Source organism: Streptomyces sp. NPDC087263, from assembly GCF_044744645.1.
In the GTDB taxonomy this organism is placed as follows: domain Bacteria; phylum Actinomycetota; class Actinomycetes; order Streptomycetales; family Streptomycetaceae; genus Streptomyces.
On sequence record NZ_JBIUYT010000004.1, the window covers coordinates 742766 to 799656 of the forward strand.

Genomic DNA, 56891 nt, shown 5'->3' on the forward strand with positions numbered 1-56891 from the left:
CGTCGTGCCGTCCGTCGCCGAGATCCGTGAGAAGTTCCAGCAACGTCGTGCCAAGGGGGCCTCCCGCCTGGACCTTGCCCTGCGCAAGCTGCTCGGTCTGGATGCCAAACTGAGGCAGTACAGGGATGGCGAGCGGTTCGTGCGGTCCGTCGTCGAGGAGGTCGGCATGGACGGGTTCAACCGTGTGTGGACTTCCCCGAACACCCTCCCGACCAAGGCGGAGATCGCCAAACCGGCGGACTGGGTCGCGCGGGTGCATCGCAAGGCGGAGTCGTGAACCCTACGTGGGGGTCGTGAAGCGAATCCGGCCGACGGCAGGCAAACGCCCCTCCAATCACCCGTCCGAGGGACCGTGGGGCACGGGTAGGCGTGCAATGCTCGGGGAACGGCCCAGTTCTGTCACCATCTACACACTCTGAGTGACCGGCACCGGGTCCACCACCCCCCGAAAACTTCATGAAGGGAACCGGACATGGGTCCCCATCCTGCGGTCGCGGCGATACGCCTGGCGGTTCGCCGCGTACTCCACGACATCCTCACCGAGCACACGCCCGCCCCCGACACCAGGCGCACGCCCGCCTCCGAGGCCGCGCGCCCCTCCGCCGCCGAGCGCGTACCCGCTCCGGGTACCAGGCGCTCGCCCGCACCCGACATCCCGCCGGCACCCCCGCACCAGCCGACACCGCTGGTGCTCGTCGCGTGCTCCGGCGGCGCCGACTCGATGGCGCTCGCCTCCGCCCTCGCCTTCGAAGCCCCCAAACTCGGCATCCGCGCCGGCGGCATCACCGTCGACCACGGTCTGCAACCCGGCTCCGACCTGCGCGCCGACGAGGTCGTCCTGCGCCTCACCGAGCTGGGACTGAACCCGGCCGAGTCCATCGCCGTCACCGTCGGCCGCGAAGGCGGGCCCGAGGCCGCCGCCCGCGACGCCCGGTACTCCGCCCTGGACGCCGCTGCCGAACGCCACGGCGCCACCGCGATCCTGCTCGGCCACACCCGTGACGACCAGGCCGAAACCGTCCTGCTCGGCCTCGCCCGCGGCTCCGGCATCCGCTCCCTGTCCGGAATGGCCGCTGTTTCCGGAGGTCCGGGGGCCGCCCGCCGTTACCGGCGCCCGTTCCTGTTCCTGGACCGGCAGACCGCCCGCAAGGCCTGCATGGTCCAGTCGCTGCCCGTCTGGGACGACCCGCACAACGCCGACCCGGCCTACACCCGCTCCCGGCTGCGCCACGAGGGCCTGCCCGCCCTGGAGAAGGCGCTCGGCAAGGGAGTCGTCGAGGCGCTCGCCCGTACCGCCCAGCTCTCCCGCGACGACGCCGACGCCCTCGACGCCTGGGCCAGCCAGGCAGAGGCCTCCGTACGGGACGCAGCGGGCCTCCTGGAGTGCGCCAAGCTCTACGCCCTGCCGCCCGCCGTACGCCGCCGCATCCTGCGCCGTGCCGCCATCGAGGCGGGCGCCCCGGCCGGTTCACTGTTCGCCCGGCACATCGAGGAAGTCGACCGGCTGATCACCGGCTGGCGCGGCCAGGGAGCCATCAATCTCCCGGGCAAGGTCGTCGCCCAGCGCCAGGGTGGCAGACTGGTGATTCGGCAAGGCTGAATCCGGACCCTCCACCGGGACCGCCCACGCGGTTCCCGGGGGCCCTCTCACGCGGGTCGCGAGCGGTTCGAGCGGCCGCCGAAAAGGTTCGGACGGACGACCGAAAGTGATGCGGGTGGACGCGAAAGACATGGGCACCGACCTCAAGTCGGTGCTCATCACCAAGGAAGAGATCGACGCCAAGCTGGTTGAGCTGGCCGCGAAGATCGACGCGGAGTACGCGGGCAAGGACCTGCTGATCGTCGGTGTCCTGAAGGGCGCCGTGATGGTCATGGCGGACCTGGCGCGTGCGCTGTCCACCCCCGTCACCATGGACTGGATGGCGGTGTCCTCGTACGGCGCGGGCACCCAGTCCTCCGGCGTGGTGCGGATCCTCAAGGACCTCGACACCGACATCAAGGGCAAGCACGTCCTCATCGTCGAGGACATCATCGACTCCGGGCTGACCCTGTCCTGGCTGATCTCCAACCTCGGCTCCCGCGAGCCCGCCTCGCTCAAGGTGTGCACCCTGCTGCGCAAGCCGGACGCGGCCAAGGTCGCCATCGACGTGGAGTGGGTCGGCTTCGACATCCCGAACGAGTTCGTCATCGGCTACGGCCTCGACTACGCGGAGAAGTACCGCAACATCCCGTTCGTCGGTACGCTCGCGCCTCACGTGTACGGCGGCTAGCACAGCCGTGTAAGACAATCGGGAACCCCAGCGGGGTTCGCGCCGTTGGAGCATGCGTGGACGGGATTGCCAGCAGTCCCCTGCGGCTTCGGGTGACAATGCTGGGGTACCGTCCGAAGAACAGTCTTTAAAAGTCTTTATCAATCTCACTATGGCAGGAGGGACGGGGCGTCACCGCTCCGTATGGATGGACGTGAAGCGATACTTCCGTGGGCCGGTCATGTGGATCGTGCTGGCCGTCCTTGCCGTGGTCGTGTTGATGCAGGTCGTCGGCTCGTCCGGCGGCTACAAGACAGTGGACACCGGCCAGGTCGTCCAGGCGATCAATGACAACAAGGTCGAGTCGGCCAAGATCACCACCGGCGACGAGCAGATCATCAAGGTCTCTCTCAAGGATGGCGAGAAGGTCGACGGCAGCTCCAAGATCCAGGCGAGCTACATCGGCAACCAGGGCGTGACCCTGGCCGACACACTCCAGAACAAGTACCAGAGCAAGCAGATCCCGGACGGCTACACCGTGGCGCCGTCCAAGCAGAACCCCTTCCTGGGCATCCTGCTCTCGCTGCTGCCCTTCGTCCTCATCGTGGTCGTCTTCCTGTTCCTGATGAACCAGATGCAGGGCGGCGGCTCCCGGGTCATGAACTTCGGGAAGTCCAAGGCGAAGCTCATCACCAAGGACACCCCGAAGACGACGTTCGCCGATGTGGCGGGCTCGGACGAGGCGGTCGAGGAGCTCCACGAGATCAAGGAGTTCCTCCAGGAACCGGCGAAGTTCCAGGCCGTCGGGGCGAAGATCCCCAAGGGTGTGCTCCTCTACGGGCCTCCTGGAACCGGTAAGACGCTGCTCGCACGCGCTGTCGCGGGCGAGGCCGGCGTCCCCTTCTACTCGATCTCGGGTTCCGACTTCGTCGAGATGTTCGTCGGTGTCGGTGCCTCCCGAGTCCGAGACCTGTTCGAGCAGGCCAAGGCGAACGCTCCGGCGATCGTCTTCGTCGACGAGATCGACGCGGTCGGCCGTCATCGCGGCGCCGGCCTCGGCGGCGGTCACGACGAGCGCGAGCAGACGCTCAACCAGCTGCTCGTCGAGATGGACGGCTTCGACGTGAAGGGCGGCGTCATCCTGATCGCCGCCACGAACCGGCCCGACATCCTCGACCCGGCCCTCCTGCGCCCCGGCCGCTTCGACCGCCAGATCGCGGTCGACCGCCCGGACATGCAGGGCCGTCTGGAGATCCTCAAGGTTCACCAGAAGGGCAAGCCGGTCGCCCCCGGCGTCGACCTCAGTGCGGTCGCCCGGCGTACACCGGGCTTCACCGGCGCGGACCTGTCGAACGTGCTAAACGAAGCTGCGCTGCTCACCGCGCGCAACAACGGGAAGCTGATCGACAACGACATGCTGGACGAGGCGATCGACCGTGTGGTCGCGGGCCCGCAGAAGCGGACCCGGATCATGTCGGACAAGGAGAAGAAGATCACCGCGTACCACGAGGGCGGCCACGCCCTGGTCGCGGCGGCGTCTCCGAACTCCGACCCGGTCCACAAGATCACGATCCTGTCGCGTGGCCGTGCCCTCGGCTACACGATGGTCCTGCCGGACGAGGACAGGTACTCCACGACCCGCAACGAAATGCTCGACCAGCTGGCATACATGCTGGGCGGGCGCGCGGCCGAGGAGCTCGTCTTCCACGACCCGACCACGGGCGCTGCGAACGACATCGAGAAGGCCACGGCCACGGCCCGCGCGATGGTCACGCAGTACGGCATGACCGAGCGTCTTGGCGCGATCAAGTTCGGCGGCGACAACACCGAGCCCTTCCTGGGCCGGGAGATGTCGCACCCGCGTGACTACTCGGAAGAGGTCGCCGCGCTCGTCGACGAAGAGGTCAAGAAGCTCATCGAGAACGCGCACAACGAGGCCTGGGAAATCCTGGTCGAGAACCGCGACGTCCTCGACGCGCTGGTGCTCCAGCTGCTGGAGAAGGAGACGCTGAGCAAGGAGCAGATCGCCGAGGTCTTCACTCCGCTCGTGAAGCGCCCGGCCCGCCCCGCGTGGACCGGCTCCTCCCGGCGTACTCCGTCCACCCGCCCGCCGGTGCTCTCCCCCAAGGAGCTGTCACTGACGAACGGGTCGAACGGCGCGACGCCCGCCATCGCCAAGGCGACCGAGTCCGTCCCGGTGACGGAAGCAGTCCCGGAGGAGCGTCCCGAGAGCTGACGTCCACGGCTCCCGGTAGCCCCACCAGGCCCGGAATGAATGCCGCACCCCCCAGGTTCTAGCCTGGGGGGTGCGGCACTTTGGTGTGCCCGTACGGTGAACGCGTCGACCCGCGCGCGAGAGGCACAGGAACGAGGACCCACATGACCGACCCCGTGACGCTGGACGGCGAGGGCGCGATCGGCGAGTTCGACGAGAAGCGAGCCGAGAACGCCATACGAGAGCTCCTCATCGCGGTCGGCGAGGACCCTGACCGCGAGGGCCTGCGGGAGACCCCGGGGCGGGTGGCACGGGCGTACCGGGAGATATTCGCGGGCCTGTGGCAGGAGCCGGAGGACGTCCTGACGACGACGTTCGACCTGGGGCACGACGAGATGGTCCTGGTGAAGGACATCGAGGTGTTCAGCACATGTGAACACCACCTGGTCCCCTTCCGGGGTGTTGCGCACGTCGGCTACATTCCGGCCACCAGCGGCAAGATCACGGGGCTGTCCAAGCTGGCGCGGCTGGTGGACGTCTACGCCCGGCGGCCGCAGGTGCAGGAGCGGCTGACGACGCAGATCGCCGAGTCCCTGATGGAGATCCTGGAACCGCGCGGCGTGATCGTGGTCGTCGAGTGCGAGCACATGTGCATGTCGATGCGCGGCATCCGCAAGCCCGGCGCGAAGACGATCACGTCGGCGGTGCGGGGGCAGCTGCGGGATGCAGCTACGCGCAATGAGGCGATGAGCCTCATCATGGCGCGCTAGGTCCTGTCGTCAGCCGGGTGCGTTGCCCGCGGGTGCGCCGCCTGCCGGTGTTTCGCCTGCGGGTTCGTCGTGGCCTGGTCGCGCAGTTCCTCGCGCCCCTACGGGCGCCGGCTCGGGTCACATCGCCGGAGCCGTGCCGCCGTTCTCGTCGTCGTCCTCCGGGAGTTTGCAGACGCGCTCGAGGAAGAAGGCGGCCGCTATGACGCCGATGCCGGCGAGGACCGAGAAGCCGGCGTAGATGGCCTGGTCGCGGCGGGCGGGGATGTCCAGGGATTCGAGCAGGAACACGCCCGTGCCGCCGTACATGCCGGCGACCAGGGCGGCGACCAGGGCGCTGGCCTGGCCGAAGACGACGGCGCGGGCCGCCATCAGGGGGTCGACTCCCTTGGCGCCGGGGCGCCGCTCGCGCTGGGCCTTGAGGCGGCCGCGCAGCGAGAGCGCCGTGGCCAGCAGGACGACCGCGATCAGGGCCAGGACGATGGGGGCGGCCAGCGGGACCGAGGGGAGCGTGCCCACCGAGTTCCACAGGCGGGCACCTGCCCAGGACAGGGCTCCGGCGATGACGAACACCGCGGCCAGCGTCCTGATGCGCAGCTCTTTCACTCAGTTCCCCTCGCGATGACATGTCCCGGTTGCCGCAGGTGTCGGCCGGGGGCCGGGGGTCGTCCCCCGGGAGGACGCAGCCACTGTGCCCCTTCGGTCAACCGCCTGATGGTCGTCCTGACCTTAACGACTACTCGGGCAACTGGAGTTCCAGATCCGCGCGGGGCGCGACTCCGTCCCGGGTGACCGTCGCGAGGAGCTGGGCCACCGGGCCCCGGCCGGGGAGCTGTGCCTCGGGTTCCACGTCGTGCCAGGGGGCGAGGACGAAGGCCCGCTCGTGGGCGCGCGGGTGAGGGAGGGTCAGGACCGGGTCGTCGGAGACCACATCGGCGTACGCCACGATGTCCACGTCGATGGTGCGGGGGCCCCAGTGGTCCGCGCGCACCCGGTGGAAGGCCTCCTCGACCGCGTGGGCCCGCTCCAGGAGGGACGAGGGCGGCAGGGTCGTCCGGAGGACCACCACCGCGTTGAAGTACGTCGGCTGGCTGTCCGGGGCGACGCCCCAGGGCTCGGTCTCATAGACGGGGGAGACCGCTTTGACGCGGACGCCGGGGGTGTCCTCCAGGGCGTCGATGGCGCCCTGGAGGGTCTCCAGACGGTTGCCCAGGTTCGAACCGAGGGAGATCACCGCTCGCCTCGGGTTCTGCAGGGTCGTGTCGGCGGCGTCCACCTGCTGCGTCACGGAGGCGGGCACCGGCTGTACGGTCGGGTCGCTCTGACCCTCGGTGAAGAAGGCGGTCATACTCGGCTCCGGATGATGGTGACGGTCACGTCGTCGAAGGGCACCGTGATCGGCGCGTCCGGTTTGTGGACGCAGACCTCGACCTCCTGGACCGCGTCGTGCTTCAGGCACGTCTGGGCGATGCGCTCGGCCAGCGTCTCGATGAGATCGACGGGCTCGCCCGCGACGACGGCCACGACCTCCTCCGCCACGACGCCGTAGTGCACGGTCTTCGCCAGATCGTCGTCGGCCGCGGCCGCTCGGGTGTCCAGGCCCAGCGTCAGGTCCACGATGAAGGTCTGGCCCTCTTCCCGCTCCCTGGCGAAGACGCCATGGTGCCCACGGGCCTTGAGGCCGCGCAGCGCGACACGATCCACGCGAATCACTCCTGCAATCGTCGGTAGGGGCAGATATGTACCGAGTGCGGTCGGTACACCGGCCTCAAACGAATCTACCTGCGGACACTGACAGTCCTCGTCCGTGGGGCCGCCCGCCCGGTCGGCGGTCACGAGGCTTCATCGGGTGTTTCCCTTGGGGAACACGGCGGCTCACGGGTTGATAGCCGCCCCTACCCAGGGGTACGTGATTCCAACCACGCCTTGGTGCTCGCGGACCGCCTACCCACTCGACCGGACGGCTCACCCACTCGACCGGGTGTCCTCGCCTCAGCCGGGAGTGTCCTCGTCCTCCTCCTCGCTCGACTCGGCGAGGACGGGGGAGGCGTGGTGCGACCAGAGCTTCCAGCCGTAGGCCGTGCGGCGGAACACGTTCGTGGCGACCACCAGCTGGCCGACGAGCGGGCCGAGCTCGTCGCTGTCGTCGGGGGCGGGGCCGCCGCTGAGGATGTTCTCGGTGCAGGTGACCAGCGCCGTGTCGCCGACGACGGAGACGTGCACGTCGGTGAGGAAGAACTGGATGTACTCGGTGTTCGCCATGATCAGCGCGTACGAGCGCAGCACCTCGCCGCGGCCGTTGAGGACGGGCCAGCCGGGGTGGACGCAGGAGACTCCCGGGCCTCCCTCGTCCTCGGGGCCGCCCTCGACGATCTCGTCGGCCGTGTCCAGCGGGGCCAGCCAGAGAGAGGACAGCTCTTCGAAGTCGCCCCGCTCCAGGGCCTCGTAGAAGGCGGTGTTGGCGAGTTCGACCTGCTCGACGTCGGTGCGGGGGGCGCTCACCGGGCTCCTTCTACGGCCCTCGCGACGCGTACGGCGTCGGCCGTGGCGCGGACCTCGTGGACACGGACGGCCCACGCGCCCTGGTAGGCGGCGAGGGCGGAGACGGCGGCGGTGGCGGCGTCGCGTTCGCGCGCGGGCGGCGGGGCGCCTTCCGGGCCCGCCAGTACGCGGCCCAGGAACCGCTTGCGGGACGCGGCGACCAGCAAGGGGTGGCCGAGTTCGCCCAGGCGGTCGAGGTGGGCCAGGAGCAGCAGGTCGTGCTCGGAGTCCTTGGAGAAGCCGAGGCCCGGGTCGACGACGATCCTGTCGGGGGCGATGCCGCCGGCCAGCACGGCCTCCACGCGTGCGTGCAGCTCGTCGACGACTTCGGTGACGACGTCCTCGTACACCCCCTTCACGTTTCCGCCGTCCAGGAAACCGCGCCAGTGCATGACCACGAAGGGGGCGCCCGCCGCCGCGACGACCGGGATCATCGCGGGGTCGGCGAGGCCGCCGCTGACGTCGTTGACGAGGACGGCGCCCGCGGTGAGCGACTGCTCGGCGACGCTGGCGCGCATGGTGTCCACGGAGACGGTGACGCCCTCGGAGGCGAGTTCCCTGACGACGGGGATGACCCGCTTGAGCTCTTCGGCCTCGTCGACGCGGGTGGCGCCGGGGCGGGTGGACTCGCCGCCGACGTCCACGAGGTCGGCGCCCTCGGTGACCAGGCCGAGGCCGTGTTTGACGGCGGCCGTCGTGTCGAACCAGCGGCCCCCGTCGGAGAAGGAATCGGGAGTCACGTTCACGACTCCCATGACCGCGCAGCGGTCCCACGTCGGCAGTCCCGCGACTTGGCCGCGCCCGCGCTCAATGCTCATACGTCCAGCCTAGGCCTCTGGCAGGGGGCGGTTTCGCCCCTGTGGACAAGGGCTGCTTCCCGTCGGCGGGTGCGGGTCGCCGCGGGCAGGGGTCTTTTGGCCGCTTCGCGGCCTGTCTCTCACCCGCCCGCCCGGGTCATGGGGCCGCCGGGTCTACGCCGCCCGGACCCGCTCGGCCGCCGCGTGCGCGCAGGGACGCGCGGCCGCCCTCCGGCGGCGCAGCAGGCGTGGCAGGGCGAGGCTGACGAAGCCCTCCGCCTGTAGGGCGGCGAGGCCGATGCGGGGGAGGTCGCGGGAGGAGCCGTAGACGACGAAGCGGGGCTCCCAGCGTGGGCGGAACTTGGCGTTGAACTTGTACAGGGACTCGATCTGGAACCAGCGGGAGAGGAAGACCAACAGGCTCCGCCAGACGCGCAGCACGGGGCCCGCGCCGATCTTCTCGCCGCGCGCGAGAGCTGAGCGGAACATCGCGAAGTTCAGCGAGACCCGCTTGATTCCGAGGCCGGGGGCGGCCTGGAGCGCGGCCACGATGAGGAGTTCGTTCATGCCGGGGTCGGCGGAGCGGTCGCGGCGCATGAGGTCCAGTGACACGCCGTCGGTGCCCCACGGGACGAAGTGGAGGACGGCCTTCAGGTCGCCGTACGGGCCAAGGGCGCCGTACGTCCCATGGTGGGCGTACGCGCCAGGATCGGCGTACGAGCCGGGCTCCGCGCCGGTATCCGGCTCGTCGGGCCGGTCGGTCTTGTGGGCGGTGGCGATCAGGCAGTCCCCGTCGGCCGGGTCGCCGACGCGGCCCAGTGCCATGGAGAAGCCGCGTTCGGTGTCCGTGCCGCGCCAGTCCTCCGCGGCGCGCCGAATCCGCTCCAGTTCACCGTCGCTCAGGTCGCGGACGCGCCGTACCCGGGTCTCGTAGCCGGCTCTCTCGATGCGTTTCACCATCTGGCGCACGTTCCGCATCGCGCGCCCGGCCAGGGAGAAATCCGCGACATCCACCACCGCCTCGTCTCCCAGTTCGAGGGCGTCGAGACCCGTCTCGCGGGTCCACACCTCGCCGCCGGTCTCGGAGCAGCCCATGACGGCGGGCGTCCAGGAGTGCGCCTTGGCCTCGTCCATGAACCGCTCGATGGCGCCGGGCCAGGCCTCCACGTCGCCGACCGGGTCGCCGCTCGCCAGCATCACTCCCGACACGACGCGGTACGTCACCGCCGCTTTGCCGCTCGGCGAGAAGACGACCGCCTTGTCGCGGCGGAGCGCGAAGTGGCCGAGCGAGTCGCGGCCGCCGTGCTTCTCCAGGAGGGCGCGCAGGCGCGTCTCGTCGTCCTGGGTGAGGCGGGCGGCCGGGTGTTCGGGGCGCAAGGCGAGGTAGATCGTGGTGATCGCGGTCAGCAGGCCCAGCGCGCCGAGGGAGACGGCGACCGTCCAGGAGGTGGGGCCCGTGTAGTCGAGGGGTCCTTGGAAGCCGAACAGGCCGTACAGCACGTGGGTGATGCGGTCGGCCAGGCTCGGGTCGCCGATCATCCGGTTCGCGTGGACGCTGACGATGACCAGTCCGAGCAGCAGCGAACCGGCGCCCATGAGAACGAAGTTGGCGAGCGCGCGCCAGCGGCTGCGCGGATCCGGCAGGGCGGCGAACTCGTCACGGTGGCGCAGCAGTGGCGCGAGCAGGGCCAGCGAGATGGCGACGCCGATGAGCGAGTGCCGGTACGCGAACTGCGCGACCGCGCCTGCCGGGAGCAGGATGACGGCGGCCCGCCAGGCTCGGCGCTTGCGGCGGCGCAGTCCGTGGGCGAGCAGCAGCAGGAGTACGCCGGTGCTGAGCGACAGCGCGGCGGCGAACGGCCCGAGCGCACCCGGCAGTACCTCGGCGGCGCTGTGCATACGGCTGTTCCTGAAGCGCGGGAAGACCCCGGCGGCGATGTCCAGGAGCCCCACGACCGTGCAGGCCCTGGCGATCAGGGCAGGCACCGCGTCGGGACGCGGACCCCGGACCAGCGAGTCACGGACCATGCGCCGCGCGTGCTCCGTTCGGCCCGGAACCTCGACCGACATTTCACGCTCTACCCTGACAGACATCGCACCCTGTGGTTCTGCGAGAGACCTTGGCTTCCGGGGCCATTCCGGCATCCGGCGACATTACGCCCTCTAGGACGGTGTCTTGGGGGTGCAGGTTCACTCCTTACAGGAAAGCTGGGTCAAAGGTCGGGGAAAGTGCCGGGCAAGTGCTCGCGAAGGTGCGGGGGCGGGCCCGGGACGGAAAGTGCGGGCAGAACAGCTCATGGGTCTCACGAGTAACAACGTGCTGGTGTCGGCGGTCGTACTCGCCGTGCTGCTGTTCGTCGGCACGGTGTGGCTGTGGCCGCGGCTGGCGCGGCCCAACTGGCGGGCCGTCAGCGGCCGGATCGGCCTGTTGCTGACCACCCAGGTGGTGGTCTTCGCCTCGGTCGGCCTCGGCGCGAACCAGGCGTTCGGCTTCTACGCCGGCTGAGCCGACCTCTTCGGCGGGGAGAACGGCGAGGGTGTGGTCGTCGACCACGACGGCGCGGGCGGCGGTCCCCTCCAGGTGGTCGACACCCAGGAGGTGAACGTGGCGGGCGGTTCCCGGCCACCGGTCGGCGGCCAGATCCAGAAGATCGACATTGTGGGCCGTACGACACACATCGCCACTCCGGCGTACGTCTATCTGCCCCCGGAGTACTTCCAGTCGCGGTATCGCACCCGCACCTTCCCGGCCGCCGCGGTCCTCACCGGATACCCGGGCACCGCCGAGGCGCTCATCAAGGCTCTGCATTACCCGCGGACGGCCCATGAGTTGGCCAGGGACGGCGCAATGCAGCCGATGATCCTTGTCATGCTGCGGCCGACCGTCGCGCCCCCGCGCGATACCGAGTGCGTGGACATCCCGGGTGGCCCGCAGACCGAGTCGTTCTTCGCCAGGGATCTCCCCGACGCCGTATCGGCCCACTACAGGGTGGGTGAAAAACCGGGCGGCTGGGGTGTCATCGGCGACTCCACGGGCGGCTATTGCGCGCTGAAACTCGCCATCCACCACCCCGAGGTGTACGCGGCGGGGCGGGCCTGTCGGCGTACTACAAGGCGCCCGTCGACGCCACGACGGGCGACCTCTTCCACGGGAACGAGGAGCTGCGGAACAGCGCCGACCTGCGGTGGTGCCTGTTGCACAGGCCCGCGCCCGACACCTCACTGCTCGTCACCAGCAGCAAGGTGGGCGAGGTCGACCACCAGGACACGCTGGAGTTCATCGAGCTGGTGAAGTCGAAGCGGCCCACCCGGATCTCGTCGATCATCCTCGACAGCGGCGGTCACAACTTCAACACCTGGCGGCGGGAAATCCCGGGGACGCTGGAGTGGATGAGCGGGCGGCTGAGCGACCGCTGAGCCACCGGCCGTTCAAATCGATCTCCGGGCGAATGCGCGGCGAGGTTCACGGATAGGGCAGCCGCCTTCGGGGGATACGGCGCCTTCGGGATGTGCCCCCTTTGGGGATACACGGTGACGTTCACGGAATTTCACATCGTGGAGAAAACCGTGGAGAAATGGGGCGAAGGGCTTGATCAAGTAAGGGGGCACGTGTCCACAGGGGCCGCGGAGTCGCGTGAAGGCTACGAGCTGGTTGTGTTTTTACCGGGCGGGGCACCAAGATTCGCCTACTCGCGGTAAGTTTCTGGCCATGCCACGTGGACGTCACCGTCATTCCCCGCCTCTGCACAGGCTGCTGCCCCCGTCGGCGATCGCGGCCGTCTCGCTCGTCTGCGCCGTGGGGCCCTGGCTGTTCACGGAGGCGATGGTGCTCCGCGGGCTGGCCGGGGGTGCCGCGCTGACGGCGGTCCTCGGTGCGGTCGTCATGCGCCGCTGGGACTGGTCCGCGGGCAAACAGGTCGCTGACCTCGAGCGCGCGCGAGTGAGCGACGAGTGGCGTTTCGAGGAGCGCGTCGCCGAACTGGAGACGGACCTCGACGAGTCGCGCGAGCTGCGCGTCAAGCTGGAGCACAAACTGCGTGCGAAGCGGACCGAGTTGGCGGGCCTGCGCAACGAACACGCGGCGCTGCTCAGGCGGTACGCCACGGCGGAGACGGAGCGGGCCACCGCCCTGGAAGGGCGCCGACTGCTCGAGATAGAGACGATAGAGACGCCGGATCCGGAGCAGGATCCCGCGCTGACGGCTTCAGAGGAGCCGGCGGACTCCAAGACGGCTGAGGGGACCGAGGCGACAGAGACGGCTGAGGCGACCGAAGCGACCGAGACGCTTGAGGCTTCCGACGCGGCTGAGGGTTCTGAGGCGGTTTCCGCCGGGCCGGACGCCGACGGGGCCGACGGGGACTTCGGGGCAGTTGACGCCGGCGAGGCAGCCGAGGGCCAGGGAGTCGAGGCTCAGGGCGAGGCCGATGCGCCGAAGTCCCCCGAGGTCTTCTCCCCGAGCGGCTCGTCGCTCTTCCTACGGGCCAACGCGGCGCTGAACCGGATCGCGAACGGCGAGACGGAGACGGCCCCGGACGCGGCCCTCGAGACGACCCCGGAGACGGACTCCGAGACGGACCCGGCGACGGAGAACGCCCCGGATCCGGACGGATCGGCGCCGAGCGAGTCGGCGCACGAGGGTTCGACGGAGGCGGAGCCGGAGACCGGGGCCGGGGCCGAGGCCGGCGCGGACACCGTGGCGAGTGCGTCGGAAGGCGCCGCCGCCGCGGGGGAGGGTGAGGCGGCGGGAAAGCCCGAGGCGGTCGGCGGACATGAGCCCGCGGCCGCCGAGGCAAAGCCCGCCCCGGCATCGCCCGCGCAAGAGGCCCCTTCCTCCGCGTCGCCCCAGAGCACGGACCCCGCGGACCACACGCACCCGTCCACACGCCCGGACCGGCCGACGCCGCCGGAGCGCCCGACGCCCCAGAGGCCGGTGAAGCCCATCAAGCCGGTGCGGCCCGCTCCGTCCGCCGGGCACTTCACCGTGCCGACCGCGGTGGCCGTCGCACCGGCCGCGCCCGTACGGCGTCCGTCCGTCGAGGGCGGCTTCGACTTCTTCGGTACGCAGCAGGAGTCCTCCCCGGAGACCGTGCAGACCGTGCAGAACGAGGACCTCGCGGACGTGGTCGGCGAGGAGGCGCTCGCCCTGCACAAGGCGGAGGCCGAGGCCGGCTTCAAGCCTGCGGACGAGGAGTCCCGTGGCGTCGGCCAGGTCATCGACCTGACCGTCCATGACGAGACCGAGCGGATCGACATGGGCGAGCTGCGGAGCGCGGTTTCCTGACACGGCGGTCGTCCTACGACGTGAGGGTGGGCGGTGGCACACAGCCACCGCCCACCCTCACGTCGTAGGACCACTCACGCCATCCACCGGTCCGGCCGGGCCTCCCGCCGCCCCGTGCGGGACCGGTCGGCCTGGGACTGGAGCAGCTCCGCCGCCTCGGAGGCGTCCCGCAGCCGCGCCGTCACCGTCTTGTTGGCCCCCGTGTCCACATGGACGTCGGCAAGCCCCTTGAAGCGGGCCCAGGGCCCCTGCTCCAGCCGTACGCTCTGGACCTTCGCGTGCGGCACGAGCGCGACGCTGCGGCGCAGCAGGCCGTGGCGGGCCACGAAGACCGTGTCGGTGACCGCGAGTCCGTACCCCCGCCACCAGAACGGCACGCACCATCCGGCCCGGCGCGGCGGCCGTGACAGGGTCGGCACGGTCACTCCCGGCAGCACCCGCGCGATCATCGCCTCGGCGACCTCGCGCGGAGCGACCGGCACGAGTACCGAGTTCGAGGACCCGGCCACGTTCAGCTCCACCCGCACCCAGTCGCGCCGCCGCCACAGCAGTGGTTCGACGATCTGTACGGTCTGCACGCGCCCCGGTGGCACCGTCTCGTGTGTACGGTCCAGGAGCCCGTGGTCGATCCGCAGCCCGTCCGGCGATTCGCCCACCGTCCAGTCGTACTCGCTGACGAACCGCCCCAGGCTGCTCGCGCCCGCCGCGCCGAGCAGGGGCAGCGCGGTCGCGAGGACCGTCCACACGCTGTGGGTGGCCAGCCAGAGCAGCGACGGTACGACGAGCGCGGCGGCCAGCGTTCCCCAGGTGGCGCCGGTGAGCAGCAGGGAGACGGCGAGCTTGCCCGCCGGTACGTGCAGCAGTTGTCGTACGGGCGCCTCGCCGACCTCGTGCGCGGTCTCGGGGGCGAAACCGGCCGCGCGGGCGAGCAGTTCGGCGCGCAGGGTGCGGGCCTCCTCCTCGCCGAGATAGGCCAGTTCGTCCTTCTTGTCCGTCCCGATGACGTCGAGTTTGAGCTTGGTGACGCCCGCGACGCGCGCCAGCAGCGGCTGGGTGACGTCGACGGCCTGGAGCCGGTCGAGCCGGATGTGCGCGGTGCGCCGGAACAACAGGCCGGTACGGATGCGCAGTTCGGTGTCGGTCACCGCGAAGTGCGTGAACCACCAGGTCAGAAAGCCGTAGAGGGTGCCGCCCAGGACGGCCGCGGCGAACCCGAGGAGGAGCGTGGTGGTGGCGAGTTTGGTGAGCTGCTCCTGTGCCTGGTTGGGGTCGTGCACGGCCCATCCGGCGACGACCGCGATCGGCGCCCACGCGCGTCGCAGGGGCGTCACGGGGTGCAGGCGCCGCTCGGTGAGCGGGTTCCCGTCCTCTATGCCCTTGTCGGCGTCCAGAGACACCGTGGGCGGCGTCGTCACAGCCCTGCCGATCGGGCTTCGCCCAGCTCGGTGAGCCGGTCGCGCAGCCGCTCGGCCTCGGCCGGGTCGAGGCCGGGGATGCGGGCGTCGGTCGCCGCGGCCGCCGTGTGCAGCTGCACGCTCGCGAGCCCGAAGTGCCGCTCGACGGGCCCGGAGGTCACCTCGACCAACTGCATCCGTCCGTACGGCACCACGGTCTCCTCGCGCCACAGCACACCCTTGCTGATCAGCAGGTCGTCCACGCGCTCGGCGTACCGCCAGGACTGCCAGTTGCGCCCCAGCATCCGCCAGCCCCACGCCAGCAGGGCCAGTGGCAGCAGGGCGAAGGCGGCCCAGGGTGGCCCGGCGAACAGCCAGAACAGCAGGCCCACCGCGATGGTCAGCAGCCCCAGCCACACCACCATCAGCAGGCGCCGCATCCGCAGCAGCCCGCGTGGCAGCCCGGTCCAGACCGGTTCGGTCGCCGTGTTTCCGGTGGTGTCCATGCTCCCCGTCTCCATATGGCAAGCGTACGTACGAGACACTGTGCCCATGACTCCCACGACGGAGACCATGGTCGGCATCGGCGGCGCCGCGGAGAGCACCGACATGGTGCTCAACATCGGGCCCCAGCACCCGTCCACGCACGGTGTACTGCGGTTGAAACTCGTCCTTGACGGCGAGCGGATCCGGCGCGCGGAGCCGGTCATCGGCTATATGCACCGCGGCGCCGAGAAGCTCTTCGAGGCGCGCGACTACCGCCAGATCATCATGCTCGCCAACCGCCACGACTGGCTGTCCGCCTTCGCCAACGAACTGGGCGTCGTCCTCGCCGTCGAGCGGATGCTCGGCATGGAGGTCCCCCAGCGCGCGGTCTGGACGCGCACCCTGCTCGCGGAACTGAACCGTGTCCTGAACCATCTGATGTTCCTGGGTTCGTACCCCCTGGAGCTGGGCGGAATCACGCCGATCTTCTACGCCTTCACGGAGCGCGAGGAGCTCCAGCACGTCATGGAGGAGGTCTCCGGCGGCCGCATGCACTACATGTTCAACCGGGTCGGCGGCCTCAAGGAGGACCTTCCGGCCGGATGGACCACCCGCGCGCGTGCCTCTGTCGCGTCCCTGCGCTCCCGTATGGACCGGTTCGACGACCTGGTGCTCGGCAACGAGATCTTCAGGGGGCGTACGCGGGGCGTGGGGGCGCTCACGCCGGAGGCCGTGCACGCGTACGGCGTGAGCGGGCCGATCGCGCGCGCCTCCGGAGTCGACTTCGACCTCCGCCGGGACGAGCCGTATCTCGCGTACGGGGAACTCCAGGACACCCTGAAGGTGGTCACGCGCCAGGAGGGCGACTGTCTGGCCCGCTTCGAGTGCCTCCTGGAGCAGACCCACAACGCGCTCGACCTCGCGGACGCCTGCCTCGACCGGCTCGCCGACCTTCCGCCCGGCCCGATCAACCAGCGGCTGCCCAAGGTCCTGAAGGCGCCCGAGGGCCACACGTACGCGTGGACCGAGAACCCCCTCGGCATCAACGGCTACTACCTGGTGAGCAAGGGCGAGAAGACCCCGTACCGGCTGAAGCTGCGCTCGGCCTCGTTCAACAACATCCAGGCGCTCACCGAACTGCTGCCGGGCACCCTGGTCTCGGACATGGTGGCGATCCTGGGGTCACTGTTCTTCGTGGTCGGGGACATCGACAAGTAGGCCGTCGCCGGGCGGGTCGCCGACAAGTGGGCCGTCGCCGGGCGGGTCGCCGACAAGTAGGCCATCACCGGGCCGGTTTGGAATTCCCACCGGCTGGAGCAGCCAGCCGAAGTCACCCAGGCCGCCGGGCGCGGTCAGTTCGGCCGCCTCGCCGGCGTTCGCGAGGGCGCGTACGTACGCGACGGGGTCCGTGGACGCGAGGGCGAGCGCTGGGCGTGCGCCGCTCACGCCCAGCGCGCGCAGCGCGTCCCGCTGGGTCATCACGCGCCCCCCGGGCAGCGCGCACGCGTCGAGCGCCACGTGTGCGGTGATGTCGCACGAGCCGTCCGGGACAGGCACCGTCTCCCGCCCCTCCCGGAAGCCCGTGAGGGTCCCGAACGGCGGCCGCGCGCCGAGCGTGTGCGCGTAGTCGACGGCCACGGCGAGACCGCGTCCGAGGGAGGCGACGGCGGAGGCCCAGGCGACATCCCTGGGGAGCCCGATTTCGGCGCGGGCTTCTTCGACGCGGGCTCCTTCGGAGGGCAGCGGCCACCACTTCCGCAGCCATTCCGCTTCCGCCCCTGCGACCGGATCCGCGAGGCGTTCGGTCCCGTCCCGGCGTACGAGAACCACGCGCGCCACGCCCTGCGAGTCCACCTCGGCGACCTCCACGGGCACGTTGTCCAGCCACTCGTTGGCGAACAGCAGTCCGGTGACGCCCTTCGGGGGCTCGGCGAGCCACTCGATCCGGTGATCAAGACCGGCGGGGCGGTCGGCGCGTTCGACGGCGTACCCGCGCGCGCGGGAGGCCACTTCGGCGGGGAGCGCGGCGAGGACGGCGGTCACGAGCTCGCCGCGGCCCGCCGCCATGTCGACGAAGGCGAGCGAGGAGGGGCGGTCCAGCACCTCGTCGACCTGGCAGAGCAGCCGGGCTACGGCCCCCGCGAAGAGCGGGGAGGCGTGCACCGAGGTGCGGAAGTGGCCGGCCGGCCCCTCGGGCCTGCGGTAGAAGCCGCGGGGCCCGTACAGCGCCTCCTCCGTCGCCTCGCGCCAACCCCGGAACCCGTCCGTTTCCTCACGTCTCACGGAGTCAGGCTAAGCGCCGGGGACCCCCGGGCCTCCACCTTGGGGAGTACGCCCGGCGGTTGCGGATCGATCCTCCGGTTGACCCCTGCACACTGCACGCTTCCCTACTCTGGGTTACGTGCAGCGCCTCTATGACTTTCTCCGCAGGCACCCGACGTGGGTCGACAGCTTCTGGGCCGTCGTCCTGCTCGGGATCACCGGCGTGAATCTCAGCAGCGTCGCGGGGGTGCGGGAGAACCACCACGGCTCGCCCGAGGTGGCCCTCCCGATCGCCGTCGTCCTGTGCCTGACCGTCGCGCTGCGCCGCCGGATGCCCGAGAAGATGCTGCTCCTGGTCGCCGCGATGGGCGTCGTACAGCTGGCCGCCGACGTCGAGGTGATGGCGGCCGACTTCGCGATGCTGGTGACCATCTACACCGTCGCCGCGGACGGCGCCCGCTGGGCCTCCCGCTTCGCGCTGACCGGCGGTCTGGCCGCGGGAACCATCTCGCAGATCCGCTGGCCCCAGTCGGACACGAGCGCGCTGGGCATCGTCCTGATAGCCGTCTTCCAGACGGTGCCCTTCGCACTCGCCTGGGTGCTCGGCGACTCCATCCGCACCCGCCGCGCCTACCTCGCCCAGCTGGAGGAGCGCGCCGCCCGCCTGGAGAAGGAGCGCGAGGCCCAGTCCAAGGTCGCGGTGGCCGCCGAGCGCGCCCGGATCGCCCGCGAACTGCACGACGTCGTCGCGCACAACGTCTCGGTGATGGTGGTCCAGGCCGACGGCGCCGCGTACGTCATGGACACCGCCCCGGACCAGGCCAGGAAGGCCCTGGAGACCATCTCGGGAACCGGCCGCCAGGCCCTCGCCGAGATGCGCCGCCTGCTCGGCGTACTGCGCACCGGCGAGCACCAGGAAACCGGCGAGTACGTGCCACAGCCCGACGTCGAGCAGCTCGACGACCTCATCGCGCAGTGCCGTACCTCCGGCCTCCCCGTCGACTTCAAGGTCGAGGGCACCCCGCGCCCCCTCCCCAGCGGCGTCGAACTCACGGCGTACCGCATCGTCCAGGAGGCGCTCACCAACACGCGCAAGCACGGCGGCCCGAACACGGGCGCCAGCGTGCGCCTGGTCTACTTCGACGACGGCCTCGGACTGCTCGTCGAGGACGACGGCAAGGGCGCACCCCACGAGCTGTACGAGGAGGGGGGCGCCGACGGCCAGGGACACGGCCTGATCGGTATGCGGGAGCGCGTCGGTATGGTCGGCGGCACCCTGGACGCGGGACCGCGTCCAGGCGGCGGCTTCCGCATCAGCGCCCTGCTGCCGCTGAAGCCCGCGAACTGACACCTGTGGCCGCCGCCTCAGCGACCCCTTTTGAAGCTAGACCCTGATTTTTGACTTTGACGGAAACGGAAGAGGCCCCCCGATGACGATCCGCGTGATGCTCGTCGACGACCAGGTGCTGCTGCGCACCGGGTTCCGGATGGTGCTTGACGCCCAGCCGGACATGGAGGTCGTGGCCGAGGCGGGCGACGGCGTCGAGGCCCTTCAGGTGCTGCGCGCTACCGAGGTCGACGTGGTGCTGATGGACGTACGCATGCCGAAGCTGGACGGCGTCGAGGCGACCCGCCGCATCTGCTCGGACCCCAATCCGCCGAAGGTGCTGATCCTCACCACCTTCGACCTCGACGAGTACGCCTTCTCGGGGCTGAAGGCCGGCGCCTCCGGCTTCATGCTCAAGGACGTGCCGCCCGGCGAACTCCTCACCGCCATCCGCTCGGTGCACAGCGGCGACGCCGTGGTCGCGCCCTCCACCACCCGGCGCCTGCTCGACCGGTTCGCGCCGCTGCTGCCGCACGCCGGCAAGGAGCCCCAGCACAAGGAGCTGGAGCGGCTCACCGGCCGCGAGCGCGAGGTCATGATCCTGGTTGCGCAGGGTCTGTCGAACGGGGAGATCGCGGCGCACCTCGTGCTCTCCGAGGCGACCGTGAAGACGCACGTGGGGCGCATCCTGACGAAGCTGGGGCTGCGCGACCGGGTGCAGGTGGTCGTCCTCGCGTACGAGACGGGGCTGGTGCGGGCGGGTGGGCAGGGCTGACGGTGTGGACGCCGGGGGGCGTGACCGGCGCGTGACCGGCGCCCACTAGGGTCTGCGCATGCTCCTGTGGATCAACGGCCCCTTCGGGGGCGGCAAGTCACAGACCGCACATGAGATCCAGCGACGGCTGCCGGGCAGCGTCGTCTGCGACCCGGAACACGCCGGGTTCGGTCTGCGCCGCATGCTGCCGCCGGAACTGCGCGGCAACTTCCAGGATTTCACCTCCTGGCGGCAGGGCGTGGTCGAGGTGCTCGACCTCGCCCTCAGCAAGCACGACGGCGTGGTCATCGCCCCCATGACGGTCACGAATCCCCGCTACTTCGAGGAGACCGTCGGGCGGCTGCGCGAACGGGACCACGACGTACGCCACTTCACGCTTCTCGCCGAACGCGAGACCGTACTGAAGCGGCTGCGCGAACGCGGCCTCGGTCACCTCCTCCAGTACGTCGCCGGCAAGGACGCCCCGCTGCGCCGCGAGAGTTGGGCCGTGGGACAGCTCGACCACTGTCTGGAGCGGCTGCGCGAGCCGGAGTTCGCGGAGCACCTGTGGACCGATCACACGACGGTCGCCAGGACGGCGGACCGGATCGCGGTGCTGGCGGGTCTGACGCTGACGCCGAACAAGGACGGCGTGCTGCGGGGGCGGCTGCGGCGGGCGTGGACGAGCGCGCGGCACATCCGGTTCGACTGAGCCGCGGTGGCTGGGGGGTGCGTTGGTTCCCCCCCCAGGGCGTGGGGAACTCCGCGAGCAGCCACGACGAACCGGTAGACGACGCCCCTGAATTCCAGCGGAGCGCTCAGCGCAGAATCCCCTCCAGGAAGTCGCTCCCCAGCCGGGCCACGACGGTGACATCCAGCTGATGCAGCACATACCGCCCCCGGCGCCGGGTGGTGATCAGGCCCGCCTTCTTGAGCACGCTCAGGTGCCGGGATATCTCGGGGGCGCTCATCCCGTGGACCTGCGCCAGCTCGCCCGTGGTGTACGCGCTGCGGGCCAGGTGGCGGCAGATCCGCATCCGGACCGGGTGGGACAGCGCGGTCATCCGCAGGGTCAGCTGCTCGACCGAGGGCGGGGCGGCGAGCTCGGGAGAGCTGATCGGGTAGTGCAGCACCGGCTGCCATCCGTATCGGTGCAGCACCATGAGATGCGGCCAGCCGAGACTGGTGGGCACGAGCAGGAGGCCGCCCTCCGCGGTGACCGTGCGGCCCTCGGCCAGCTTGTCGACGGTGATCCGCTCGGCCGCCTCGTCCAGAGCCGTCGCGGGGGACACCGAGGCCAGTGCCTCGCCCAGGCCCTTGTGCCGCAGCAACTCCGTCTTGTGCCGGGCGTCCGCCGCGAGCTGGTGGCGCAGACGGGACCAGTCCGCGGCGAAGAAGGCCTCGTCGCAGTCCTCCAGGAACCGCCTCAGCCAGGCCCGGACGCTCGGCGGATCGTCCAGCAGCCGGTTGGTGAACCGCGCCTGCTGCGGCCCGCGCGAGGCGGCCAGCTCCACCACGCGGCGGCGCACCTCCGGGTCGCAGAGCGCGGCGGGTCCGCGCGAGTCGTACGCCGGCACGCAGGTGAACTCCAGGGCCGCGTCCACGAACTGCTCGTCCGTCAGCTTGTCCAGCAGATCCAGGTCCTCGGCGAGCGTCGCGCCCGGCAGCGTGGTGCCGCCCGGAATCCCGGCGGCGGGCAGGAACAGGTCCGAGAACGTCGTCCGCCACAGGAAGTCCGCCTCGCACATCCGGTCCGCGAGATCGGGCTCCAGCCGTGCGCTCACCCCCGTCGCCCAGCCCTGCAGCCCGGGGTGGTGCCCCGGCTCGGACAGGGCGTGCAGCGCCATACCGAGCTCGGCCAGCGGCGAGGGCACGACGGCGATGTCCTCCCGCCGCAGCCCGGTGATGTCGATGCGCACGCTCATGACCTCATGGTGCACCCCGCCACTGACAACGCCGCCGTCGATTGACCGCAGCCGTCAATCGAGGCGACGTACGGCCTGAGCAGGCGCAGGCTGGGAGCACCGGGGCACACCGCGGGGCCCACGGATCCCCTTCCCCGTCCCGAGAGGCGATCCGCCATGAGCATCACCCAGCAGTACCTCCTCGACACCTACCGGGCCCGGCAGCACGGCGAGCCCGCCCCTCCGGCACCCGGCAGCCACGACTGGCAGGCCGTCCGCGAGCTGCGCGACCACCGGCGGTTCCGCGCGGTCCTGGCGGGCCGCCCGGCCCATGGGCGGATACGGGAAGCCCTGCGCCGGGGGCTGACCGCCCGTCGGTGACCTGCGGTCAGCGGGGCAGCCGCTCCACGAAGTCGCGTACGGCCGCCTTGACGTCCTGCGCCGTCCACTCAAGGCCCGGCGCCGTCACCGTGACCTCGGTGTACGCCAGTCCCGGACCGCCCGGCGCCCAACCCTGCGCGAAGAGACCGGTCTTCGTCTCCTCGGTCTGCCGCAGCCCCGCATCGCCGAGGACGTCGGGCTCGTACGGCAGCCATACCTGGAACTGGTGGGTGTGCGGTTCCTCGGGGTGGACGCGCACCCAGGGGACACCGGCCTCCGTGAACCCCTCGCGCAGGGCGGCGGCGATCACGCGCGCGTGGGCCACGTATTCCGGCAGTCGGGGCAACTCCCGATCCAGACCGATGAGCGCCGCCAGGACGGTCGGGAACTGCTGGAGGATCATGCCGCCGTACCGGTGCCGCCAGGTCTTCGCCTCGTCGATGAGCGTCTTCGGGCCCGCGATCGCCGCCCCGCCGAGCCCGTCGAGTGACTTGTAGAACGACACGTAGACGCTGTCCGCGAGGCCCGCGATCTCGTCCAGAGGACGGCCGAAGTGGGTGGTGCACTCCCACAGCCGGGCACCGTCGAAGTGCACCACCGCGTCACGTTCCCGTGCGGCCTCGACGGTCTCGGAAAGCTCCTCCCAGGACGGCAGCACGAAACCGGCCTCCCTGAGCGGCAGTTCGAGCAACAGCGCCCCGAAGGGCTCCGCGAAATTCTGTATCTCCTCGGCGGTCGGCAGCCGGGGCGCGTACGTCACATGCACCGGACGCAGGCCGCTGACCTGGCTGAACGCATGCCGCTCATGCATCTGCGGGTGGCTCAGCTCATGCAGCGCGACGGTCGGGTTCCCGGTGCGGCCCGCCCAGCAGCGCAGGGCGATCTGCTGGGCCATGGTGCCGGTGGGGAAGAAGGCGGCGGCCTCCTTGCCGAGCAGGCCCGCGACCCGCTCCTCCAGGGTCTCCACCAGCCGGTCGCCGTACATGTCGACCGGCTGGTCGAGGTCGTACACGCCCTCGGCCCCCTCGTTCAGCCACGCCAGCCGGTCGCGGACCGTGCTCTGGTAGCCGGGGCGCCACAGCACCCGCCGGGCGGCCCGCCAGGCGGCGACACGGCGCTCCCGCTTCTGCTCGTCCGTCCCGTCCGTCCCGTCCGTCCCGTCCGTCCCGTCCGTCCCGTCCGTCCCGTCCAAGGGTGGGTCCACCGGTTCTGCCGCTGTATCACTCGCCGTATCGCTCATCCCCGGATGATGCCGCGCACGAGGCCGCTGCGGCACCTCGATTTCCGTACCCCCGCGACCTGCGGAAAACCCACAGCCTGTGGACAACGAAAACGCCCCTCGAACCAATCGCGTTAACATGACGAGAAATCGTCCGGTACATCGTCCGGTACCCCGAGCGGACTGGAACGGGAAGGCCGTCGTCGAGTGAGCACATTCCAACAGCCAGATCCCAGGGACCGCCCCGCGCGGCTCACCGTCGGCGTCGTCGGTGCCGGCCGGGTGGGCCCCACCCTGGCCGCCGCCCTCCAACTCGCCGGGCACCGCCCGGTGGCCGTCTCCGGAGTCTCCGACGCCTCCGTACGGCGGGCCGCGCAACTGCTGCCCGACGTGCCGCTGGTGACCCCGGCGCAGGTCATGGCGCGGGCGGATCTGGTGCTGCTGACCGTCCCCGACGACGCCCTGCCGGGGCTGGTGGAAGGGCTTGCGGATACCGGCGCCGTGCGGCCGGGGCAGCTGCTCGTGCACACCTCGGGGCGGTACGGCGCGCGCGTGCTCGACCCGGCGCTCAGGGCGGGCGCGCTGCCGCTCGCCCTGCACCCGGCGATGACGTTCACCGGCAGCCCGGTGGACGTACAGCGGCTCGTCGGATGCTCCTTCGGGGTCACCGCGCCCCAGGAGCTGCGGCTGGCCGCCGAGGCCCTGGTGATCGAGATGGGCGGCGAGCCCGAGTGGATCGCCGAGGAGAGCCGGCCGCTCTACCACGCGGCCCTCGCACTCGGCGCCAACCACCTGGTGACCCTGGTCGCCGAGTCCATGGAACTGTTGCGCGCCGCGGGTGTGGAAGCCCCCGACCGGATGCTGGGCCCGCTCCTCGGGGCCGCCCTGGACAACGCGCTCCGGTCGGGCGACGCGGCCCTCACCGGCCCCGTCGCGCGCGGCGACGCGGGCACGGTCGCCGCGCACGTCGCGGAGCTGCGCAAGCACGCCCCGGGGACCGTCCCGGGCTATCTGGCGATGGCCCGCGCAACCGCCGACCGTGCGCTCGCCCACGGGCTGCTCAAGCCGGAACTCGCCGAGGACCTGCTGGGGGTACTCGCCAACGGCGCGTCCCTGCCGGACGACGGGAGCGACCGATGACCACCGCCGCCCTCCTGCGCCACGACGGGAGTTCCGCATGACTACCGTCCTCCTGCGCCACGACAGGAGCTCCCGATGACCACCGCCCTCCTGCGCACCGCCGACGAGCTGCACGCGCGCGTGCGCGGCGGTCGCCGAGCCGTCGTCATGACCATGGGAGCCCTGCACGAGGGCCACGCCACACTGATCCGCACCGCTCGTGAGATCGCCGGTGACGGGGGTGAAGTGGTCGTCACGGTCTTCGTTAACCCTCTTCAGTTCGGCAAGGGCGAGGACCTCGACCGCTACCCGCGCACCCTCGACGCCGACCTCAAGATCGCCGAAGAGGCGGGCGCGGATGCCGTGTTCGCCCCCTCGGTGGACGAGGTCTACCCGGGCGGCGAGCCCCAGGTCCGCGTCAGCGCGGGCGCGATGGGCGAGCTCCTCGAAGGAGCCACCCGCCCCGGGCACTTCGACGGCGTACTCACCGTCGTCGCCAAGCTGCTGCACCTCACCCGGCCCGACGTGGCCCTCTTCGGGCAGAAGGACGCCCAGCAACTGGCCATGATCCGGCGCATGGTGCGCGACCTGAACTTCGGCGTGGAGATCGTCGGCGTACCCACCGTGCGCGAGGAGGACGGGCTCGCCCTCTCCAGCCGCAACCGCTATCTGTCCCCCCAGGAGCGGCGCACCGCGCTCGCCCTCTCGGGGGCCCTGTTCGCCGGCCGCGACCGGCACGCCGCGCAGGAGGCCCTGCGCGCGCGTGCCCGTGAAGTGCCCGCCACGCGCGCGCGTGCCGAGGCCCTCAGCGCGATCGGCGAGTCCCGCGCGGCGGCCGACGCGCACGCCGTCGCGAAGGCGGTCCCCGGTGTTCCCTCCGGTGTCCGCGTGGCGGCCCGCCTGGTCCTCGACGAGGCGGCACGTATGCAGCCGCCCCTGGTCCTGGACTACCTGGCCCTGGTCGACCCGGCCGACTTCACCGAGATCGACGAGGACTTCACCGGCGAGGCGGTCCTCGCCGTCGCCGCCCGGGTCGGCACGACCCGCCTGATCGACAACATCCCCCTCACCTTCGGAGCCGCTTCGTGACCGGCAAAGGCACAGGTACGGGTACCGGTAAGAGCACTGGTACCGGCATACGACTGCACGCGCCCGCCCCCGGCTGGGCCCTCACCGCCGACGTCGTGGTCGTCGGCTCCGGCGTCGCGGGCCTCACCACCGCCCTCCGCTGCGAGGCCGCGGGCCTGCGGACCGTCGTCGTCACCAAGGCCCGCCTGGACGACGGCTCCACGCGCTGGGCGCAGGGCGGCATCGCCGCGGCCCTCGGCGAGGGCGACACCCCCCAGCAGCACCTCGACGACACCCTGGTGGCAGGCGCGGGCCTGTGCGACGAGGAGTCCGTACGCATCCTCGTCACCGAAGGCCCCGACGCCGTACGCCGCCTCATCGAGACCGGCGCCCACTTCGACGAGTCCGCCGAGGGCGCCCTTGAACTGGCCCGCGAGGGCGGCCACCACCGCCGCCGCATCGCCCACGCGGGCGGCGACGCGACCGGCGCCGAGATCTCCCGGGCGCTCGTCGAGGCGGTACACGCGCGTGGTCTGCGGACGGTCGAGAACGCGCTCGTCCTGGACCTCCTCACGGACGCCGACGGCCGCACCGCGGGCGTGACCCTGCACGTCATGGGAGAGGGCCAGCACGACGGCGTGGGAGCCGTGCACGCCCCCGCCGTGGTCCTCGCGACCGGCGGCATGGGCCAGGTCTTCTCCGCCACGACCAACCCCTCGGTGTCGACGGGCGACGGCGTGGCACTGGCCCTGCGCGCGGGCGCCGAGGTCTCCGACCTCGAATTCGTCCAGTTCCACCCGACCGTGCTCTTCCTGGGCGCGGACGCCGAGGGGCAGCAGCCGCTCGTCTCCGAGGCGGTACGCGGCGAGGGCGCCCACCTGGTCGACGCGGACGGCGTGCGCTTCATGGTGGGCCAGCACGAGCTGGCCGAGCTGGCGCCCCGGGACATCGTCGCCAAGGGCATCATGCGCCGCATGCAGGAGCAGGGCGCCGAGCACATGTTCCTCGACGCCCGGCACTTCGGCGCCGACATGTGGGAGCACCGCTTCCCGACGATCCTGGCCGCCTGCCGCGCCCACGGCATCGACCCGGTGTCCGAGCCGGTCCCGGTCGCCCCGGCCGCCCACTACGCCTCCGGAGGCGTCCGAACGGACGCCCTGGGCCGCACCACGGTGCCGGGCCTGTACGCGTGCGGCGAGGTCGCCTGCACCGGCGTGCACGGCGCCAACCGGCTCGCCTCCAACTCCCTCCTGGAGGGGCTGGTCTACGCCGAGCGCATCGCGGCGGACATCGCGACCCGGCACGAGGAGAACCGCCTCCACGCGCGCGTGCCCGAACCCGTCCCGCACCCCGACAAGCCCGCGCACCCGCTGCTCGCCCCCGAGGCCCGGTTCGCGATCCAGCGGATCATGACGGACGGCGCCGGTGTGCTGCGCTCGGCCGCCTCGCTCGCCGGCGCCGCCGACCGCCTCCAGCGGCTGCATGCCGACGCCCGCGACGCCCTCGACGAGAACGGCAAGACCGCCGAGCCCGGCGTCGACACCTGGGAGGCCACCAACCTCCTGAGCGTGGCCCGGGTCCTGGTCACCGCCGCCCACCTCCGCGAGGAGACCCGCGGCTGCCACTGGCGCGAGGACCACGCCGACCGGGACGACACGGACTGGCGCCGCCACATCGTCGTACGGCTGAATCCCGACCGGACGCTCGCGGTACACACCACAGACACCGCAGACTTCCCCCCGACCCGGCAGAACCGCCAGGACCGTCAGTCCCGTCCCCAGGAGCAGTGACCGAAGTGAGCACCCCCGACCTTCCCCTCGTCCAGAGCGGCGGCTGCGGCGACGGCTGCGGCTGTGGCGCCGACGCGGACGAGACGTACCTGGAGTGCGGCCTCGACCCCGCGCTCGTGCAGCTCCTCGCCGAGGCGGGACTCGACCCCCTGGAGGTCGAGGACATCGCGAACGTGGCCATCCAGGAGGACCTCGACCACGGCGTGGACGTGACCACCGTCGCGACCATCCCCGAGGACGCCGTGTCCAGCGCCGACTTCGTCGCCCGCGACGCGGGTGTCGTCGCGGGGCTGCGGGTGGCCGAGGCGGTCGTCTCCGTGGTCTGTACGGACGAGTTCGCCGTCGAGCGGCACGTCGAGGACGGCGACCGGGTGGAGGCAGGCCAGAAGCTCCTGACCGTCACCACGCTCACCCGCGACCTCCTGACGGCCGAGCGCAGCGCGCTGAACCTCCTGTGCCGCCTCTCCGGCATCGCGACCGCCACGCGCGCGTGGGCGGACGCTCTGGAGGGCACCAGGACCCGGGTGCGCGACACCCGCAAGACGACGCCGGGCCTGCGCTCCCTGGAGAAGTTCGCGGTGCGCTGCGGCGGCGGCGTCAACCACCGCATGTCCCTCTCGGACGCGGCGCTGGTCAAGGACAACCACGTGGTCGCCGCGGGCGGCGTGGCCCAGGCCTTCAAGGCCGTACGCGAGGCCTTCCCGGACGTGCCGATCGAGGTCGAGGTCGACACCCTGCAGCAGCTGCGCGAGGTCCTGGACGAGGGCGCCGACCTGATCCTTCTGGACAACTTCACGCCCGGCCAGTGCGAGGAGGCCGTCGCCCTCGTCGACGGCCGCGCACTCCTGGAGGCCTCGGGCCGCCTCACCCTAGGCAACGCCAAGGCGTATGCCGGGACCGGCGTCGACTTCCTGTCGGTGGGCGCGCTCACGCACTCCTCGCCGATCCTCGACATCGGCCTCGACCTGCGCGAGGCGACGACGGACGAGGCGGCGTAGGACCCATGCTGCTCACGATCGACGTCGGCAACACGCACACCGTCCTCGGCCTCTTCGACGGGGAGGAGATCGTCGAGCACTGGCGCATCTCCACGGATGCCCGCCGCACCGCCGACGAGCTCGCCGTGCTCCTCCAGGGCCTGATGGGCATGCACCCGCTGCTGGGCGAGGAACTCGGCGACGGCATCGACGGCATCGCCATCTGCTCCACGGTTCCGTCCGTGCTGCACGAGCTGCGCGAGGTGACCCGCCGCTACTACGGCGACGTGCCCGCCGTGCTGGTCGAACCCGGCATCAAGACCGGCGTGCCGATCCTGATGGACAACCCCAAGGAGGTCGGCGCCGACCGCATCATCAACGCGGTGGCGGCGGTCGAGCTCTACGGGGGGCCGGCGATCGTCGTGGACTTCGGTACGGCGACCACGTTCGACGCCGTGTCCGCGCGTGGCGAGTACGCGGGTGGGGTGATCGCTCCGGGCATCGAGATCTCCGTCGAGGCGCTCGGCGTCAAGGGCGCGCAGCTTCGCAAGATCGAGATCGCCCGGCCTCGGACGGTGATCGGCAAGAACACGGTCGAGGCCATGCAGTCCGGCATCATCTACGGGTTCGCCGGCCAGGTCGACGGCGTCGTCAACCGGATGGCCCGTGAGCTCGCCGACGATCCCGACGATGTCACCGTCATCGCCACGGGCGGTCTGGCGCCGATGGTTCTCGGCGAGGCGTCGGTCATCGACGAGCACGAGCCGTGGCTGACGCTGATCGGGCTGCGGCTGGTGTACGAGCGGAACGTGTCCCGGACGTAGTGCCTGCGGCTGAGCCGCTGCCGGGTTTTTCGCCCCCTCCGCCCCTGCCCGTCCCTCTTGCCCTGGGGGCTGCCGCCCCCAGGCCCCCGCTGTCGGCCTGGACGGCCTCGTCCTCAAACGCCGGACGGGCTGAAAACGCCGCCCCTGCGGGTGGGTGGGGGATGGGGATGGCCGGGCCTCGCTGTCAAACGTCGGACGGGCTGGAAGATCTCGTCGGCCGGGGCTGAAGAGTGCCGTCCCTGCGGGTCGGTGCGGGATCGGGATGGCACCACCTCGTCCTCGAACGGCGGGCGGGCTGAAACCGCGTCCCGTGTGGTGGATGGGGGATCGGGACGGCGCCGTCTCGCCCTCGGTCGCCGGGTGGGCCGGGGATGGCTCCGGAAGAGGCGCGCCGTGATCACGCCTTATGCGCGTTTTGTCTGATTAGCGCGTATCGTCGGCGCATGCCCACGCCATACGGATCCCGCGGCGGCATGGCGTTCGGTGCGGAGGAGCTGCGTGTGCTCCGTCGCGCTCTCGCCCTCGCCCTCCACCCCAGCCCCGTCTCGGCCGAGGACCTCCAGGACTGCCTTCGCCTTGCCGAGTCCGTCGACGAGGCGGCCCGCGAGGGTGCCAGGCTCCGGGCCTTCCTGGTGGCCGACCTGGCCCGCTACCGGGGCGCGCTGCCCGGCACCGCGGCCGGCTACCTGCTGCTCCTGGAAGAGGTACTCGGCAACGGCTACCGCCCGAACCCGGACGACCTCGCCGCGCTCCGAGCCCTGCGCGGCAATCCCTCCGCCGCGGCTCTCCTGCACCGCTGCCGGGTGCTGGCCGAGCAGGACGTACGCGCACGCCCGGCCGGCCGCACCGTCCCGTCGTCCCGCACCCGCCTCCTCGCCCTCCCCGGCGGTCTGGCCTCCGACCAGGGCGCCAAGAAGCCCGTGGAGAAGCCGGCCGGACAGCCGCAGTCACGGCCCCCGGCCAAGACCCCGCGCCCGGAGCGCCCCATCCCCACCCCGGGTGAGGTCTTCCCTCCGAAGCGCAAGCCCGCACAGCCACCGGCGAACCCGCCTCAACAGCTCGCGGCGGGCTAGCTACTCTGGAGGCATGGACTATGTCTCCGCGCTCGTGCCCCCGGTAGTGATGGCCGTGTTCTTCATCGGGCTGATCGTGACGATCGTGAAGAGCCAGGGCGGGGCCAACAAGGCCAAGGAGGACGCGTTCGTCGACGCCGCCCTCGCGCGCGCGGAGAGCGCCCGACAGGACTCACGGGGCACCGAGGACTGAGCACCCGGCCCTCACCGGGACACTCATCGGCGTACGACTCATACGTTTTTCGAGTCGTACGCCCTTTTTGTTGCTGAACTCCCACTATTGTTCTGAACTGTGCCTCGCCCATTGGGAGAACTCGAAGACGCGGTCATGACGCGGGTGTGGAAGTGGAACCGCCCGGTGACCGTTCGAGAAGTCCTGGAAGACCTTCAGCAGGAACGGTCCATCGCCTACACCACGGTGATGACCGTTTTGGACAATCTCCATCAGAAGGGCTGGGTGCGCCGGGAAGCCGAAGGCCGTGCCTATCGATATGAGGCGGTCTCCACACGTGCCGCCTACGCGGCCGCGCTCATGAACGAGGCCTGGTCACAGAGTGACAACCAGGCCGCCGCTCTCGTCGCGTTCTTCGGCATGATGAGCGAGGAACAGGGACATGCGCTCCGCGACGCCGTACGTATGGTCCAAGGACCGCAAACGCCCGAGGCGGAGAACCCGCCCCGTGAGAACCCCGGCTCCGACCGCGACGACAGCGGGCGATAGCGTCCGCTCATGCCAGCAGAGCATCCCGCGGAGCTTCCGTCAGAGCGTCCCGAAGCCAGTGCAAATGCCATCACCGTCCGGCGGGCCAGGACCAGCGATGTCGCTGCCGTGCGCCGACTCCTTGACGCGAACGTCCGACAGCGCATCCTGCTCGACAAAGCGACGGTGACTCTTTACGAGGACATCCAGGAGTTCTGGGTCGCGGAACGGGGCGCCGGTTCACGTTCTGAGGTCGTCGGCTGCGGTGCGCTGCACGTGATGTGGGAAGACCTCGCGGAAGTCCGCACTCTCGCCGTGAACCCCGCGGTGAAGGGCGTCGGTGTCGGTCATCAGTTGCTGGAGAAGTTGCTGCAGACTGCACGCTGGCTCGGCGTTCGACGCGTTTTCTGTCTGACCTTCGAAGTCGACTTCTTCGCGAAGCACGGCTTCGTGGAGATCGGTGAGACACCCGTTGACACCGATGTCTACGCCGAGCTACTGCGTTCCTATGATGAGGGCGTGGCGGAGTTCCTCGGTCTCGAACGAGTGAAACCGAACACCTTGGGCAACAGTCGGATGCTTCTGCATCTGTGATCGCCCACCATTATTCCGGTTGAACGCCCTGCCCAGGTTCCCTATGTCCGAAACGCGCACGTTTTCGGTCCGTCAGTGCACAGTGGGTCTCCTCCAGGGGTTTGTGTTTTTCCAGCAAAAGCGGTTTGCTTTCCGACGTACTGCAGTACTGCATATAACAGGGGCCGTGAAACAGCGGCAGACGCTGAGTCCCGCGGCCCTGAAGTTATCGATGAAAGGAAATCCGGTGGCACAGAAGGTTCAGGTCCTTCTTGTCGACGACCTCGACGGTGGCGAGGCGGACGAGACCGTGACGTTCGCGTTGGACGGCAAGACGTACGAAATCGATCTCACGACTGCCAATGCGGACAAGCTCCGTGGCCTTCTCGACGCCTACGTGAAGGGTGGCCGCCGTACCGGGGGTCGCGCTTCGGGTGCACGTGGAAAGGCTCGCGTCGCCTCCGGTGGCAGCCAGGACACCGCTCAGATCCGCGCGTGGGCGAAGGAGAACGGCTTCGAGGTCAATGACCGCGGCCGAGTTCCCGCGACCATTCGTGAGGCCTACGAGAAGGCCAACGGCTGAGCGCACGCGCGCCGCAGCCGTACCCGGTGGCATTGCGTCGCCATCGTGTCGACGAGTCGTACGAGATCGGGGGCGCCCCCAACGCCCCCCACGGCCGAAAGTGCCGGCAGCGCCGACATCGTCGGCAGCGAGGACTCGACCTCGCACCCAGGCTCGGGGGGCCGCAGCCAGACAGCGGCCCCCTGTGGACTGGTCAGTGGTGAACCGGCCCCTGGTGAGCCCGCCCCCTGTGGAGAACCCAGGCTCGATGGCGGTGAAACCCGTGGCATCCCCGGTAGTCGTGCGGTCCCCGGCATTCCCGGTGGCCACGGAGCCTCGATGCTCCCGCCCGCGCCGATCGCCCTGAGGTCCAGCGTGAGGGCGCCCCACTCCAGCCAGTCGAGCAGCCCCGGCAGCTCGTCCGCGCTCCCCGCGGCGACCAGGAACCGCATCCGCCCGCCCCGCGTCCGGTGCCCCGGGTGAAGTGCCACCGGAGACCCGGTGCCCGGGTCCAGGTGCCGCAGCGCCACGTATCCCGCCTCCGCCGGCACGTCCAGCACGTCGAAGCGCAGGCCGGTGGCAAGGCGTACCGGGGCCCCGGGCACTGTCGCCCAGCCCAGTTCGTTCTCGTACCACTGCCGCACCGGATCGCTCGGGTCGAGCGGCCTACGGGGGTGGGGAACGGTGGGAATCATGCCAAGAGCAACAGCCGGAAAGGCTCCGGAGTTACGCTGGGTGTTCCGGTGAACGCGCAGAGTGTGGGAAATGGGGGCGTGTGGGGGTGATCGACGGCGCATGGGTGTTCGCCCGTAGCGGAGGGAACCGGCGCGCGCGGCATGGAGTATCAGTGCGTGCGGGTAAGACATCCCTAGTGGGAGGGTCGACACGCATGGCTCGGGCATCTCACGTTCGCCATCGGCGTACAGCGGGAGAGGGTATCTGCCTGGCCTGCGGGAACATCGTCTCGCACCATCAGGTTGGAGCAGATGTCGGCGTTCGGGGTCAGGAGGCCAAGGACGGTGTCGGCAGTTGGAATGAGCGGTCCCTGCTTGCGGGACTAAGCTGCGGAAGGACAGGGAGGGGAGCGTCCCCTTACTGCCTGACCGCTCTGAGGAGCGATTAACGATGTTCGAGAGGTTCACCGACCGCGCGCGGCGGGTTGTCGTCCTGGCTCAGGAAGAAGCCCGGATGCTCAACCACAACTACATCGGCACCGAGCACATCCTCCTGGGCCTGATCCATGAGGGTGAGGGTGTCGCCGCTAAGGCCCTGGAGAGCCTCGGGATTTCGCTCGAGGCGGTCCGCCAGCAGGTGGAGGAGATCATCGGGCAGGGTCAGCAGGCCCCGTCCGGGCACATTCCCTTCACCCCCCGTGCCAAGAAGGTCCTGGAGCTTTCGCTCCGCGAGGCTCTTCAGCTGGGCCACAACTACATCGGCACGGAGCACATCCTGCTCGGCCTGATCCGTGAGGGCGAGGGCGTCGCCGCCCAGGTCCTGGTCAAGCTGGGCGCAGACCTCAACCGGGTGCGGCAGCAGGTCATCCAGCTGCTCTCCGGCTACCAGGGCAAGGAGACCGCCGGCGCCAGTGGCGGCCCCGCCGAGGGCACTCCCTCGACGTCCCTGGTCCTCGACCAGTTCGGCCGGAACCTCACCCAGGCCGCTCGTGAGTCCAAGCTCGACCCGGTCATCGGGCGCGAGAAGGAGATCGAGCGGGTCATGCAGGTGCTGTCCCGTCGTACGAAGAACAACCCGGTCCTGATCGGTGAGCCCGGCGTCGGCAAGACCGCCGTCGTCGAGGGTCTCGCCCAGGCCATCGTCAAGGGCGAGGTGCCCGAGACCCTCAAGGACAAGCACCTCTACACCCTGGACCTCGGCGCACTGGTCGCCGGCTCCCGCTACCGCGGTGACTTCGAGGAGCGCCTCAAGAAGGTGCTCAAGGAGATCCGCACCCGCGGCGACATCATCCTGTTCATCGACGAGCTGCACACGCTGGTCGGTGCGGGTGCCGCCGAGGGCGCCATCGACGCGGCTTCGATCCTGAAGCCGATGCTGGCCCGTGGCGAGCTGCAGACCATCGGTGCGACGACTCTGGACGAGTACCGCAAGCACCTCGAGAAGGACGCGGCCCTCGAGCGCCGCTTCCAGCCGATCCAGGTGGCGGAGCCTTCCCTCCCCCACACGATCGAGATCCTCAAGGGCCTGCGGGACCGCTACGAGGCCCACCACCGCGTCTCCATCACGGACGAGGCTCTGGTGCAGGCCGCGACGCTGGCGGACCGCTACATCTCGGACCGCTTCCTGCCCGACAAGGCGATCGACCTGATCGACGAGGCCGGCTCCCGGATGCGCATCCGCCGGATGACCGCTCCGCCGGACCTCCGCGAGTTCGACGAGAAGATCGCGGGCGTGCGTCGCGACAAGGAGTCCGCGATCGACTCGCAGGACTTCGAGAAGGCCGCCTCCCTCCGCGACAAGGAGAAGCAGCTCCTGGCCGCCAAGGCCAAGCGGGAGAAGGAGTGGAAGGCCGGCGACATGGACGTCGTCGCCGAGGTCGACGGCGAGCTGATCGCCGAGGTGCTGGCCACGGCCACGGGTATCCCGGTCTTCAAGCTCACCGAGGAGGAGTCCTCGCGGCTGCTGCGCATGGAGGACGAGCTCCACAAGCGGGTCATCGGCCAGAAGGACGCCATCAAGGCGCTCTCGCAGGCGATCCGTCGTACGCGAGCGGGCCTCAAGGACCCGAAGCGTCCCGGTGGTTCGTTCATCTTCGCCGGCCCCTCGGGTGTCGGTAAGACCGAGCTGTCCAAGACTCTCGCGGAGTTCCTCTTCGGCGACGAGGACGCACTGATCTCCCTCGACATGTCGGAGTTCAGCGAGAAGCACACAGTGTCGCGTCTCTTCGGTTCGCCCCCCGGTTACGTGGGCTACGAAGAGGGTGGCCAGCTGACGGAGAAGGTGCGCCGGAAGCCGTTCTCGGTGGTTCTCTTCGACGAGGTCGAAAAGGCCCACCCGGACATCTTCAACTCGCTTCTCCAAATCCTGGAGGACGGTCGCCTGACCGACTCCCAGGGCCGGGTCGTGGACTTCAAGAACACGGTCATCATCATGACGACCAACCTCGGCACCCGGGACATCTCCAAGGGCTTCAACCTCGGCTTCGCGGCCGTGGGTGACGTCAAGTCCAACTACGACCGGATGAAGGCCAAGGTCAACGAGGAGCTGAAGCAGCACTTCCGCCCCGAGTTCCTGAACCGTGTCGACGACACGGTGGTCTTCCACCAGCTCACCGAGGAAGACATCATCCAGATCGTCGACCTCATGATCGCCAAGGTGGACGAGCGGCTGAAGGACCGGGACATGGGCCTCGAGCTCAGCCCGACCGCCAAGTCGCTCCTCGCCAAGAAGGGTTACGACCCCGTCATGGGCGCCCGGCCGCTGCGCCGGACGATCCAGCGCGAGATCGAGGACCTGCTCTCCGAGAAGATCCTCTTCGGCGAGCTGCGCCCCGGCCAGATCGTGGTCGTCGACACGGAGGGCGAGGGTGACGCGAAGAAGTTCACCTTCCGCGGCGAGGAGAAGTCCGCGCTCCCCGACGTCCCGCCGATCGAGCAGGCCGCGGGTGGGGCCGGTCCCAACCTGAGCAAGGAGGCGTAGGCGCCACGGCGCCCGCCTGAACGGAGGGGCTGCCCCGGGACTTCGGTCCTGGGGCGGCCCCTTTTTTCCTGCCTACGACAGGTGCGCGGGACGGGGGCCGAGCGTAGGCCCCGTCACATTTCCGCAGCCCCGGACTCCGCTACCCGGTGACATGACGCACAGGCGATTTGTCCGTTACTAGGGCGAATAGTGGAGAGGTTGATGTGGACAAAACGGACCCTTGGTCTGAGGGTTCGGTAGGGCGTCCGGCATCTCGGGTGGGAGTGGGCATGTGTGGCCATTCCCGTGCGGTGCGACTGCTCGAAGTGGGGTTAAACCCATCTTCCAGGAAAAAATCAGGATGATTCATGACGGGGTGGGGCGTCTGTCAAGGACGTGTAAGTTTCGGGGTCAAGTACGACCTTTCCTCGTAGATCGCGTGTTTGGGGGTCGGCGGGGGTGCGGGTTACCAAGGGGTGGTCCCTCCGGCGGGTGTCCCTGCGTCGGGTGGGCTTTCTGTCCCCGTCTCCGTGAGGTCCCCATGTCGAAGCGCGTCACGTCCCGTCACTCCCGTACGTCCCTGATCCGCACGCGGGCGGCCGTCCTGGCCGTCGGCCTCGGCGCCTCGGTCGTGCTGGGCGCCGGGGTCGCGGCCGCCGCGAGCAGCAGCGGGACCGTCACCGCCGCGCGCGTCACGCAGGCGAAGGCCGTGAGCGTCACGCAGGCGAAGGCCGCGACGAAAGCCACCAAGGCCGCCTGGGTCGACCCGGTGAAGAAGTACACCCTGTCCGCCAGTTTTGCCCAGGCCGGGACCATGTGGTCGTCCACCCACTCCGGGCAGGACTTCGCCGTGGCCGCCGGGACCCAGGTCATCGCCGCGCACGGCGGTACCGTCGTCAAGGCCGGTCCGAACGGCGCCGGTGACGGATCCGCGTACGGCAATGCCATCGTCATCAAGCACGGCAACGGCACGTACTCGCAGTACGCCCACCTGTCGAGGATCAACGTGAAGGTCGGCCAGGTCGTCACCACCGGTCAGCGCATCGCGCTGTCGGGCAACACCGGCAACTCCAGCGGGCCCCACCTGCACTTCGAGATCCGTACGACCGCCAACTACGGGTCCGCCGTCGACCCCGTCGCCTTCCTGCGCTCCAAGGGCGTGACCGTCTGACGAACGGCGCTCAGGAAGCGGTAGCGCCTCCGTGTGCCTGCGTCATCAGATCGATCGCGACCTCCAGGACGGCCTTGCGCTTGTCCTCGGGGTCGCCTTCGACGTCTCTGAGGACGAACATCCCGGCGTGCATGGTGAAGAGTGCGCTGACGCAGCGGACCTGGTCGGTCAGCGGTGACTCGGGCTCCCGGATGATGTCGAGCATGCTGTGCATGCGGTCCTTGAAGGTCTCGCCGATGCTCAGCTCTCGTACGGTCGCCTGGTTCTCCTGCATGAAGCGGAAGAGCGGGGCCGCGCCGGTGAGGGCCTCGCTGTACTGGCGCAGGACCTCCTTCTTGGTGTCCAAGGTGCGCGGCTGCTGCCTGCCCCACTCGATCAGCTCGTCGAGCGGTCGCGTCAGGTCCTGGAAGAGGCTGATGAGGATCTCTTCCTTGGTCTTGAAGTGGTAGTAGAGCGCGGCCTTCGTGACGTCGAGGTGCTCGGCGATCTCGCGCAGCGAGGTCTTCTCGTAGCCCTGCTCGGAGAAGAGTTCGAGGGCCACGTCCTGGATGCGCTGGCGGGTGTCCCCGCGGCGCTGTCGCTTGGTGCCATCCATGGTGCCGCCCATTCTCGTGGTCCTCGCGCTCCCCTGGAAACCTACCTGTCGCCCGGCTGGTAAAGCCCGGCGAAACTTACTTGACGACCGGCTAGTTGCCGGTCTAATTTCCCTAGTGTAGTCAACTTGCCGGTCGGCAAGTAAGTAGCCGGGGACGGCAGCTGTACCTAGGGGAGTGGGAACGATGGCGGACAACACCGGAGTGGTGGCAGAGCCCGAGAAACAGCCACGCAGCGTGCGCGTGGTCCTGTTCGCGCTGATGGTCGCGATGATGCTGGCCATGCTCGACAACATGATCGTGGGCACCGCGATGCCGACGATCGTGGGCGAGCTGGGAGGACTTGAACATCTGTCGTGGGTGGTGACGGCGTACACCCTCGCGACCGCGGCCTCCACCCCCATCTGGGGCAAGGTCGGCGACATGTACGGGCGCAAGGGCGCCTTCATGACCTCGATCGTGATCTTCCTGATCGGGTCGGCGCTGAGCGGTATGGCGCAGGACATGGAGCAGTTGATCGGGTTCCGTGCGATTCAGGGGCTCGGCGCCGGTGGTCTGATGGTCGGCGTCATGGCGATCATCGGGGACCTCATTCCGCCGCGTGAGCGGGGCAAGTACCAGGGGATGATGGCCGGCGTGATGGCGCTCGCCATGATCGCCGGACCGCTTGTCGGCGGCACCATCACCGACCACTGGGGCTGGCGCTGGTCCTTCTACATCAACCTGCCGCTCGGCATCGTCGCGCTCCTCGCGGTCAGTGCCGTACTGCACCTGCCGAAGAAGCGGGTGGAGGGACGGATCGACTATCTGGGCGCCGGGCTGCTCACCGTGGGCATCACGTCCATCGTGCTCGTCACCACCTGGGGCGGCAGCGAGTACGCCTGGGGCTCGGCCCGGATCATGGAACTCATCGCCATCGGTGTCGTCGCCCTCGTCGGGTTCGTCTTCGTGCAGACCAAGGCCGTCGCGCCGGTCGTACCGCTGCACATCTTCCGCAGCCGTAACTTCACCCTCATGTCGATCATCGCCTTCATCACCGGTTTCGTGATGTTCGGTGCGACGCTCTTCCTTCCGCTGTACCAGCAGTCGGTGCAGGGCGCGTCCGCGACCAACTCCGGACTGCTGCTCCTGCCGATGCTCGGTGCGATGCTCGTCACCTCGATGGTGGCCGGGCGGGTCACCACCAACACCGGCCGGTACAAGGTCTTTCCGCTCGTCGGCGGTGCGCTCATGACGGTCGGGCTGTTCCTGCTCTCGCAGATGGACACCGAGACGACCCGGCTGACGTCCGGGGTGTACATGGCCGTGGTCGGCGCCGGTATGGGCTGCCTGATGCAGATCACCATGCTGGTCGCGCAGAACAGCGTCGAGATGAAGGACATGGGGGTCGCGTCCTCGACGAGCACCCTCGCCCGTACGCTCGGGTCCTCCTTCGGTGTCGCGATCATGGGTGCGCTGTTCAACCAGCGGGTGAATGACGTGATGGACGAGCGGGCCGGGGCGCTCGGGTCCCAGGTGACCGCGCAGTCCGCGCAGCTCGACGCGGCGAGCCTGGCGAAGCTGCCGCCGCCGGTACGGGAGGCGTATCAGTACGCGGTGTCCTCCGGGACGCACTCCGCGTTCCTGCTGGGGGCGGTGGTGGCTGTGGTCGCGCTGGTGGCCGCCCTGTTCGTCAAGGAGGTCCCGCTGAAGGGGGCGGGGGCGCCGAAGCCGGCCGAGGAGGATGCGGCTGGGGACGCCGCTGGGGCGAAGCTGACGGTTGCAGAGGCCGTCTGAGTCGCGTCCACTCCACCTTGGTCCGAAGACCCCCGGCGTTGTCCGCCCCGGGGGTCTTCGTTTGTACGTGTACGTGTACGCGTACGGGGGCTGGGGGCGGGTTGGATTCGCCCCCTCCGCCCCTTCCCGTCCCGTTTCTGAGGGCTGCCGCCCCCGGGCCCCCGCTGTCGGCCTGAACGGCCTTGTCCTCAAACGCCAGACGGGCTGAAAGTGCCGGTGGGTGGGGGTTGGGGATGGCACTGCCCGGTCCTCCGGCGCCGGGCGGGATAAGAGATCTCCGGCCGAGCTCTCGTACGCCGGGCGGGCTGAGAGATCCTCCCCGGTCGGGGTTCCGGGGCTCTAGTCCGGCAGCATCGGATAGCTTCCCGTGTTTGTCGGGGCGTGTTCCGGGAGCCACAGGACGGCGACCGCGCCCTCGGCGGGGACGTCGTCCGGGGCGCCGGGGGGCAGGACGTTGCGGAAGGTCAGCCGGGCGCCGAGGACTCGGGCCTGGCCGGCTGCGATGGTGAGGCCGAGGCCGTGGCCGTAGCCCGCGCGGTCGGGGCTGCCGGTGCGGAAGCGGCGGGGGCCGTCGACGAGGAGGGCGGCCGGGAAGCCGGGGCCGTGATCGCGTACGCGGATGACGCGGCCCTCGACGGTCACCTGGACGGGCGGCTTGCCGTGCCGGGCCGCGTTGGCGAGGAGGTTGAACAGGACGCGCTCCAGGCGGCGCGGGTCGGTCGTGACCTCCGACTCGTGCACGACGCGTACGTCGATGTCCGCGTCCTTGGCCGTCACCCGCCGCGACACGAACTCGCCGAGCAGGATGTCCTGCAACTCGGCCCGCTCGGAGGCGCCGTCGAGCCGCGCGACCTCCAGGACGTCCTCGACAAGGGTGCGCATGGCCTGGGCGCGGTCGCGGACGAGCTCGGTCGGCCGGCCCGGGGGCAGCAGTTCCGCCGCGGTCAGCAGTCCCGTCACCGGTGTACGCAGCTCGTGCGCGATGTCGGCGGTCACCCGGCGCTCGGCCTCGATGCGCTGCTGGAGCGTGTCCGCCATCGCGTCCACCGCCCGTGCCAGGTCGTCGGTCTCGTCGCGCAGGAACCCGCCGATGGAGTCCCCCACCCGGACCTCGGTGTCGCCCGAGGCGACCTGGTTCGCCGCGGCGGCGGCCTTGCGCAGCCGGTGCGACAACTGGCCGCCGATGAGTACGCCGAGCGCGCTGCCGCCGAAGACGACCGCGATCGAGCCGATGAGCAGCGCCTGGTCGAGGTCGGACATGACAGCGCTGTTGCGGTCGGTGAAACCCGTGTGGAGTGAGAGGACGCGGCCGTCCTTGAGCGGTACGGCGGCCCAGATGTCCGGCACGCCGCTGGGGCCGTTGGACACGTAGGTCGCCCGCCGCCCCTGCGTGACCTTCTCCAGCAGGGCCGCCGGGATGGACGGGTCGTCGACCTCGACCCCGAAGGCCAGCGTCCGCCCCGACTCGTACATGCGCTGTGCGACCTGGAGGCGCTCGTCCGCCAGATCGCGCGAGTTGTCGAGCATCGACACCTGCGCCGCGTTGTGCACGACCAGGCTCAGCGCGATCGCGACCAGCGCGCCGACGAGCGCGATCGCGGCGCTGAGCTTCCATCGGATGCCGGTGCGGATGCCCGTGCGGATGCCCATGCCCATGCCCGTGCCGTCGCTCGTTGCCCGGGCCGTTCTCTCCCGCACCCGGCGGCTGAATATGCCCCGCATACCCCTGCTCAGGCCTTCAACTTGTAGCCGAAGCCGCGGACCGTCTCGATGCGGTCCTGGCCGATCTTCGTACGCAGCCGCTGCACATGGACGTCGACGACGCGGGTGTCACCGCCCCAGCCGTAGTCCCACACGCGTTCGAGCAGTTTGTCGCGGCTCAGGACCGTGCCAGGCGCCGACGAGAACTCCAGGAGCAGCCGCATCTCGGTGGGCGTCAGCGCCACCGGCGTACCGCCCCTGCGGACCTCCATGCCCTCGGTGTCGATCTCCAGATCACCGTGGCCGAAGGAGAGCACACTGCCGTCGGCCGATGAGTGCCCTTCTGCGCCCGCGCTGTTCGCCGGACCGCTCGCGTGCCCGAAGCGGCGCAGCACCGCGCGGATACGGGCGACCAGGACGGCGCCGTCGAACGGCTTGGTCACGTAGTCGTCGGCGCCCGCCTCCAGCCCCAGGACGACGTCGATCGAGTCGGCGCGCGCGGACAGCATGATCACGGGGACCGTCGACTCGTCGCGGATACGGCGGCACAGGCTGACGCCGTCGAGTCCGGGCACCATGACGTCCAGGAGCGCGATGTCGGGGCGGTTCGCGCGGAACGCCTCCAGGCCCGACAGACCGTCCGGCATCGCGGTGACCGCGAAACCGTCCCGCTCCAGCGCGAGTTGGGTGGCCTCACGGATGACGTCGTCGTCCTCGACGAACAGGACGTGGGTCTGCTCCGACATCCGATGCTCTGCCGACCGATGCTCCGCCATCCGGTGCTCTGCCGACCGATGTTCCGACATCCGATGCTCCGACATCCGGTGTTCTGCCATCCGAGGCTCTGCCATCCCTTGATCTCAGTGGTCGTTCTCAGTGGTGGTTCTCAGTTGTCGGACGCGGGGGTGGGCGCTTCCGCGCCGCCCACCGCCTTGCTGTAGTCGTTGTGGATCCGGGACTCCTCCGCGAAGTGGGTCGCCGACCAGGCGTAAGTGATCACTTCTTCGCTGGAGGGATACGACATCGGATCGCCCTTCGCGTACAGCTGCTGGGTGACCACCAGGTCACCCCGGTCGATCTCGGCGTAGACCGGAGGTTCCTCGGCCTTGAAGACGTTCTGGTACCTGCCGTCCTTCTCGCGGTACACATACGAGCCGACGCCGACGGCATCGGCACAGGTCATCACGTTGACCACGACGTCGTTCGTGGTTCCGCCGGTCAGTTTCCCGTACGACACGTCGACCGGGTACTCGTCGGCGACGCACGGCTTCAGGGCGTTCTTGACCGCCGGGCTGACCTCCGGGTCGTTCTTGACGAGCTTGACCGCGTCCACGCGCTGGGGTGCCTTCGTGGCGGAGGCGGCGGGGGTCTGCGCGGTGCTGGGCACGGCGGCCTCGCTGCCGGCCGGGCCCTCGTCGCGGGCTCCGGTGCCGCCCGTCGCGCAGGCGGTCAGGAAAAGGCCGAGGGCGGCGAACGCGGCCACCGCCGCACTCCCCGCCTTCACAGCCTGCCGGGCCGACCGGGGTGACCGGACCGATCCGGCCCGTCCGGACTGCCTGGCCCGGTTTTCTACGCCGCGCAACGCTCCCGCCCCTCACTCGCTTCGAGCGCGCGTGCGCCGCGCTCCTCGTGGTCCCGGTTCTCCAGCTCCTCGCGGAGCCGGGCCAGGGCCCGGTGCAGCGTGCTCTTGACCGTACCGGCCGACATGCCGAGGGCGGCGGCCGTCTCCTCCGTGGACATCTGCTCCCAGTGTCGCAGCACCACGACACTGCGCTGCTTGGGAGCCAGCACCTTCATGATGTCCATCAGCAGGGCGCGGTCCGCGTGCTGCTCGGTGGAGTCGTCGACGCAGGCGTCCGGAAGCTGCTCGGTCGGTACCTCCTCGAGCTTCCGGGCGCGCCACCACTCTGTCCGCGTGTTGATCATCACACGCCGCAGGTAGGCGTCGGCCAGCCGCTTGTCCGCGATGCCGTCCCAGCGGCCGTACGTCCGCACGAGCGCGGTCTGTAGCAGGTCCTGGGCGTCGACCGGGTCGGGGACCAGGCGGCGTGCACTGCGCAGCAGCGCGTCCTGCCGAGTGCGGACGTACTCCTCGAATTCGAGCACCTCGCCGTGCGCCATGATCAACCGCCTCCATCCCCGTTTCCGGCCTGTCGGCTGTCGCCGGCCGCCGGTTGTCCGTTGCCTGAGATGAAGCTACGGAGGGGTTGTCACGGGCCTGTCCAAGACAGCATGCGGAGAACGCTCGGCTGTCCGTCAGTTGTGTAACGGATGTAGGGCATGGGTAAGACGGGGTGCTGGTATGTCCAGGTTGAGATTGTTTTGCCGTACCGACTGTGTCCGTTACGTCAAGGGGAGCTGATACAGACCACCCGGAAGCGGCTCCACGAGCCCGTCGGCGACGAGGCCGTCGAGGGCGCGGGCCCGCTGCACCGGCTCGCCCCATACGCGGTCCAGGACGGGCTGCGGAACCGGGGTGACGGCCTCCCGGAGTACGGCGAGAAGCTTGCCGCGGACCTGGCGGTCGGTACCGGCGTACGTCTGACCGCGCCGCGGCGGCCCCTCGTGCTCGGGCTTCCCGGCCAGGCGCCACGCGCACCGCGCCGCGATCGGGCAGCGGTCACAGGACTCGTTCTTCGCCGTGCAGACGAGTGCGCCCAGCTCCATCGAGGCGGCGGCCCAGCGCGCGGCGGTCCGCTCGCTGTCGGGCAGCAGCGCGCGGGCGAGCTTGCGCTCGGCCGCCGTCGTCGCGTTCGGCGGGTACCGCACACCGGTGACCGCGCGCGCGAAGACCCGTCGTACGTTCGTGTCCAGGACGGCGTGACGCCGGCCGTACGCGAACGACGCCACCGCCGCCGCCGTGTACTCGCCGATACCGGGCAGCGCGAGCAGCTGCGCGTGCTCCGCCGGTACGTCTCCGCCGTGCCGTTCCGTTATGGCCACCGCGGCGCCGTGCAGACGCAGTGCGCGGCGGGGGTAGCCGAGGCGTCCCCAGGCGCGGACCGCCTCGCCCGGCGGCTCCTTGGCCAGGTCGGCGGGACGGGGCCAGCGGGACAGCCACTGCTCGTACACGGGCAGCACCCGGTTCACCGGCGTCTGCTGCAGCATGAACTCGCTGACCATCACCCCCCAGGGGCCGGCGTCTTCGCGGCGCCACGGGAGGTCACGGGCGTGCGCGTCGAACCAGGCGATGACGGGGGTGTGGAGGGTCTCGCCCGGCGAGGCGGTGGCGGTGGCAGTGGCGGGCTGGGGCGTGGGTTTGGTGGGTGCAGTCATGGCGGGGTCGATCCTGCCATGCGGGGGCGTCCGGGGATGTCTGCTGGTGCCGGTCGGGTGGGATGGTTTTTCGCCCCTGCTGCCCCTGCTGCCCCTGTCTCTGTCCGTCCCTGCCCGTCCCGTACCTGGGGGCTGCCGCCCGGAGCCCCCGCATCGGCCCGAACGGCCTCGTCCTCAAACGCCGGACGGGCTGGAACGGGCGTAGCCCGGAAGTACGGGACGCGTAGGGGCGGAGGGGGCGAAAAAACCCAACCCCGGTGCCCCGTAAGCACGTAGCCCGGAATGATGATCCGGAAAAGTTGCGCCAGGGCGGCGGGTGGGGGCAGGCGCCGACCCGGATCTCTCGTACAGTTTGCGCCGTGGGATCACTGCGCAATCCGGTCGGGCCGCTTCCCTCCACCATCTACTGGCGTCGGAGGGCCGTTCTGCTGTCTCTGCTCGCCCTGTTGGCGCTGCTGACCGTGTGGGTGGTCGGCTCCGGCGGCGGAGGCGGGTCGAACAACGGCGACGGGTCCAACGGAAAGAATCCCGTGCCCTCGACGATCACTCCCGGGCCGTCCGGCTCAGGTCCCGCGATCAGTGAAAACCCGGGCGGGCGCGAGGAGTCGACCGCCGGCACCGGTGGGAGCGGCTCGGACGACGGGTCCGGGGACGGTTCAGGTTCCGGTTCCAGCGCCGGGTCCACCGCAGGTTCCGGGGGCTCAGGCGGGAGCGACGGCACCGGTACCGGAACCGACGACGGCTCCAACGGCTCGGGAGGATCGGCCGATCAGCTTCCGGCCGGTTCCACTCTCCCCAACTGCACCGCGAACGCCGTCAAGTTGACGCTGCGCAGCGTGCGCAACAGCTACGCACCCGGCGAGAAGCCGACGTTCGAGCTCACCGCCAAGAACTCCTCGGGCAGCGACTGCAAGGTCGACCTCGGCCCGAAGGGCGCCGTCGTGACGATCACTCAGGCCGGGAGCGACGACGACATCTGGTCCTCCGGTGACTGCCCGACGGGTTCCAGCAGTCTCCTCTTCCGTGTCACCGCCAACGGGCAGGTGACCCGCACGGTGGAGTGGGACCGCAAGGCCAGCGCCCCCGAGTGCGCCACGCCGCCCGCGATTTCGGCGACGGCGGGCACGTATCTGGTGGAGGCGCAGGCGCCGGGACTGACGAAGGCTCAGACGTCGTTCGTGCTTTCCAAGGACTGAACGCAGAGCGCGGCTGGAGCTGAGACACCTCAAGGGCTCAGGGGGCGGGCTCAGCCCCCTGAGCAGCCGACCGGCCCCGGCCGACTACATCAGACGTACCGCTCCGGATACATCAGACGTACCGCTCCAGAATCGACGACTCCGCCAGCCGCGAAAGACCCTCGCGGACACTGCGCGCCCGCGCCTCACCCACACCGTCGACCGTCTGAAGGTCGTCGACGCTGGCGGCGAGGAGCTTCTGCAGGCCCCCGAAGTGCTCCACCAGGCGGTCGATGATCGCGCCGGGCAGGCGGGGCACCTTGGCGAGCAGGCGGTAGCCGCGCGGGGAGACGGCGGAGTCCAGCGCCTCGGGGGAGCCGGTGTAGCCCAACGCCCGCGCCACGGTGGAGAGTTCGAGCAGCTCGGCGTGGCTGAGCGCGTTGAGCTCGAAGAGGGCCTCGTCGACCGTGCGGGAGCGCTTGGCGGTCGGCTCGGGTACGTAGTCCCGTACGACGAGTTCGCGCTCGGGCTCGACGCCGGCGATCAACTCGTCGAGCTGGAGGGCGAGAAGGCGTCCGTCGGTGCCCAGCTCCACCACGTACTCGGCGATCTCGGTGGCGATCCGGCGCACCATCTCCAGCCGCTGGGCCACCGCCGAGACATCGCGGACCGTCACCAGGTCCTCGATCTCCAGGGCCGACAGGGTGCCCGCGACCTCGTCGAGGCGGAGCTTGTAGCGCTCCAGGGTCGCGAGGGCCTGGTTGGCGCGGGAGAGGATTGCCGAGGAGTCCTCGAGGACGCGGCGCTGGCCGTCCACGTAAAGGGCGATGAGGCGCATCGACTGGGAGACGGAGACGACCGTGAAGTCGACCTCCTTGCTCACCCGGTCCGCGGTGCGGTGCCGCGTGCCCGTCTCCTCCGTCGGGATGGTCGGGTCGGGAACCAGCTGGACGCCTGCCCGGAGGATCTTGGTGATGTCCTTGTCGATCACGATGCCGCCGTCGAGCTTGCACAGCTCACGCAGTCGCGTCGAGGTGAACTCGACATCCAGGACGAATCCACCGGTACACATCGATTCGACGGTTTTGTCCCACCCGAGCACGATGAGCCCGCCCGTGTTGCCGCGGAGGATCCGCTCGAGTCCGTCACGCAGTGCCGTGCCGGGTGCCACGGCGCTCAGGGCGGCGCGCATCAGGCCATCGGCACCGGAGCTCCCACCGGACTTTCCGGGAGCTGCTGCCCGGTCGTTGGCTGCCACTGCACTCCTCCGGTCGCGGGTTTCCGGTCGCCCTCAGTTCGTCACGACGGGCAAGACCAGGGCAAAGTCTACCGGCGAGCTTCCTCCTCCCGTGGGGCCTCTCGACGACGGGAGCGCGGGAGGACGCTCAGCGCGGCCCCCATGTCGGCGACTTCCACGACCTTCATACCGGGAGGGATCTTGCCGGGGTCGCTCGGTACGAGAGCGTGCGTGAAGCCCAGCCGATGGGCTTCCGCGAGCCGGCGCTGCACGCCCGTGACCCGTCTGACCTCGCCCGCGAGCCCCACTTCGCCGATCGCCACGAGGTTCTTGGGGAGCGGGGTGTCGCTCGCCGCGGAGGCCAGGGCGAGCGCGATCGCGAGGTCCGCGGCGGGCTCGGAGAGCTTCACGCCGCCGACCGTCGCCGAGTAGATGTCCCGCTTCCCCAGGGCGGTGATCCGGCCGCGCTGCTCCAGGACGGCGAGCATCATCGAGACGCGTGAGGTCTCCAGACCGGAGGTGGTGCGACGGGGGGAGGGGATCTGTGAGTCGACCGTGAGCGCCTGCACTTCGGCGACCAAGGGGCGGCGGCCCTCCAGAGTGACCGTCAGACAGGTGCCGGGGACCGCCTCCGCGCGACGGGTCAGGAAGAGGCCGCTGGGGTCGGCGAGGCCCGTGATGCCCTCGTCGTGCAGCTCGAAGCAGCCGACCTCGTCCGTCGTCCCGTAACGGTTCTTGACCCCTCGGACGAGCCTGAGGCGGGCGTGCCGGTCGCCCTCGAAGCTCAGGACGACGTCCACCAGGTGTTCGAGGAGGCGGGGGCCCGCGATCGCGCCGTCCTTGGTGACATGGCCGACCAGGAGGGTGGACATACCGCGCTCCTTGGAGACCCGGATGAGCGCACCGGCGACCTCCCTGACCTGGGCCATGCCGCCCGGTGCGCCGTCGATCTCCGGGGAGGCGATGGTCTGTACGGAGTCCAGGATGAGCAGGGACGGCTTCACCGCGTCCAAGTGGCCGAGAACGGCGGCCAGATCGGTCTCGGCGGCGAGGTACAGGTGGTCGTCGATCGCCTTGATGCGGTCGGCGCGGAGCCGCACCTGACTGGCCGACTCCTCGCCCGTCACATACAGCGTGCGGTGTTCGTCGCTTGCCGCCTTCGCCGCCACGTCCAGCAGCAGCGTGGACTTGCCGACGCCCGGCTCACCCGCGATGAGGACGACCGCGCCGGGGACCAGCCCGCCGCCCAGGACGCGGTCCAGCTCGGGGACACCGGTGCTGCGCGCCGTGGCCTGGCGGCCGTCGACCTGTCCGATGGGCACGGCGGACGTGGTGACCCGGCCAGGAGTCGTCGTACGGACAGGAGGCGCGCCGTACTCCTCGACCGTCCCCCAAGCCTGGCACTCGGAGCAACGGCCGAGCCACTTGGCCGTCTGCCAGCCGCACTCGGTGCAGCGGTAGGACGGCCGGTCCTTCGCGGATTTTGTACGGGCAGCCATGCACCGAACCGTAGCCGAGCCGACTGACAGCGCGGTCGGCGCTGTGCACAGGGGTATCCGGAAGCGTGCCTGGGCCCCACTCCGTTCTCGCCTGGCGCGCTACTGGTCCCCATCCCGGTCTCGCCCGGCGTGTGCCTGGCACGTACCTGGCACCTGCCGGGCACGCGCCCCCCCGTATGGCATTGCCATCGCCCGCCGTGACGGTGTAGGCCACGGAATCGGAGGCTCCTGCCCCCTAATGAGGGATCGTTTCACCCGTACGGATTAAATGTGCTCAAGGGGGAGGAAGGGGCCGCCGATTGGCACCTACGGTCGCACGGGTGATGAGCAGCAGTCCGGAGACCTCCACGCACACCACCGGCGCACACCGGGCGCACGGAGACGCACGCAAGCGGGCGGCCGCGCCCCGTGGCGCGTCGACCCGCACCACCATGGCTCAGCGCCCACCCGCGCGCTACGAGCCCTACCTGGACGGCCTGTTCACCTACTGCCTGTCCGTCCTGTGCGACCACGACGCGGCCACCGCCGCCCTGGGCGACGTTCTCGCGCTGGCCGAACGCCGGGGCACGCGCGCTCCGGAAGCCCCGGGCGACCGCAGGGCCTGGCTGTACGCCCTGGCGCGCTGGGCCTGCCTGCGCAAACTCGCCGAGACGGGGCGCGGGCGTCAGGCGGCGCACGCTTCCGGCCGGGGGCGCGCAAGCCACAAGAGCGCCTCGAAGAGCGACCTCAAGTCCGCGCGCAGGACGGCGCAGGAGACGGCGTACACGCCGGCGGACAAGGACGCCGCGGACCGGCGCGCGGCAGAAGCCCTGAGCGCCCCCGGTTCCGCCCCCGCCTCCGCGTCCGATTCGATGACCGGCGCCGTGCCCGAAGAGACCCAGGCGCAGCGTCGCCGCGAACTCGCCCTGCTGGCCTGGCCGGAGGCCGCCGGTACCACCCCGGAGCAGCGCGAGGCGCTCGAACTCGCCGTACGCCACCAACTCGCCGCCCACGAGGTCGCCGCTGTCCTCGGCATGGATCTCGCTTCCGCGCGTGAGCTGCTCGGCTCCGCCGCCTGCGAGGTCGAACGCACCCGCGCCGCGCTCGCCGTCGTGGAGACCGGCACCTGCCCGAGCGTCGCCCGCCTCACCGGCGACCACCAGCTCGTGCTCGGCACCGCCCTGCGCCGGGAGCTGGTCCGGCATGTCGACGACTGCCCCCGCTGCCGCCGTACCGCCGAGCGTGCGGTCGCCGGCTCCTGGCCCGGCACCAGCGTCACGCCCGCCGCGCTGCCCGTCCTGGAGGCCCCGCGCGCGGCCCTGCACGTCGCGATGGCGCATGTCCCACGCGCGCGGGGCGGCGCTCCGCGCTTCGACCGGCGCGGTTTCCCGATGGACCCCAAGGACCGTGCCGCGCGAAGGGACCGCCTACGCGCGCGTGCCGTGACGACCACTGTCGTCGCCACCGTCGTCGCCGCCCCCGTACTCGCCCTCTGGGCGGCCTACCGGGGCGCGCCCCTCACCGGCGAGGGCGCGGACGGCCGCTCGATCACCGCGACCGAGGAGCAGGGCGCCAACGAGCTCGACGGCATCGGCGACGGGGCGGGCGGCTACGAGAACGCCGGCAACGCCAGTACCAAACCCGACAGCCCCTTCACCAAGGGCAACCAGTCGCCCGACGTCTCCGTGGAGGTCATCGGCGCCCCCGGGAGCAGCCCGGCGCCGGGAGCGGGACAGCTCGCCGTGGAAGCCGGCAGCAGTGGCGACACGACCCTCATCACACTGACGGCGTCCGGAAGTTCACCGGTTCACTGGTCCGCGTACACCGGCGCCCACTGGCTCTATCTGAGCCAGTCCGCGGGAACCCTCGACCCGGGTGAATCGTTGACGATCAAGGTGTACGTCGATCATCTGCGCGAGCCGGTGGGCCCCTGGACCGCACAGGTGTCGATCGCGCCGACGGGCGCCCTGGTCACGATCGGGGGGTATGGGAACGCGCGCCCGACCCACCCCGGCCCGCGCCCCAGCGACCCGACCCCGTCCGACCCCGACCCCACCCCGAGCGACCCGAGTCCTTCCAACCCGGATCCCACGCCCAGCGACCCGGCTCCGTCCGACACCCCGACCACGCCCACGCCGACCCCCACGGACCCGACGCCGTCCGATCCGGAGGGCTCGACCCCGCCGCCCGACAACAGCGGCGACCCGAGCCCGTCCTCGTAACCGTCAGGTACGCCAGTAGTACCTCAGTGGATCGGGTCGGCCGGATGGGGATAGTCGGTTGCCTCAGCGGATCGGGTCGGCCGGATGCGGATATTCGGATACCTCAGTGGACCGGGTCGGCCGGATGGGGAGCCAGCAGGGGCAACTGCGAGGCCAGCCTCTCCTCACAGAGCTCGACCAGCCGGTCGTACCCCTCCTTGCCCATCAGCTCGACGAGCTCCGGGCGGTACGAGACGTACACCGGGTCGCCCGCGCCGTGCGCCGAGGTCGCCGACGTGCACCACCAGTGCAGGTCATGGCCGCCCGGACCCCAGCCGCGCCGGTCGTACTCACCGATGGACACCTGGAGCACGCGGGTGTCGTCGGGCCGGTCGATCCACTCGTACGTCCGTCGCACGGGCAGCTGCCAGCAGACGTCCGGCTTGGTCTCCAGCGGTTCGCGGCCCTCCTTCACGGCGAGGATGTGCAGCGAGCAGCCCGCGCCACCCGCGAAGCCGGGGCGGTTCTGGAAGATGCAGGACCCCTTGTACGGGCGGGTCTGCCGCTCGCCGTCCTCGTCCTCCGAGACCCAGCCGGTCTTCGTCCCCACGCCATGGTGCTGCCAGAGGTCCGGGGTGAGCCTCGCCACATGTCCGGCCACCCGCTTCTCGTCGTCCTCGTCCGAGAAGTGCGCCCCGAGCGTGCAGCAGCCGTCGTCGGCGCGGCCGGCCTGGATGCCCTGGCAGCCGCTTCCGAAGATGCAGTTCCAGCGAGAGGTCAGCCATGTCAGATCGCACCGGAAGACCTGCTCGCGGTCGGCGGGATCCGGAAACTCCACCCATGCGCGAGCGAAGTCGAGGCCCTTCTCGTCACTCCTGTCCGGAGACTTCGTGGACTTGGTGGCCTTCGCCTGCGAAGAACCCTTGGCCGATTTGTCGGGCTTCGCCTTTTTCGTCTTTGGCACCCGTCCAGGGTAAGTCGCCCAAGCCCGCTCCGGGGACGCCCCGCCCGGCGCCCGACCGCCGCCTTTCACCGAGGCTGTCCGCCCCGCGCCACTTGAAGGGCCGGACTCGCAGTAGCGTTCCGTATATGAGACTCGGTGTCCTCGATGTGGGTTCGAACACGGTGCATCTGCTGGTGGTGGACGCACACCCCGGCGCCCGGCCGCTGCCCGCGCATTCGCACAAGGCCGATTTGCGGCTCGCCCAACTGCTCGACGCGAGCGGGGCGATCGACCCCGAAGGCGTCGACAAACTGATCGAGACGGTCAAGGTCGCGCTGGAGTCCGCCGAGGACAAGGGCGTCGAGGCCCTGCTGCCGTTCGCGACCTCCGCGGTGCGCGAGGCCAGCAACGCCGACGACGTACTCACCCGGGTCCAGGCCGAGACCGGCGTCGAACTCCAGGTCCTGACCGGTGCGGAGGAGGCCCGGCTCACCTTCCTCGCGGCCCGCCGCTGGTTCGGCTGGTCGGCGGGCAAGCTCCTCGTCCTCGACATCGGCGGCGGCTCCCTGGAGATCGGCTACGGCATAGACGAGGAGCCGGACGCCGCGGTGTCACTGCCGCTGGGCGCGGGCCGGCTGACCGCGGGCTGGCTGCCGAACGACCCCGCCGACCCCGCCGACGTCAGGGCGCTGCGCCGTCATGTGCGCGCCGAGATCGCCCGTACGGTCGGGGAGTTCAGCCGCATCGGGGCCCCCGACCACGTGGTCGCCACCTCCAAGACCTTCCGGCAGCTCGCCCGTATCGCCGGCGCCGCACGCTCCGCCGACGGCCTCTACGTCCAGCGCGAGCTCAAGCGCCGGTCCCTCCAGGACTGGGTACCGCGCCTCGCCGCAATGACCGCCGAGGAACGCGCCGAACTCCCCGGCGTCTCCGAGGGCCGCGCGAGCCAACTCCTCGCCGGCGCGCTGGTCGCCGAGGCGGCCATGGACCTCTTCGGCGTCGAAACCCTGGAAATCTGCCCCTGGGCCCTCCGGGAGGGCGTAATCCTGCGACGCCTCGACCAGATGGCGTCGGAGTAGACCGACCTGGACGGGGCCGCGCCCCGGTAGGGGCGCGGGGAACTGCGCGCCCAGCCGCACACGACGTGTCAGTCGCGCACCGGCAGATCCCGCATCGGCGATCAGGCGCCGGGTCCAGCCACACACGACGCGTCAGTCGCGCACCGGCAGATCCGCAACGGCGATCAGGCGCCAGGCCAGCCCAGCCCAGCCACACACGACATGACGTCCGCGCACAGAGAGCCACACACGCGGCGAACAGGCGCAAGGGCTGGGGGCCACCAGTAACCCCCAGCCAAAGCCCACCACCCCCGCCAAACCGCCGGAGGCAACCCGTACGCTGTCCCTCGTGGCAGAACCAGTTGTGCGCATCCCGGATGCGAAGGTCGCGCTGTCCACGGCGTCCGTGTATCCGGAGTCGACGGCGACGGCCTTCGAGATCGCCGCGCGCCTCGGGTACGACGGCGTCGAGGTCATGGTGTGGACGGACCCGGTCAGCCAGGACGTCGAGGCGCTGCGCAGACTCAGCGACTACCACCAGGTCCCGATCCTCGCCGTGCACGCCCCCTGCCTGCTGATCACGCAGCGCGTGTGGTCCACCGACCCGTGGATCAAACTCCAGCGCGCACAGGCGGCGGCGGAGAAACTCGGCGCGAGCACCGTCGTCGTACACCCGCCCTTCCGCTGGCAGCGCCAGTACGTCCGTGACTTCGTCACCGGGATCTGGCAGATGGCGAACGAGACGGACGTACGGTTCGCCGTCGAGAACATGTACCCCTGGCGTTACCGCGACCGCGAGATGCTCGCCTACGCACCCGACTGGGACGTGACGAAGGAGGACTACCGTCACTTCACGATCGACCTCAGTCACACGGCGACGGCCCGCACCGACGCCCTGCACATGATCGACCGCATGGGCGACCGCCTCGGCCACGTCCACCTCGCCGACGGCAACGGATCCAACAAGGACGAGCACCTCGTGCCGGGCCGCGGCACCCAGCCCTGCGCCGAACTGCTCGAACGCCTCGCGTTCACCGGCTTCGACGGCCATGTCGTCATCGAGGTCAACACCCGCCGTGCCATGTCCAGCGCCGAGCGCGAGGCGGACCTGGCCGAGGCGCTGGCCTTCACCAGGCTGCACCTCGCCTCCGCGGTGCAGGTGCCGCGCCGGTGAAGGACGCCGCCCCGCACGACACGACCGCCCCCCGCCGCAGGGGACGCCCCTCCCGTACGCAGACGGAGGCGGCCCCCGCGACCCGCGACAGCATTCTCGAAGCGGCCCGCGAGGAGTTCTCCGAGCGGGGGTACGACAAGACGTCGGTACGCGGTATCGCCAAGGCCGCGGGCGTCGACCCGGCGCTCGTGCGCCACTACTTCGGCGCCAAGGAGCAGGTCTTCGAGGCGGCCATCACGGGCGTCTTCGCACCCGTCCTGGCCGCCCCGACCGCGCTGGGGGAGGGACCGCTCGACGGTGTGGGCGAGCGGCTGACCCGCTTCGTGTTCGGGATCTGGGAGAACCCGACAACCCGTACACCGCTGCTCGCCATCGTCCGCTCCGCCTTCAACAACGAGGTCGCGGCCGCCGTCTTCCGCCGCCTCCTCGCCGCCCAGCTGATGCGCCGCATCGCCCAGCAGCTCGACCTTCCGGATGCCGAACTGCGTGCCGAGCTCGCGGCGGCCCAGCTGGTGGGGATCGCGATCCTGCGGTACGTGATCAAGCTTGATCCGCTGGCGTCGACGGATCTGGAGCGGATCATCGAGCGGGTGGCGCCGGTGGTGCAGGGGCATCTGACGGTGCCCTGACGGGGGTGTACGGGTGTACTGGGGGCGTACGGGCGTACGGGGTGATGTACGGGTAGACGGGTGTCAGGGCGCACGTAAGCGTTTACGTAAACGCTTACGCGGCGATTTGTGCGCTCCGCGCGTGTGACCGTCGATCGAGACACCTGTCCCGCATACCGGACACCCTGTCCAGCCCTTGGAGCACCGGCGTACGCTCGAATCAGTCACGACCAGCAGTCACGACTGCCGGCCCGTACGAGCCGGTATCCCTCCGAAGGAGCGAGCGACGATGCCCGAGCTGAGGTCCCGCACAGTCACCCACGGCCGCAATATGGCGGGCGCACGCGCCCTTATGCGCGCCTCCGGTGTACCGGGCGCGGACATCGGCCGCAAGCCGATCATCGCGGTCGCCAACTCCTTCACGGAGTTCGTGCCGGGTCACACCCACCTCCAGCCGGTCGGCCGGATCGTGAGCGAGGCCATCACCGCCGCCGGAGGCATCGCACGCGAGTTCAACACCATCGCGGTCGACGACGGCATCGCGATGGGCCACGGCGGAATGCTGTACTCGCTGCCCTCCCGGGACCTGATCGCGGACAGCGTCGAGTACATGGTGGAGGCGCACTGTGCCGACGCCCTGATCTGCATCTCGAACTGCGACAAGATCACCCCCGGCATGCTGATGGCGGCCCTGCGCCTGAACATCCCGACGGTCTTCGTCTCCGGCGGCCCCATGGAGTCCGGCCGCGCGACGCTGGTCGACGGCACGGTCCGTACGCTGGACCTGGTCGACGCGATCTCCGACGCCGTGAACGACAAGATCTCGGACGAGGACATCCTCCGTATCGAGGAGAACGCCTGTCCGACCTGCGGCTCCTGCTCCGGCATGTTCACGGCCAACTCCATGAACTGCCTGACCGAGGCCATCGGCCTGTCCCTCCCCGGCAACGGCTCGGTCCTCGCCACCCACACGGCCCGCAAGGGCCTGTACGAGGACGCGGCCCGCACGGTCGTCGACATCACGCGCCGGTACTACGACCAGGACGACGAGTCGGTCCTGCCCCGCAACATCGCCACCATCGCGGCCTTCGAGAACGCCATGGCCCTCGACATCGCGATGGGCGGCTCCACCAACACGATCCTGCACCTGCTGGCCGCCGCCCAGGAAGCGGGCGTCCCCTTCGGCCTGGACGAGATCAACGAGGTCTCGCGCCGCGTGCCCTGCCTCGCCAAGGTCGCACCGAACGTCGCCAAGGACCGCACGTACTACATGGAGGACGTGCACCGCGCGGGCGGCATCCCGGCCCTGCTGGGCGAGCTGCACCGCGGCGGCCACCTGAACGAGGACGTGCACTCGGTCCACAGCCCGTCCCTCTCCGACTGGCTGAAGACCTGGGACGTGCGCGCCGGCTCCCCGTCCCCCGAGGCCATCGAGCTGTGGCACGCGGCCCCCGGCTGCGTCCGCTCCGCCGAGGCCTTCTCCCAGTCCGAGCGCTGGGAGGCCCTCGACGAGGACGCGGAGGGCGGCTGCATCCGCTCCGCCGCGCACGCGTACTCCAAGGACGGCGGCCTGGCCGTCCTCAAGGGCAACCTTGCCCTCGACGGCTGCGTCGTGAAGACCGCCGGCGTCGACGAGTCCATCTGGACCTTCGAGGGCCCCGCGGTCGTCTGCGAGTCCCAGGACGAGGCCGTCGACAAGATCCTCCGCAAGGAGATCACCCATGGCGACGTCGTCGTCATCCGCTACGAGGGCCCCAAGGGCGGCCCCGGCATGCAGGAGATGCTCTACCCGACCTCCTTCCTCAAGGGCCGAGGCCTCGGCAAGACCTGCGCCCTGGTCACCGACGGCCGCTTCTCCGGCGGCACCTCCGGCCTCTCCATCGGCCACGCCTCCCCGGAGGCGGCTTCGGGCGGCACGATCGCCCTGGTCAAGGACGGCGACCGGATCCGCATCGACATCCCGAACCGCACGATCGAGCTCCTCGTCTCCGACGACGAGCTGACCGCGCGCCGCGACGCCCTGAACGGCGTCTACGCTCCCGCGAACCGCGACCGCAAGGTGTCCGCCGCCCTCCGCGCCTACGCGGCGATGGCGACCAGCGCGGACAAGGGCGCCGTACGGGACGTCTCCCTGCTGGGCTGAGCTTGCGCGCGGGGGCCGTTCCTTCGGGAGCGGCCTCTTCGCGTGTCATCGGTGGAGTGCGGAGGCGGTCTCTTCGCGTGTCACCGAGGAGACGAAGACCGGTCTCTTCGCGTGTCACCGGTGGGATGCGGAGGCGGCCTCTGCGCGTGTCACCGGTGGGATGCGGGGGCGCCCTCTTCGCACGTCACCAGTGGGACGGGTCGCGTGCGTCCACGGCGAAGACGGTTCCGTCGGGGGCGCCGGCGTAGACGTGGTCATCGGCGATCACGGGAGCCGGCAGCCCGAGCATGACGAACTCGGAGTCCGGGCCGAGTCGCGCACGCGTCTGTCCCGCGAGTTTCCCCGTGCGGGCATCCACCGCGAGCAGCCGCCCGTCGGCGGCGGTGAGGTACACGTACTTGTCGTCGGCGACGGGTGCCGAGCCCTGGCTGACGGATGTCTCAAGCCGCCAGCGCAGTGCG

General features: G+C 70.4%; 52 protein-coding genes and 1 pseudogene (2 of these 53 running past the window's edge). 31 read left to right on the forward strand and 22 right to left on the reverse strand.

Annotation, left to right across the window (positions count from 1 at the left end; genetic code table 11):
- The 5 genes from ACIPC1_RS16725 to folE all read left to right on the forward strand — a co-directional run.
- A protein-coding gene (locus ACIPC1_RS16725; RefSeq protein WP_402517497.1) for a zinc-dependent metalloprotease crosses the window boundary here: on the forward strand, positions 1 to 277 show its end. 863 nt of this gene lie to the left of the window's left edge; 277 of the gene's 1140 nt are visible here — the last part of the coding sequence; its start codon lies off the left edge, out of view; the stop codon is at positions 275 to 277.
- A 195-nt stretch (positions 278 to 472) separates the two neighbouring features.
- Positions 473 to 1600, forward strand: a complete 1128-nt coding sequence (gene tilS, locus ACIPC1_RS16730) for a tRNA lysidine(34) synthetase TilS (RefSeq protein WP_402517499.1) — start codon at positions 473 to 475, stop codon at positions 1598 to 1600.
- 109 nt (positions 1601 to 1709) lie between these two features.
- Positions 1710 to 2270, forward strand: coding sequence for a hypoxanthine phosphoribosyltransferase (hpt, locus tag ACIPC1_RS16735; protein WP_384389547.1), 561 nt, complete (start codon positions 1710 to 1712; stop codon positions 2268 to 2270).
- A 187-nt stretch (positions 2271 to 2457) separates the two neighbouring features.
- Positions 2458 to 4485: an ATP-dependent zinc metalloprotease FtsH gene (gene ftsH, locus ACIPC1_RS16740; RefSeq protein ID WP_402517663.1), complete on the forward strand. Its 2028-nt coding sequence runs from the start codon at positions 2458 to 2460 to the stop codon at positions 4483 to 4485.
- 143 nt (positions 4486 to 4628) lie between these two features.
- Entirely contained in the window at positions 4629 to 5234 is a 606-nt protein-coding gene (folE, locus tag ACIPC1_RS16745; RefSeq protein ID WP_402517502.1) for a GTP cyclohydrolase I FolE, read from the forward strand.
- Positions 5235 to 5351: 117 nt separating this feature from the next.
- Here folE and ACIPC1_RS16750 read toward each other — a convergent pair whose 3' ends face one another.
- The 6 genes from ACIPC1_RS16750 to ACIPC1_RS16775 form a co-directional block, all read right to left on the reverse strand.
- Positions 5352 to 5837 (reverse strand): DUF3180 domain-containing protein, encoded by a 486-nt coding sequence (locus ACIPC1_RS16750; RefSeq protein ID WP_384389543.1) that lies wholly within the window; start codon positions 5835 to 5837, stop codon positions 5352 to 5354.
- A 130-nt stretch (positions 5838 to 5967) separates the two neighbouring features.
- The gene (folK, locus tag ACIPC1_RS16755; protein WP_384389540.1) at positions 5968 to 6579 is read right to left on the reverse strand and encodes a 2-amino-4-hydroxy-6-hydroxymethyldihydropteridine diphosphokinase; all 612 of its coding nucleotides are present in this window, start codon (positions 6577 to 6579) and stop codon (positions 5968 to 5970) included.
- Positions 6576 to 6935 (reverse strand): dihydroneopterin aldolase, encoded by a 360-nt coding sequence (gene folB, locus ACIPC1_RS16760; protein ID WP_402517503.1) that lies wholly within the window; start codon positions 6933 to 6935, stop codon positions 6576 to 6578. Before folB ends, folK begins: the two co-directional genes overlap by 4 nt.
- Positions 6936 to 7223: 288 nt before the next feature.
- On the reverse strand, positions 7224 to 7733 hold the full coding sequence (locus ACIPC1_RS16765) for a nuclear transport factor 2 family protein (RefSeq protein WP_402517506.1): 510 nt from the start codon (positions 7731 to 7733) through the stop codon (positions 7224 to 7226).
- A complete protein-coding gene (folP, locus tag ACIPC1_RS16770; protein ID WP_402517509.1) occupies positions 7730 to 8590 on the reverse strand; it encodes a dihydropteroate synthase in 861 nt (286 codons plus the stop codon). Before folP ends, ACIPC1_RS16765 begins: the two co-directional genes overlap by 4 nt.
- Positions 8591 to 8743: 153 nt before the next feature.
- On the reverse strand, positions 8744 to 10639 hold the full coding sequence (locus ACIPC1_RS16775; RefSeq protein WP_402517665.1) for a phosphatidylglycerol lysyltransferase domain-containing protein: 1896 nt from the start codon (positions 10637 to 10639) through the stop codon (positions 8744 to 8746).
- A 226-nt stretch (positions 10640 to 10865) separates the two neighbouring features.
- Between ACIPC1_RS16775 and ACIPC1_RS16780 the strand changes: the two are divergent.
- Both ACIPC1_RS16780 and ACIPC1_RS16785 read left to right on the forward strand, forming a co-directional pair.
- A pseudogene (locus ACIPC1_RS16780) lies at positions 10866 to 11986 on the forward strand (alpha/beta hydrolase).
- A gap of 292 nt (positions 11987 to 12278) precedes the next feature.
- The gene (locus tag ACIPC1_RS16785) at positions 12279 to 13850 is read left to right on the forward strand and encodes a hypothetical protein (RefSeq protein ID WP_402517511.1); all 1572 of its coding nucleotides are present in this window, start codon (positions 12279 to 12281) and stop codon (positions 13848 to 13850) included.
- 74 nt (positions 13851 to 13924) lie between these two features.
- On the opposite strand, the gene ACIPC1_RS16790 is transcribed toward ACIPC1_RS16785, so the two are convergent.
- Both ACIPC1_RS16790 and ACIPC1_RS16795 read right to left on the reverse strand, forming a co-directional pair.
- Complete coding sequence (locus ACIPC1_RS16790; protein ID WP_402517513.1) at positions 13925 to 15265, reverse strand: PH domain-containing protein; 1341 nt, start codon at positions 15263 to 15265, stop codon at positions 13925 to 13927.
- A complete protein-coding gene (locus ACIPC1_RS16795; RefSeq protein WP_402517515.1) occupies positions 15262 to 15765 on the reverse strand; it encodes a PH domain-containing protein in 504 nt (167 codons plus the stop codon). Before ACIPC1_RS16795 ends, ACIPC1_RS16790 begins: the two co-directional genes overlap by 4 nt.
- A gap of 31 nt (positions 15766 to 15796) precedes the next feature.
- Between ACIPC1_RS16795 and ACIPC1_RS16800 the strand changes: the two genes are divergently transcribed.
- A complete protein-coding gene (locus ACIPC1_RS16800; RefSeq protein ID WP_402517518.1) occupies positions 15797 to 16948 on the forward strand; it encodes an NADH-quinone oxidoreductase subunit D in 1152 nt (383 codons plus the stop codon).
- Here the strand turns inward: ACIPC1_RS16800 and ACIPC1_RS16805 are convergent.
- Positions 16913 to 18013 (reverse strand): SAM-dependent methyltransferase, encoded by a 1101-nt coding sequence (locus tag ACIPC1_RS16805; RefSeq protein WP_402517519.1) that lies wholly within the window; start codon positions 18011 to 18013, stop codon positions 16913 to 16915. The two genes, ACIPC1_RS16800 and ACIPC1_RS16805, sit on opposite strands and share 36 nt — an antisense overlap.
- Positions 18014 to 18131: 118 nt before the next feature.
- On the opposite strand from ACIPC1_RS16805, the gene ACIPC1_RS16810 reads away from it, so the two are divergent.
- The 3 genes from ACIPC1_RS16810 (at position 18132) to ACIPC1_RS16820 (ending at position 20785) form a co-directional block, all read left to right on the forward strand.
- Positions 18132 to 19340: a sensor histidine kinase gene (locus ACIPC1_RS16810; RefSeq protein ID WP_402517522.1), complete on the forward strand. Its 1209-nt coding sequence runs from the start codon at positions 18132 to 18134 to the stop codon at positions 19338 to 19340.
- 82 nt (positions 19341 to 19422) lie between these two features.
- On the forward strand, positions 19423 to 20094 hold the full coding sequence (locus ACIPC1_RS16815; RefSeq protein WP_402517524.1) for a response regulator: 672 nt from the start codon (positions 19423 to 19425) through the stop codon (positions 20092 to 20094).
- 58 nt (positions 20095 to 20152) lie between these two features.
- Positions 20153 to 20785: an AAA family ATPase gene (locus ACIPC1_RS16820; protein ID WP_402517527.1), complete on the forward strand. Its 633-nt coding sequence runs from the start codon at positions 20153 to 20155 to the stop codon at positions 20783 to 20785.
- A gap of 106 nt (positions 20786 to 20891) precedes the next feature.
- Here ACIPC1_RS16820 and ACIPC1_RS16825 read toward each other — a convergent pair whose 3' ends face one another.
- Positions 20892 to 21998: a DUF5937 family protein gene (locus ACIPC1_RS16825; RefSeq protein ID WP_402517530.1), complete on the reverse strand. Its 1107-nt coding sequence runs from the start codon at positions 21996 to 21998 to the stop codon at positions 20892 to 20894.
- Between the two features lie 156 nt (positions 21999 to 22154).
- On the opposite strand from ACIPC1_RS16825, the gene ACIPC1_RS16830 reads away from it, so the two are divergent.
- Positions 22155 to 22358, forward strand: coding sequence for a hypothetical protein (locus tag ACIPC1_RS16830; protein WP_402517533.1), 204 nt, complete (start codon positions 22155 to 22157; stop codon positions 22356 to 22358).
- A gap of 7 nt (positions 22359 to 22365) precedes the next feature.
- Here ACIPC1_RS16830 and ACIPC1_RS16835 read toward each other — a convergent pair whose 3' ends face one another.
- The gene (locus tag ACIPC1_RS16835; protein WP_402517535.1) at positions 22366 to 23598 is read right to left on the reverse strand and encodes a threonine aldolase family protein; all 1233 of its coding nucleotides are present in this window, start codon (positions 23596 to 23598) and stop codon (positions 22366 to 22368) included.
- Between the two features lie 186 nt (positions 23599 to 23784).
- Between ACIPC1_RS16835 and ACIPC1_RS16840 the strand changes: the two genes are divergently transcribed.
- From ACIPC1_RS16840 to ACIPC1_RS16885, 10 genes are all read left to right on the forward strand, one after another.
- A complete protein-coding gene (locus ACIPC1_RS16840; RefSeq protein WP_402517538.1) occupies positions 23785 to 24717 on the forward strand; it encodes a Rossmann-like and DUF2520 domain-containing protein in 933 nt (310 codons plus the stop codon).
- Between the two features lie 75 nt (positions 24718 to 24792).
- Positions 24793 to 25785 carry a pantoate--beta-alanine ligase gene (gene panC, locus ACIPC1_RS16845; protein ID WP_402517541.1) on the forward strand — a complete coding sequence of 331 codons (993 nt, stop codon included), beginning with the start codon at positions 24793 to 24795 and terminating at the stop codon, positions 25783 to 25785.
- Positions 25782 to 27554: an L-aspartate oxidase gene (locus ACIPC1_RS16850; RefSeq protein WP_402517544.1), complete on the forward strand. Its 1773-nt coding sequence runs from the start codon at positions 25782 to 25784 to the stop codon at positions 27552 to 27554. Before panC ends, ACIPC1_RS16850 begins: the two co-directional genes overlap by 4 nt.
- Positions 27555 to 27559: 5 nt before the next feature.
- Complete coding sequence (gene nadC, locus ACIPC1_RS16855; protein ID WP_402517668.1) at positions 27560 to 28552, forward strand: carboxylating nicotinate-nucleotide diphosphorylase; 993 nt, start codon at positions 27560 to 27562, stop codon at positions 28550 to 28552.
- 5 nt (positions 28553 to 28557) lie between these two features.
- Positions 28558 to 29355 carry a type III pantothenate kinase gene (locus ACIPC1_RS16860; protein ID WP_266456992.1) on the forward strand — a complete coding sequence of 266 codons (798 nt, stop codon included), beginning with the start codon at positions 28558 to 28560 and terminating at the stop codon, positions 29353 to 29355.
- Between the two features lie 473 nt (positions 29356 to 29828).
- Positions 29829 to 30428, forward strand: coding sequence for a hypothetical protein (locus ACIPC1_RS16865; protein ID WP_402517670.1), 600 nt, complete (start codon positions 29829 to 29831; stop codon positions 30426 to 30428).
- Positions 30429 to 30441: 13 nt separating this feature from the next.
- Complete coding sequence (locus ACIPC1_RS16870) at positions 30442 to 30621, forward strand: hypothetical protein (protein ID WP_402517547.1); 180 nt, start codon at positions 30442 to 30444, stop codon at positions 30619 to 30621.
- A gap of 111 nt (positions 30622 to 30732) precedes the next feature.
- Positions 30733 to 31149: a BlaI/MecI/CopY family transcriptional regulator gene (locus ACIPC1_RS16875; protein WP_402517550.1), complete on the forward strand. Its 417-nt coding sequence runs from the start codon at positions 30733 to 30735 to the stop codon at positions 31147 to 31149.
- Between the two features lie 9 nt (positions 31150 to 31158).
- On the forward strand, positions 31159 to 31722 hold the full coding sequence (locus ACIPC1_RS16880) for an amino-acid N-acetyltransferase (RefSeq protein WP_402517552.1): 564 nt from the start codon (positions 31159 to 31161) through the stop codon (positions 31720 to 31722).
- Positions 31723 to 31948: 226 nt separating this feature from the next.
- Entirely contained in the window at positions 31949 to 32284 is a 336-nt protein-coding gene (locus ACIPC1_RS16885) for an Lsr2 family protein (protein WP_326721505.1), read from the forward strand.
- Here ACIPC1_RS16885 and ACIPC1_RS16890 read toward each other — a convergent pair.
- Entirely contained in the window at positions 32263 to 32958 is a 696-nt protein-coding gene (locus ACIPC1_RS16890; protein WP_402517554.1) for an SCO3374 family protein, read from the reverse strand. The genes ACIPC1_RS16885 and ACIPC1_RS16890 overlap by 22 nt on opposite strands.
- A gap of 430 nt (positions 32959 to 33388) precedes the next feature.
- On the opposite strand from ACIPC1_RS16890, the gene ACIPC1_RS16895 reads away from it, so the two are divergent.
- A complete protein-coding gene (locus ACIPC1_RS16895) occupies positions 33389 to 35917 on the forward strand; it encodes an ATP-dependent Clp protease ATP-binding subunit (protein ID WP_384392676.1) in 2529 nt (842 codons plus the stop codon).
- A 520-nt stretch (positions 35918 to 36437) separates the two neighbouring features.
- Positions 36438 to 37067: a M23 family metallopeptidase gene (locus ACIPC1_RS16900; protein WP_402517558.1), complete on the forward strand. Its 630-nt coding sequence runs from the start codon at positions 36438 to 36440 to the stop codon at positions 37065 to 37067.
- Between the two features lie 10 nt (positions 37068 to 37077).
- Here ACIPC1_RS16900 and ACIPC1_RS16905 read toward each other — a convergent pair whose 3' ends face one another.
- On the reverse strand, positions 37078 to 37674 hold the full coding sequence (locus tag ACIPC1_RS16905) for a TetR/AcrR family transcriptional regulator (protein ID WP_402517560.1): 597 nt from the start codon (positions 37672 to 37674) through the stop codon (positions 37078 to 37080).
- Between the two features lie 172 nt (positions 37675 to 37846).
- Between ACIPC1_RS16905 and ACIPC1_RS16910 the strand changes: the two genes are divergently transcribed.
- Positions 37847 to 39436, forward strand: a complete 1590-nt coding sequence (locus ACIPC1_RS16910) for an MDR family MFS transporter (protein ID WP_402517562.1) — start codon at positions 37847 to 37849, stop codon at positions 39434 to 39436.
- 339 nt (positions 39437 to 39775) lie between these two features.
- Here ACIPC1_RS16910 and cseC read toward each other — a convergent pair whose 3' ends face one another.
- From cseC to ACIPC1_RS16935, 5 genes are all read right to left on the reverse strand, one after another.
- A complete protein-coding gene (gene cseC / locus ACIPC1_RS16915; RefSeq protein WP_402517565.1) occupies positions 39776 to 41158 on the reverse strand; it encodes a two-component system sensor histidine kinase CseC in 1383 nt (460 codons plus the stop codon).
- 8 nt (positions 41159 to 41166) lie between these two features.
- Positions 41167 to 41883 (reverse strand): two-component system response regulator CseB, encoded by a 717-nt coding sequence (cseB, locus tag ACIPC1_RS16920; protein ID WP_402517567.1) that lies wholly within the window; start codon positions 41881 to 41883, stop codon positions 41167 to 41169.
- A 140-nt stretch (positions 41884 to 42023) separates the two neighbouring features.
- On the reverse strand, positions 42024 to 42620 hold the full coding sequence (locus ACIPC1_RS16925) for a hypothetical protein (RefSeq protein WP_402517570.1): 597 nt from the start codon (positions 42618 to 42620) through the stop codon (positions 42024 to 42026).
- An 86-nt stretch (positions 42621 to 42706) separates the two neighbouring features.
- Entirely contained in the window at positions 42707 to 43258 is a 552-nt protein-coding gene (locus ACIPC1_RS16930) for a SigE family RNA polymerase sigma factor (protein WP_402517573.1), read from the reverse strand.
- Positions 43259 to 43480: 222 nt separating this feature from the next.
- Complete coding sequence (locus ACIPC1_RS16935) at positions 43481 to 44413, reverse strand: A/G-specific adenine glycosylase (protein ID WP_402517574.1); 933 nt, start codon at positions 44411 to 44413, stop codon at positions 43481 to 43483.
- A 359-nt stretch (positions 44414 to 44772) separates the two neighbouring features.
- Here ACIPC1_RS16935 and ACIPC1_RS16940 point away from each other — a divergent pair, with 359 nt between their 5' ends.
- Positions 44773 to 45609, forward strand: coding sequence for a hypothetical protein (locus ACIPC1_RS16940; protein WP_402517577.1), 837 nt, complete (start codon positions 44773 to 44775; stop codon positions 45607 to 45609).
- Positions 45610 to 45721: 112 nt separating this feature from the next.
- On the opposite strand, the gene disA is transcribed toward ACIPC1_RS16940, so the two are convergent.
- Entirely contained in the window at positions 45722 to 46846 is a 1125-nt protein-coding gene (gene disA, locus ACIPC1_RS16945) for a DNA integrity scanning diadenylate cyclase DisA (protein WP_384392283.1), read from the reverse strand.
- Between the two features lie 68 nt (positions 46847 to 46914).
- Complete coding sequence (radA, locus tag ACIPC1_RS16950) at positions 46915 to 48324, reverse strand: DNA repair protein RadA (protein ID WP_402517579.1); 1410 nt, start codon at positions 48322 to 48324, stop codon at positions 46915 to 46917.
- Between the two features lie 320 nt (positions 48325 to 48644).
- Between radA and ACIPC1_RS16955 the strand changes: the two genes are divergently transcribed.
- Positions 48645 to 50525, forward strand: coding sequence for a hypothetical protein (locus ACIPC1_RS16955; protein ID WP_402517580.1), 1881 nt, complete (start codon positions 48645 to 48647; stop codon positions 50523 to 50525).
- Between the two features lie 103 nt (positions 50526 to 50628).
- On the opposite strand, the gene ACIPC1_RS16960 is transcribed toward ACIPC1_RS16955, so the two are convergent.
- Complete coding sequence (locus ACIPC1_RS16960; protein ID WP_402517582.1) at positions 50629 to 51468, reverse strand: hypothetical protein; 840 nt, start codon at positions 51466 to 51468, stop codon at positions 50629 to 50631.
- Positions 51469 to 51593: 125 nt separating this feature from the next.
- Here ACIPC1_RS16960 and ACIPC1_RS16965 point away from each other — a divergent pair, with 125 nt between their 5' ends.
- The 4 genes from ACIPC1_RS16965 to ilvD all read left to right on the forward strand — a co-directional run bounded on the left by ACIPC1_RS16965 (position 51594) and on the right by ilvD (position 56430).
- Positions 51594 to 52526, forward strand: coding sequence for a Ppx/GppA family phosphatase (locus tag ACIPC1_RS16965; protein ID WP_384392272.1), 933 nt, complete (start codon positions 51594 to 51596; stop codon positions 52524 to 52526).
- Positions 52527 to 52854: 328 nt separating this feature from the next.
- Complete coding sequence (locus ACIPC1_RS16970; RefSeq protein WP_402517583.1) at positions 52855 to 53679, forward strand: sugar phosphate isomerase/epimerase family protein; 825 nt, start codon at positions 52855 to 52857, stop codon at positions 53677 to 53679.
- Positions 53676 to 54308, forward strand: a complete 633-nt coding sequence (locus ACIPC1_RS16975; protein WP_402517585.1) for a TetR family transcriptional regulator — start codon at positions 53676 to 53678, stop codon at positions 54306 to 54308. Before ACIPC1_RS16970 ends, ACIPC1_RS16975 begins: the two co-directional genes overlap by 4 nt.
- A gap of 268 nt (positions 54309 to 54576) precedes the next feature.
- Positions 54577 to 56430 (forward strand): dihydroxy-acid dehydratase, encoded by a 1854-nt coding sequence (ilvD, locus tag ACIPC1_RS16980; protein WP_402517587.1) that lies wholly within the window; start codon positions 54577 to 54579, stop codon positions 56428 to 56430.
- 184 nt (positions 56431 to 56614) lie between these two features.
- On the opposite strand, the gene ACIPC1_RS16985 is transcribed toward ilvD, so the two are convergent.
- On the reverse strand, positions 56615 to 56891 hold the 3' end of the coding sequence (locus tag ACIPC1_RS16985; RefSeq protein WP_402517590.1) for a serine/threonine-protein kinase. It continues 1829 nt past the right edge of the window; 277 of the gene's 2106 nt are visible here — the last part of the coding sequence; its start codon lies off the right edge, out of view; its stop codon occupies positions 56615 to 56617.

What these genes read in the sequence shown, in the direction of transcription:
- tilS (WP_402517499.1), top strand. Translation starts at nt 473, where the DNA reads ATGGGTCCCCATCCTGCGGTCGCGGCGATACGCCTGGCGGTTCGCCGC.
- hpt (WP_384389547.1), top strand. Translation starts at nt 1,710, where the DNA reads ATGCGGGTGGACGCGAAAGACATGGGCACCGACCTCAAGTCGGTGCTC.
- ftsH (WP_402517663.1), top strand. Translation starts at nt 2,458, where the DNA reads ATGGACGTGAAGCGATACTTCCGTGGGCCGGTCATGTGGATCGTGCTG.
- folE (WP_402517502.1), top strand. Translation starts at nt 4,629, where the DNA reads ATGACCGACCCCGTGACGCTGGACGGCGAGGGCGCGATCGGCGAGTTC.
- folK (WP_384389540.1), bottom strand. Translation starts at nt 6,579, where the DNA reads ATGACCGCCTTCTTCACCGAGGGTCAGAGCGACCCGACCGTACAGCCG.
- folP (WP_402517509.1), bottom strand. Translation starts at nt 8,590, where the DNA reads ATGAGCATTGAGCGCGGGCGCGGCCAAGTCGCGGGACTGCCGACGTGG.
- ACIPC1_RS16775 (WP_402517665.1), bottom strand. Translation starts at nt 10,639, where the DNA reads ATGTCGGTCGAGGTTCCGGGCCGAACGGAGCACGCGCGGCGCATGGTC.
- ACIPC1_RS16785 (WP_402517511.1), top strand. Translation starts at nt 12,279, where the DNA reads ATGCCACGTGGACGTCACCGTCATTCCCCGCCTCTGCACAGGCTGCTG.
- ACIPC1_RS16795 (WP_402517515.1), bottom strand. Translation starts at nt 15,765, where the DNA reads ATGGAGACGGGGAGCATGGACACCACCGGAAACACGGCGACCGAACCG.
- ACIPC1_RS16800 (WP_402517518.1), top strand. Translation starts at nt 15,797, where the DNA reads ATGACTCCCACGACGGAGACCATGGTCGGCATCGGCGGCGCCGCGGAG.
- ACIPC1_RS16815 (WP_402517524.1), top strand. Translation starts at nt 19,423, where the DNA reads ATGACGATCCGCGTGATGCTCGTCGACGACCAGGTGCTGCTGCGCACC.
- ACIPC1_RS16820 (WP_402517527.1), top strand. Translation starts at nt 20,153, where the DNA reads ATGCTCCTGTGGATCAACGGCCCCTTCGGGGGCGGCAAGTCACAGACC.
- ACIPC1_RS16825 (WP_402517530.1), bottom strand. Translation starts at nt 21,998, where the DNA reads ATGAGCGTGCGCATCGACATCACCGGGCTGCGGCGGGAGGACATCGCC.
- ACIPC1_RS16830 (WP_402517533.1), top strand. Translation starts at nt 22,155, where the DNA reads ATGAGCATCACCCAGCAGTACCTCCTCGACACCTACCGGGCCCGGCAG.
- ACIPC1_RS16835 (WP_402517535.1), bottom strand. Translation starts at nt 23,598, where the DNA reads ATGAGCGATACGGCGAGTGATACAGCGGCAGAACCGGTGGACCCACCC.
- panC (WP_402517541.1), top strand. Translation starts at nt 24,793, where the DNA reads ATGACCACCGCCCTCCTGCGCACCGCCGACGAGCTGCACGCGCGCGTG.
- ACIPC1_RS16860 (WP_266456992.1), top strand. Translation starts at nt 28,558, where the DNA reads ATGCTGCTCACGATCGACGTCGGCAACACGCACACCGTCCTCGGCCTC.
- ACIPC1_RS16865 (WP_402517670.1), top strand. Translation starts at nt 29,829, where the DNA reads ATGGCGTTCGGTGCGGAGGAGCTGCGTGTGCTCCGTCGCGCTCTCGCC.
- ACIPC1_RS16870 (WP_402517547.1), top strand. Translation starts at nt 30,442, where the DNA reads ATGGACTATGTCTCCGCGCTCGTGCCCCCGGTAGTGATGGCCGTGTTC.
- ACIPC1_RS16880 (WP_402517552.1), top strand. Translation starts at nt 31,159, where the DNA reads ATGCCAGCAGAGCATCCCGCGGAGCTTCCGTCAGAGCGTCCCGAAGCC.
- ACIPC1_RS16890 (WP_402517554.1), bottom strand. Translation starts at nt 32,958, where the DNA reads ATGATTCCCACCGTTCCCCACCCCCGTAGGCCGCTCGACCCGAGCGAT.
- ACIPC1_RS16895 (WP_384392676.1), top strand. Translation starts at nt 33,389, where the DNA reads ATGTTCGAGAGGTTCACCGACCGCGCGCGGCGGGTTGTCGTCCTGGCT.
- ACIPC1_RS16900 (WP_402517558.1), top strand. Translation starts at nt 36,438, where the DNA reads ATGTCGAAGCGCGTCACGTCCCGTCACTCCCGTACGTCCCTGATCCGC.
- ACIPC1_RS16905 (WP_402517560.1), bottom strand. Translation starts at nt 37,674, where the DNA reads ATGGGCGGCACCATGGATGGCACCAAGCGACAGCGCCGCGGGGACACC.
- ACIPC1_RS16910 (WP_402517562.1), top strand. Translation starts at nt 37,847, where the DNA reads ATGGCGGACAACACCGGAGTGGTGGCAGAGCCCGAGAAACAGCCACGC.
- cseC (WP_402517565.1), bottom strand. Translation starts at nt 41,158, where the DNA reads ATGCGGGGCATATTCAGCCGCCGGGTGCGGGAGAGAACGGCCCGGGCA.
- cseB (WP_402517567.1), bottom strand. Translation starts at nt 41,883, where the DNA reads ATGTCGGAGCAGACCCACGTCCTGTTCGTCGAGGACGACGACGTCATC.
- ACIPC1_RS16930 (WP_402517573.1), bottom strand. Translation starts at nt 43,258, where the DNA reads ATGGCGCACGGCGAGGTGCTCGAATTCGAGGAGTACGTCCGCACTCGG.
- ACIPC1_RS16935 (WP_402517574.1), bottom strand. Translation starts at nt 44,413, where the DNA reads ATGACTGCACCCACCAAACCCACGCCCCAGCCCGCCACTGCCACCGCC.
- radA (WP_402517579.1), bottom strand. Translation starts at nt 48,324, where the DNA reads ATGGCTGCCCGTACAAAATCCGCGAAGGACCGGCCGTCCTACCGCTGC.
- ACIPC1_RS16965 (WP_384392272.1), top strand. Translation starts at nt 51,594, where the DNA reads ATGAGACTCGGTGTCCTCGATGTGGGTTCGAACACGGTGCATCTGCTG.
- ilvD (WP_402517587.1), top strand. Translation starts at nt 54,577, where the DNA reads ATGCCCGAGCTGAGGTCCCGCACAGTCACCCACGGCCGCAATATGGCG.